This is a genomic window from Bacteroides neonati (assembly GCF_000499785.1).
In the GTDB taxonomy this organism is placed as follows: Bacteria; Bacteroidota; Bacteroidia; order Bacteroidales; family Bacteroidaceae; genus Bacteroides; species Bacteroides neonati.
On record NZ_HG726020.1, the window covers coordinates 934399 to 992069 of the forward strand.

At 42.0% G+C, this 57671-nt stretch carries 47 protein-coding genes and 2 tRNA genes (1 of these 49 running past the window's edge); 37 read left to right on the top strand and 12 right to left on the bottom strand.

Going from position 1 to position 57671, the window contains the following annotated elements; translation table 11 throughout:
• Positions 1-71: 71 nt before the first annotated feature.
• Positions 72-1595: a glutamine-hydrolyzing GMP synthase gene (guaA, locus tag TY03_RS06930; RefSeq protein WP_042368512.1), complete on the bottom strand. Its 1524-nt coding sequence runs from the start codon at positions 1593-1595 to the stop codon at positions 72-74.
• Between the two features lie 275 nt (positions 1596-1870).
• Positions 1871-2314 (bottom strand): large-conductance mechanosensitive channel protein MscL, encoded by a 444-nt coding sequence (gene mscL / locus TY03_RS06935; protein WP_042368514.1) that lies wholly within the window; start codon positions 2312-2314, stop codon positions 1871-1873.
• Between the two features lie 138 nt (positions 2315-2452).
• Between mscL and gap the strand changes: the two genes are divergently transcribed.
• From gap to TY03_RS06965, 6 genes are all read left to right on the top strand, one after another.
• Positions 2453-3460: a type I glyceraldehyde-3-phosphate dehydrogenase gene (gene gap / locus TY03_RS06940; protein ID WP_042368516.1), complete on the top strand. Its 1008-nt coding sequence runs from the start codon at positions 2453-2455 to the stop codon at positions 3458-3460.
• A gap of 203 nt (positions 3461-3663) precedes the next feature.
• Positions 3664-5724, top strand: coding sequence for a M3 family metallopeptidase (locus TY03_RS06945; RefSeq protein ID WP_148335623.1), 2061 nt, complete (start codon positions 3664-3666; stop codon positions 5722-5724).
• On the top strand, positions 5725-6255 hold the full coding sequence (locus TY03_RS06950; RefSeq protein WP_052332415.1) for a DUF4847 family protein: 531 nt from the start codon (positions 5725-5727) through the stop codon (positions 6253-6255).
• Positions 6256-6266: 11 nt separating this feature from the next.
• Positions 6267-6710, top strand: a complete 444-nt coding sequence (locus TY03_RS06955; RefSeq protein ID WP_042368517.1) for a dCMP deaminase family protein — start codon at positions 6267-6269, stop codon at positions 6708-6710.
• Between the two features lie 19 nt (positions 6711-6729).
• Positions 6730-8475: a S41 family peptidase gene (locus TY03_RS06960; RefSeq protein WP_042368519.1), complete on the top strand. Its 1746-nt coding sequence runs from the start codon at positions 6730-6732 to the stop codon at positions 8473-8475.
• Entirely contained in the window at positions 8387-8920 is a 534-nt protein-coding gene (locus tag TY03_RS06965) for a 5-formyltetrahydrofolate cyclo-ligase (RefSeq protein ID WP_042368521.1), read from the top strand. The genes TY03_RS06960 and TY03_RS06965 overlap by 89 nt, the downstream gene beginning before the upstream one ends.
• Positions 8921-8922: 2 nt before the next feature.
• On the opposite strand, the gene TY03_RS06970 is transcribed toward TY03_RS06965, so the two are convergent.
• Together TY03_RS06970 and recF are read right to left on the bottom strand one after the other, a co-directional pair.
• Positions 8923-9213 carry a DUF721 domain-containing protein gene (locus TY03_RS06970; protein WP_042368523.1) on the bottom strand — a complete coding sequence of 97 codons (291 nt, stop codon included), beginning with the start codon at positions 9211-9213 and terminating at the stop codon, positions 8923-8925.
• The gene (gene recF / locus TY03_RS06975) at positions 9210-10322 is read right to left on the bottom strand and encodes a DNA replication/repair protein RecF (RefSeq protein ID WP_042368525.1); all 1113 of its coding nucleotides are present in this window, start codon (positions 10320-10322) and stop codon (positions 9210-9212) included. The genes TY03_RS06970 and recF overlap by 4 nt, the downstream gene beginning before the upstream one ends.
• Before the next feature lie 162 nt (positions 10323-10484).
• Here recF and TY03_RS06980 point away from each other — a divergent pair, with 162 nt between their 5' ends.
• From TY03_RS06980 to TY03_RS06995, 4 genes are all read left to right on the top strand, one after another.
• Positions 10485-11165 carry a YfgM family protein gene (locus tag TY03_RS06980; protein WP_042368527.1) on the top strand — a complete coding sequence of 227 codons (681 nt, stop codon included), beginning with the start codon at positions 10485-10487 and terminating at the stop codon, positions 11163-11165.
• 119 nt (positions 11166-11284) lie between these two features.
• Positions 11285-11779, top strand: a complete 495-nt coding sequence (ribH, locus tag TY03_RS06985; protein ID WP_042368529.1) for a 6,7-dimethyl-8-ribityllumazine synthase — start codon at positions 11285-11287, stop codon at positions 11777-11779.
• A gap of 49 nt (positions 11780-11828) precedes the next feature.
• A tRNA-Tyr gene (locus tag TY03_RS06990) sits at positions 11829-11914 on the top strand.
• A gap of 5 nt (positions 11915-11919) precedes the next feature.
• A tRNA-Gly gene (locus TY03_RS06995) sits at positions 11920-11992 on the top strand.
• Positions 11993-12050: 58 nt separating this feature from the next.
• On the opposite strand, the gene TY03_RS07000 is transcribed toward TY03_RS06995, so the two are convergent.
• Together TY03_RS07000 and TY03_RS07005 are read right to left on the bottom strand one after the other, a co-directional pair.
• Complete coding sequence (locus tag TY03_RS07000) at positions 12051-14075, bottom strand: polysaccharide lyase 8 family protein (RefSeq protein ID WP_042368531.1); 2025 nt, start codon at positions 14073-14075, stop codon at positions 12051-12053.
• Between the two features lie 29 nt (positions 14076-14104).
• Positions 14105-15562: an arylsulfatase gene (locus tag TY03_RS07005; protein WP_042368533.1), complete on the bottom strand. Its 1458-nt coding sequence runs from the start codon at positions 15560-15562 to the stop codon at positions 14105-14107.
• Between the two features lie 726 nt (positions 15563-16288).
• On the opposite strand from TY03_RS07005, the gene TY03_RS07010 reads away from it, so the two are divergent.
• The 5 genes from TY03_RS07010 to TY03_RS07030 all read left to right on the top strand — a co-directional run bounded on the left by TY03_RS07010 (position 16289) and on the right by TY03_RS07030 (position 25947).
• Positions 16289-17701 carry a Gfo/Idh/MocA family protein gene (locus TY03_RS07010; RefSeq protein ID WP_042368536.1) on the top strand — a complete coding sequence of 471 codons (1413 nt, stop codon included), beginning with the start codon at positions 16289-16291 and terminating at the stop codon, positions 17699-17701.
• A gap of 116 nt (positions 17702-17817) precedes the next feature.
• Positions 17818-18708 (top strand): YitT family protein, encoded by an 891-nt coding sequence (locus tag TY03_RS07015; RefSeq protein ID WP_042368538.1) that lies wholly within the window; start codon positions 17818-17820, stop codon positions 18706-18708.
• A 76-nt stretch (positions 18709-18784) separates the two neighbouring features.
• Positions 18785-22066: a glycoside hydrolase family 2 TIM barrel-domain containing protein gene (locus TY03_RS07020; protein ID WP_394330882.1), complete on the top strand. Its 3282-nt coding sequence runs from the start codon at positions 18785-18787 to the stop codon at positions 22064-22066.
• Positions 22067-22103: 37 nt separating this feature from the next.
• A complete protein-coding gene (locus tag TY03_RS07025; RefSeq protein WP_042368541.1) occupies positions 22104-23189 on the top strand; it encodes a phosphotransferase enzyme family protein in 1086 nt (361 codons plus the stop codon).
• 130 nt (positions 23190-23319) lie between these two features.
• Positions 23320-25947, top strand: coding sequence for a glycoside hydrolase family 2 protein (locus TY03_RS07030; RefSeq protein WP_081713063.1), 2628 nt, complete (start codon positions 23320-23322; stop codon positions 25945-25947).
• On the opposite strand, the gene TY03_RS07035 is transcribed toward TY03_RS07030, so the two are convergent.
• From TY03_RS07035 to TY03_RS07055, 5 genes are all read right to left on the bottom strand, one after another.
• Complete coding sequence (locus TY03_RS07035; RefSeq protein WP_148335594.1) at positions 25944-26570, bottom strand: DUF3256 family protein; 627 nt, start codon at positions 26568-26570, stop codon at positions 25944-25946. The two genes, TY03_RS07030 and TY03_RS07035, sit on opposite strands and share 4 nt — an antisense overlap.
• Positions 26571-26630: 60 nt before the next feature.
• Positions 26631-27530: a DMT family transporter gene (locus TY03_RS07040; protein WP_042368546.1), complete on the bottom strand. Its 900-nt coding sequence runs from the start codon at positions 27528-27530 to the stop codon at positions 26631-26633.
• A 22-nt stretch (positions 27531-27552) separates the two neighbouring features.
• Positions 27553-28314, bottom strand: a complete 762-nt coding sequence (truA, locus tag TY03_RS07045; protein ID WP_042368548.1) for a tRNA pseudouridine(38-40) synthase TruA — start codon at positions 28312-28314, stop codon at positions 27553-27555.
• Between the two features lie 63 nt (positions 28315-28377).
• Positions 28378-32487: a hybrid sensor histidine kinase/response regulator transcription factor gene (locus TY03_RS07050; RefSeq protein WP_052332417.1), complete on the bottom strand. Its 4110-nt coding sequence runs from the start codon at positions 32485-32487 to the stop codon at positions 28378-28380.
• Between the two features lie 190 nt (positions 32488-32677).
• A complete protein-coding gene (locus TY03_RS07055; protein WP_042368550.1) occupies positions 32678-33313 on the bottom strand; it encodes a DUF5033 domain-containing protein in 636 nt (211 codons plus the stop codon).
• Positions 33314-33747: 434 nt separating this feature from the next.
• On the opposite strand from TY03_RS07055, the gene TY03_RS07060 reads away from it, so the two are divergent.
• The 10 genes from TY03_RS07060 (at position 33748) to TY03_RS07105 (ending at position 45435) form a co-directional block, all read left to right on the top strand.
• Positions 33748-34317: a DUF3575 domain-containing protein gene (locus TY03_RS07060; RefSeq protein WP_042368551.1), complete on the top strand. Its 570-nt coding sequence runs from the start codon at positions 33748-33750 to the stop codon at positions 34315-34317.
• Positions 34318-34330: 13 nt separating this feature from the next.
• Positions 34331-35773, top strand: coding sequence for a DUF3868 domain-containing protein (locus tag TY03_RS07065; RefSeq protein WP_042368554.1), 1443 nt, complete (start codon positions 34331-34333; stop codon positions 35771-35773).
• Between the two features lie 372 nt (positions 35774-36145).
• On the top strand, positions 36146-37393 hold the full coding sequence (locus TY03_RS07070; RefSeq protein ID WP_081713064.1) for an Mfa1 family fimbria major subunit: 1248 nt from the start codon (positions 36146-36148) through the stop codon (positions 37391-37393).
• 122 nt (positions 37394-37515) lie between these two features.
• Positions 37516-38592 (top strand): FimB/Mfa2 family fimbrial subunit, encoded by a 1077-nt coding sequence (locus TY03_RS07075; protein ID WP_042368558.1) that lies wholly within the window; start codon positions 37516-37518, stop codon positions 38590-38592.
• A 12-nt stretch (positions 38593-38604) separates the two neighbouring features.
• Positions 38605-39972 (top strand): Mfa1 family fimbria major subunit, encoded by a 1368-nt coding sequence (locus tag TY03_RS07080; RefSeq protein WP_042368560.1) that lies wholly within the window; start codon positions 38605-38607, stop codon positions 39970-39972.
• A 19-nt stretch (positions 39973-39991) separates the two neighbouring features.
• The gene (locus TY03_RS07085) at positions 39992-40951 is read left to right on the top strand and encodes a fimbrillin family protein (RefSeq protein WP_042368562.1); all 960 of its coding nucleotides are present in this window, start codon (positions 39992-39994) and stop codon (positions 40949-40951) included.
• 41 nt (positions 40952-40992) lie between these two features.
• On the top strand, positions 40993-43140 hold the full coding sequence (locus tag TY03_RS07090; RefSeq protein ID WP_081713065.1) for an FISUMP domain-containing protein: 2148 nt from the start codon (positions 40993-40995) through the stop codon (positions 43138-43140).
• Positions 43141-43157: 17 nt separating this feature from the next.
• Entirely contained in the window at positions 43158-44162 is a 1005-nt protein-coding gene (locus TY03_RS07095; RefSeq protein WP_042368566.1) for a BF2992 family fimbrillin-A clan protein, read from the top strand.
• A gap of 28 nt (positions 44163-44190) precedes the next feature.
• Positions 44191-45105, top strand: a complete 915-nt coding sequence (locus tag TY03_RS07100) for a DUF4906 domain-containing protein (protein WP_081713066.1) — start codon at positions 44191-44193, stop codon at positions 45103-45105.
• 18 nt (positions 45106-45123) lie between these two features.
• Positions 45124-45435 carry a hypothetical protein gene (locus TY03_RS07105; protein ID WP_042368570.1) on the top strand — a complete coding sequence of 104 codons (312 nt, stop codon included), beginning with the start codon at positions 45124-45126 and terminating at the stop codon, positions 45433-45435.
• 112 nt (positions 45436-45547) lie between these two features.
• Here TY03_RS07105 and TY03_RS07110 read toward each other — a convergent pair whose 3' ends face one another.
• A complete protein-coding gene (locus TY03_RS07110; RefSeq protein ID WP_148335624.1) occupies positions 45548-46162 on the bottom strand; it encodes a DUF5715 family protein in 615 nt (204 codons plus the stop codon).
• Between the two features lie 229 nt (positions 46163-46391).
• Here TY03_RS07110 and TY03_RS07115 point away from each other — a divergent pair, with 229 nt between their 5' ends.
• From TY03_RS07115 to TY03_RS07170, 12 genes are all read left to right on the top strand, one after another.
• The gene (locus TY03_RS07115; RefSeq protein WP_042368574.1) at positions 46392-47408 is read left to right on the top strand and encodes a PhoH family protein; all 1017 of its coding nucleotides are present in this window, start codon (positions 46392-46394) and stop codon (positions 47406-47408) included.
• Positions 47405-48349, top strand: a complete 945-nt coding sequence (locus TY03_RS07120) for a phosphoribosylaminoimidazolesuccinocarboxamide synthase (RefSeq protein ID WP_042368576.1) — start codon at positions 47405-47407, stop codon at positions 48347-48349. The genes TY03_RS07115 and TY03_RS07120 overlap by 4 nt, the downstream gene beginning before the upstream one ends.
• A complete protein-coding gene (ubiE, locus tag TY03_RS07125; RefSeq protein WP_042368578.1) occupies positions 48349-49086 on the top strand; it encodes a bifunctional demethylmenaquinone methyltransferase/2-methoxy-6-polyprenyl-1,4-benzoquinol methylase UbiE in 738 nt (245 codons plus the stop codon). Before TY03_RS07120 ends, ubiE begins: the two co-directional genes overlap by 1 nt.
• Positions 49087-49107: 21 nt before the next feature.
• Complete coding sequence (locus TY03_RS07130) at positions 49108-49848, top strand: shikimate dehydrogenase family protein (RefSeq protein ID WP_042369263.1); 741 nt, start codon at positions 49108-49110, stop codon at positions 49846-49848.
• 10 nt (positions 49849-49858) lie between these two features.
• Positions 49859-50809 carry an alpha/beta hydrolase gene (locus TY03_RS07135; RefSeq protein WP_042368581.1) on the top strand — a complete coding sequence of 317 codons (951 nt, stop codon included), beginning with the start codon at positions 49859-49861 and terminating at the stop codon, positions 50807-50809.
• Between the two features lie 44 nt (positions 50810-50853).
• Complete coding sequence (locus TY03_RS07140; protein ID WP_042368583.1) at positions 50854-51780, top strand: TPM domain-containing protein; 927 nt, start codon at positions 50854-50856, stop codon at positions 51778-51780.
• 50 nt (positions 51781-51830) lie between these two features.
• A complete protein-coding gene (locus TY03_RS07145; protein WP_042368585.1) occupies positions 51831-52421 on the top strand; it encodes a LemA family protein in 591 nt (196 codons plus the stop codon).
• 66 nt (positions 52422-52487) lie between these two features.
• The gene (locus tag TY03_RS07150) at positions 52488-53942 is read left to right on the top strand and encodes an MAC/perforin domain-containing protein (protein WP_052332419.1); all 1455 of its coding nucleotides are present in this window, start codon (positions 52488-52490) and stop codon (positions 53940-53942) included.
• 384 nt (positions 53943-54326) lie between these two features.
• Complete coding sequence (locus TY03_RS07155; RefSeq protein WP_042368587.1) at positions 54327-55493, top strand: AIR synthase related protein; 1167 nt, start codon at positions 54327-54329, stop codon at positions 55491-55493.
• 4 nt (positions 55494-55497) lie between these two features.
• Complete coding sequence (gene prfA, locus TY03_RS07160; protein ID WP_042368589.1) at positions 55498-56610, top strand: peptide chain release factor 1; 1113 nt, start codon at positions 55498-55500, stop codon at positions 56608-56610.
• 18 nt (positions 56611-56628) lie between these two features.
• Positions 56629-57453: an orotidine-5'-phosphate decarboxylase gene (gene pyrF / locus TY03_RS07165; protein ID WP_042368591.1), complete on the top strand. Its 825-nt coding sequence runs from the start codon at positions 56629-56631 to the stop codon at positions 57451-57453.
• Positions 57453-57671, top strand: the beginning of a protein-coding gene (locus tag TY03_RS07170; RefSeq protein WP_042368592.1) for an HD domain-containing protein. 1008 nt of this gene lie beyond the right edge of the window; the window shows 219 of its 1227 coding nt (coding positions 1-219); the start codon lies at positions 57453-57455; the stop codon falls past the right edge of the window. Before pyrF ends, TY03_RS07170 begins: the two co-directional genes overlap by 1 nt.

Sequence of the window (57671 nt, forward strand, 5' to 3'; positions counted from 1 at the left end):
GATTTCTGAATTAAGAAGGTCGGTTAGTAGCTTTTTTTAGCATATCAGCCTTGCAGGAGCAAAGCTAAATCTTATTCCCACTCGATAGTTGCAGGTGGTTTAGAGCTGATATCGTAAGTAACGCGGTTAACACCCTTTACTTTATTAATAATATCGTTAGATACCTTGCCAAGGAACTCGTAAGGCAAATGTGCCCAATCGGCTGTCATTGCATCGGTAGAGGTTACAGCACGCAAAGCAACTGCTCGCTCGTATGTACGCTCATCTCCCATTACACCTACCGACTGAACCGGAAGCAAGATCACACCTGCTTGCCATACTTGATCATACAAGCCCCAATCACGCAATCCTTGAATAAAGATATCGTCGGCATTTTGTAGTATTTGTACTTTCTCGGGGGTAATATCACCTAAGATACGTACTGCCAGTCCAGGTCCGGGGAAAGGGTGGCGAGTAATAAGATGCTCGGGCATACCTAACTCACGACCTACGCGACGTACTTCATCTTTGAATAACAGACGAAGGGGTTCGCATAGTTTAAGGTGCATCTTCTCTGGAAGTCCACCTACATTGTGATGGCTCTTGATAACGGTTCCGGTGATAGAAAGAGATTCGATAATATCGGGATAAATGGTGCCTTGTGCCAACCATTTTACATCTTTAATCTTATGAGCTTCAACATCAAATACATCGATAAAACCGCTACCGATGATCTTACGCTTGGCTTCGGGTTCAGTTACACCGGCCAATTCGCTGAAGAACTTCTCACTGGCATCAACGCCAATAACGTTCAGTCCCAAGCATTCGTAATCTTTCATTACGTTCTTGAACTCGTTCTTACGCAACAAACCGTGGTCTACAAAAACACAGGTAAGATTCTTGCCAATGGCACGATTCAACAACACGGCTGCTACCGATGAGTCAACACCACCACTCAAAGCCAATACCACCTTGTCATCGCCCAACTGTGCTTTCAGTTCGGCAACAGTGCTTTCGATAAACGAAGCCGGACTCCAATCTTGCTTGCAACCACAAACATCGACTACAAAGTTTTTCAGCATCTGTGTTCCGTCTTCACTATGGAACACCTCGGGATGGAACTGTACGCCCCACACTTGCTCATTCTCAATCTGATAAGCAGCAATAGCTACCTTATCTGTCGAAGCGATGGTTTTGAAGTTGGAAGGAATAGCCGTAATCGTATCACCATGACTCATCCATACCTGAGAGTTTTCTTTTACCCCTTTGAATAAGACGTTGTCTTTGCAAAAAGATGCCAGATGAGCACGACCATATTCGCGTGTTCCTGCCGGTTCTACCTTACCTCCATTGCTGTAAGAAAGGAATTGTGCACCGTAGCAAATACCCAGAATAGGATACTTACCCCGAATTTCGTTCAAATCAACCTTAAACGCGTTCTCGTCGTATACCGAGAAAGGGCTTCCGGAAAGAATAACTCCTTTTACAGTCGGATCTCCTTTCGGAAATTTATTATAAGGCACAATCTCGCAATAAGTATCCATTTCGCGCACCCGACGACCAATAAGCTGCGTAGTCTGTGAACCGAAATCAAGAATAATAATCTTTTCCTGCATATATAATCTATATTGTTTTGAGTAAATGATTTGCAAAAGTATGAAAAAGTATGCAATCTACTGGAAGTATAAGCGAAAAAAAAGCAATTTTGCATAATAACAACCTTTAAAAGCATAGACCGGCCAATGAAATAGGTATCATAAGCTTATCAGCAACAAGTAATGGGCATTACTTAAAGAGTCGTTGTATGGGAGAAAACAGTAAATGAACATTCACGACAAATCAGCCAAAGATAACGACTGAATCTTTGGCTGATTTAGGGGTAAGGCACCCTCTATTTCTTACTTTGTTCTTTCAATAAATCACGAATTTCAGTAAGTAAGACCTCCTCTTTGGTGGGTACAGGAGGTGCGGGAGGTGCAGCGGGCGTTTCTTTTTTCTGCGTTAACCGCGTAATTAATTTAATAAAGAGAAAGATAAAGAAGGCGATAATCAGAAAATCAAAAGCCGTCTGCAGGAAGTTGCCATAGTTCAATGTAACAGCTGCTGCTGTCTCTTTACCGTCTGCACCTATCTGTGCCGCCTTTATCACCCACTTCAAATCGGCGAAGTTGACCCCTCCAACCAACAAGCCGATAGTAGGCATGATCAGATCGGATACAGCCGATGAAACGATCTTTCCAAACGCACCGCCGATGACTACACCGACAGCCATATCAATCACATTTCCTCTCATGGCAAAAGCCTTAAAGTCTTGTAAAAACGTACTCTTTCCCATCTTTTTTTATATTTAATATTAATTTAATGTGCGAATATAAAAACATTTTCGTACTTTTGCACCGCATTTAGGAAATAAATGCAAGTTCAGAAACAAATTTGAACAAATATTATAAAAACCCTTAAAAGTTTAAACAAAATGATTAAAGTAGGTATTAATGGATTCGGACGTATCGGACGTTTCGTTTTCCGCGCTGCTCAGACAAGAAATGACATTGAAATCGTAGCTATCAACGACCTTTGCCCGGTTGACTACCTAGCTTATATGCTGAAGTATGATACAATGCACGGTATCTTTGACGGTACTATCGAAGCTGATGTTGAAAACAGCAAATTGATCGTTAACGGTAAAGCTATCCGCATCACTGCAGAAAGAAATCCGGCTGACTTGAAATGGGATGCTGTAGGCGCTGAATATGTTGTTGAAGCAACAGGTTTGTTCCTGACTCAAGAAAAAGCTCAAGGTCATATCACTGCTGGTGCAAAATATGTAGTAATGTCAGCTCCTTCTGGTGACGCTACTCCTATGTTCGTTTGCGGTGTTAACGAAAATACATATGCAGGACAACAGTTCGTATCGAACGCATCTTGTACTACTAACTGCTTGGCTCCGATCGCTAAGGTATTGAACGACAAGTTCGGTATCGTTGACGGTTTGATGACTACTGTTCACTCTACAACTGCAACTCAAAAAACTGTTGACGGTCCTTCTATGAAAGACTGGAGAGGTGGACGTGCTGCTGCTGGTAACATCATCCCTTCATCTACTGGTGCTGCTAAAGCTGTAGGTAAAGTAATTCCTGCTTTGAACGGCAAATTGACTGGTATGTCAATGCGCGTTCCTACTTTGGACGTTTCTGTAGTTGACTTGACTGTTAACTTGGCTAAGCCTGCTACTTACGCTGAAATCTGTGCTGCTATGAAAGAAGCTTCAGAAGGCGAATTGAAGGGTATCCTTGGATACACTGAAGATGCAGTTGTTTCTTCTGACTTCTTGGGCGACGCTCGTACTTCTATCTTTGATGCAAAAGCTGGTATCGCTTTGACTGATACTTTCGTAAAAGTTGTATCTTGGTATGATAACGAAATCGGTTACTCTAACAAAGTTCTTGACCTGATTGCTCACATGGCAACAGTAAACAAGTAATTTGTTACTTACCATACAGAAGGCTGCTTCGGGAAACCGGGGCAGCCTTTTTTCGTAGGGTGATATTCTTTGTTAAAAAAAGAAGCAATACGACTAAACCTATCTGTTATTTTAGTAGCTTTGTATTCAATAATATATAAACCAAACCATTCAACTATTAGGCTTATATGAGAAAATTAAATGTAACATTGATATTACTTTGCATAATGAATATGATAAATGCACAAAATCCTTTTTTTGAAATTAGCGATACACCTCATGGAACGGCTCCATTCGATAAAATCAAAACAGAACATTACGAACCCGCTATCCTAGAAGGCATCCGCCAACAAACAGCCATCGTAGATGCCATCGTTCAGAACCCTGAATTGCCTACCTTTGCCAACACCATTGAAACATACGAGAAGTCGGACGCATTGCTTGGGAGAGTCTTATCGGTCTTCTTCAACCTAAACAGTGCAGAAACCAATGATGAACTACAGCTGTTGGCACAAAAGATGACACCGGTACTGAGTGAGCACAGCAACAACATCAACCTGAACGAAAAACTGTTTAGTCGCATCAAAGCGGTTTACGATCAAAAAAGCAGCCTCTCTTTAACCCCCGAACAAACAAAGCTCTTAGACGATATATACGATGGTTTTATCCGTAGAGGAGCTAATCTGCAAGGAGAGGCGAAAGAGAAGTATCGCGAATTATCGAAAGAACTGAGCAACCTAACCTTGCAGTTCGACGAGAATAATCTCAAAGAGGTAAACAACTATCAACTGGTACTGACCGATCGGGCACAGCTTGCCGGATTACCGAACAGCTTTATCGAAGCAGCCAAAGAGACAGCCAAAGAGAAAGGCGTCGAAGGATGGGTATTCACCCTGCAAGCACCAAGCTACGGTCCTTTCATGACCTATGCCGACAATCGCGATCTGCGCAAAGAGCTTTACCTGGCTTACAATACCAAATGCCTGCACGATAACGAATACAACAACCTCGAGATCGTGAAGAAAATAGCCAATACACGTATGGCCATTGCCCAACTGCTGGGCTATGATACGTATGCTGCCTATTCACTCAAAAACCGCATGGCCGAAAACAGCGATGCTGTTTATAAATTATTGAACCAACTACTCGATGCCTATACACCGACCGCCCAAAAGGAGTATCGGGAAGCACAAGAACTGGCTCGTGAGGTTCAAGGAAGTGACTTCACATTAATGCCCTGGGATTGGAGCTACTATGCAAACAAATTGAAAGATAAGAAATTCAGCATTAACGAGGAGATGCTTCGCCCCTACTTCGAACTATCGCAAGTCAAGGAGGGAGTCTTCGGATTGGCTACGAAATTGTATGGTATCACCTTCAAGAAAAACACCGCTATACCGGTCTATCATAAAGATGTAGACGCGTATGAGGTATTCGATAAAGATGGTAGCTACCTGGCAGTATTGTATACCGACTTTCATCCGAGAGCCGGCAAACAATCGGGTGCATGGATGACCGATTATAAAGGACAATGGATCGAGAAGGAAAGCGGTGAGAACAGTCGCCCACACATCTCTATCGTAATGAACTTTACCAAACCGACCGAAAGCACACCGGCCTTGCTTAGCTTTGAAGAAGTGGAAACGTTTCTGCATGAGTTTGGCCATGCGCTGCATGGTATCTTTGCCAATTCTACCTACGAGAGTTTGAGTGGCACAAGTGTATATCGTGATTTCGTAGAATTACCCTCGCAGATCATGGAGAACTTCGCTATCGAAAAGGAATTCCTTAATACATTTGCCAAACACTATCAAACGGGCGAATTACTACCGGCAGAGTTAATCCAACGCATAGTCGATGCTTCGAACTTTAATGCAGCCTATGCCTGCTTACGACAAGTGAGCTTCGGCTTACTCGATATGGCATGGTACTCACGTAACACACCTTTCGAGGGTGATGTAAAAGCATACGAACAACAAGCTTGGGCAAAAGCACAAGTACTTCCGGTTGTAGAGGAAGCTTGCATGAGTACACAGTTCTCGCACATCTTTGCCGGAGGATATTCCGCCGGATACTATAGCTACAAATGGGCCGAAGTATTGGATGCCGATGCATTCTCCTTATTTAAGCAAGAAGGTATTTTCAATCATGAAGTGGCTGAGTCATTCCGCAAGAACATCTTGTCGAAGGGAGGAACAGAACACCCCATGGTACTATACAAACGCTTCCGTGGACAAGAGCCTACGATCGATGCGCTTTTAATTCGAAACGATATTAAGAACTAAATGAAGAGACAAATCATGAAGAATTATAAATGGATGTTACTCTTGTGCACCTGCCTGTCTGTTTTGACAGCGTGCAACAACACGGACAATGTACAACAAATATTCACTGGGAAGACATGGAAACTGTCTGTTATCAAATATGCCGGAACCGACAAGGAATGTAAAGACTACTGGGTAGAGGGAGGCGCATTCAACCAAGCAAAGTTCGAAGCAAGCAACAAGATACTAACCAATGATAAAAGCTCGTTTACATTAGAGTTTTCGGGTACTGCAATAGGCGAAGAAATAAGCGGAAAGGCTAAAGGAAAAGCCTACACAGTAAGCTTTAACGATGTATCATGGAAAGCAAATGGAAGAAGTAACGATTTCTCAATAGCCATCAAAGCAACAACTGACAAAGATGTATTGGCCACTGCTTTTCTGAATGCTCTTTCCAACGCTACCTCGTATGGTGGAAACGACGGTAACCTTTACATCTATTTTACAGAAGGTCAGCAAAGTAAGTATATGCTTTTTCACGTACAAAGATAAGTTTAAGCAGCATGGAGACAGTATCCAAACAATTGGAATTAGATAAACGTTATATACGAATGGCAAGCATCTGGGCCGAAAACTCTTATTGCGAACGACGAAAAGTGGGTGCCTTGATCGTAAAAGATAAAATGATTATCTCGGATGGCTATAATGGCACTCCATCGGGATTCGAAAACATTTGTGAAGATGAGAATCAGATCACAAAGCCTTATGTATTACACGCAGAAGCCAATGCAATCACCAAGATCGCACGTTCTAACAATAGCAGTGATAATGCAACAATGTACGTCACTGCATCTCCTTGCATCGAATGTGCGAAGCTGATTATTCAGGCAGGAATTAAACGAGTGGTTTATTCGGAACATTATCGTCTGGAAGACGGGATTGAGCTGCTCAAACGTGCTGGAGTCGAAGTTCTTTACGTAACTAACGACAATGAGCAAAAACAATAAAAATAACATCTAAACAGATATGGGTACAAAAAACTCTTCTCGATTTACTCCGGTTGTCATTGCAATCAGCGTTGTCATCGGAATTCTTATCGGCACGTTTTATGCCAAACACTTTGCCGGCAACCGGTTGGGCATCATCAACGGATCGTCTAACAAGCTAAATGCACTGCTTCGCATAGTCGACGATCAATATGTCGACACAGTTAACATGACAGATCTCGTAGAAAAAGCAATGCCGCAAATACTGGCAGAGCTGGATCCACACTCCACTTATATTCCTGCACAAAATCTGGAAGAGGTAAACTCGGAGTTAGAGGGAAGTTTCAGCGGCATCGGTATCCAATTCACCATACAAAACGATACGATTCACGTTAATGCCGTGATACAAGGTGGTCCGTCTGAGAAAGTGGGTCTTATGCCCGGCGACCGTATTGTTACGGTAAACGATAGCACGTTTGTAGGCAAAAAACTAACAAACGAACGAGCCATGCGCGCCCTGAAAGGGCCTAAAGGCACTCAGGTGAAACTAGGCATCAAACGCCTTACCGAAAAAGAGATCTTGAATTTCAATATCACACGCGGCGATATTCCTCAAAATACCATCGATTCGGCTTATATGCTTGAGAATGATCTAGGCTACATTCAAATCAGTAAGTTCGGACGCACTACGCATGTGGAATTATTGAATGCATTGGCTCAACTAAATCATCAAAACTGCAAAGGACTCATTATCGACTTACGTGGCAACACAGGTGGTTATATGGAAGCAGCCGTTAGAATGGTCAATGAATTCTTACCCGAAGGGAAGTTAATCGTATATGCAGAGGGACGTAAGTACCAACGTACCGAAGATAGAGCGAACGGAACAGGCAGCTGTCAAACCATTCCTTTGATTGTGTTGGTTGATGAAGGATCGGCTTCGGCTAGTGAGATTTTTTCAGGAGCTATTCAGGACAATGACCGGGGTACAATCGTAGGCCGTCGCTCATTTGGCAAGGGGTTAGTACAACAACCGATTGACTTTAGTGATGGATCGGCCATCCGCCTTACCATTGCTCGCTACTACACCCCATCCGGCCGTTGCATCCAGCGCCCCTACGAAAGCGGTAAAGATCGCAACTATGAATTGGATATATATAATCGCTACGAACATGGAGAGTTTTTCTCGAAAGATAGCATCAAACTGGACGAAAGCACCAGTTATTATACCGGCTTAGGGCGTCCGGTTTATGGCGGTGGAGGCATTATGCCCGATGTATTTGTACCGCAAGACACTACCGGAGTCACCTCTTACCTGTCAAATGTGTTGAGTAAGAATTTAATGGTGCAGTACACCTTCCAATACACCGACAATAACCGGGAAAAACTGAGTGAATATAAAACAGAAGATGCATTGGTTAATTACCTGCGCCGTCAGGGGCTAGTCGAGAAGTTTGTTCAATATGCCGACAGCAAGGGAGTACAACGAAGAAACATCTTGATTAATAAATCGTACAAGCTATTAGAGAAGCATTTATATAGTAACATCATCTATAATATGCTGGGCAAAGAGGCTTATATCCGTTTTGCCAACCAATCGGATCCAACGGTGAAACAAGCCATCGAACTACTCGAAAAGGGAGAAGCCTTTCCCAAGGCTCCGGCAGTTATCGAACCAGCGAAAACGGACAAGAAGAATGAAGGAAAGAAAAAAAGAACTGCGCAGTTGGATCGCCCGGCAGAAAGCCCAATACAACGACTCTACGCTGAAAGAACTTTCTGCTGATATTCTGGCAGAGCTGGAAAGAACACCTGCATTCGACCGGGCACAGACAGTATTGCTCTATCACTCTTTGAAGGATGAGGTATATACTCATACCTTCATTGAGAAGTGGAGTCAACGAAAGAGAATCGTGCTTCCGGTGGTAGTTGGCAATGAGCTGGAGTTACGCATATATACCGACCCAAAAGATTTGGTTATTGGATCTTATGGTATTGCCGAGCCTATTGGCCGGCAGTTTACCGAATATGAATCAATTGATTTGGCTGTAATTCCGGGTGTTGCTTTTGATGTAAACGGACACCGTTTAGGGCGTGGAAAAGGATATTATGACAGGTTACTCCCACAAATTCATGGTACTAAAATTGGTATTTGCTTTCCGTTTCAACTCATAGATGAAGTTCCCTCAGAGGCATTCGACATCCCCATGAATGCAGTAATCAGCCGATAAGATTAGCGAAAGATAATATTGGTAATTACCGTGGCACCGACCTTTTGATTCAGGTTGCGAACCAATAACTCACGCCCCATCATCAACTCCTGTCGAAGTGCTGCAGAGGTGAGGTGCACATAAAGAATCTGATTACGGATAAACAGCTCTCTTGTATAAGAGTTGATGGTAGGTCCCAACACCTGAGGCCACGCATCGAGCAATCGTTGCTCATTGAGCGGAGACTCCAAACTCTCTTGCCTGAGAAAGTGTTGAATCAATTTGCCGATAGGTTCTGCATTGTTTCTTTTCATACGGCGGTCTCTCCCATTTCACTGATATCACCTTGCTCTACCCGAAACATTTTATAATCGCTTCCCACGCTCTGCAATATTCGATCCAAGTGCTCCCGATTTGTGTCCGTGATAAAGATCTGCCCAAACCGGTCACCTGCCACTAACTTCACAATCTGCTCCACTCGCGAAGCATCCAGCTTATCAAAGATATCATCGAGCAATAATAACGGAACGGTAGATCCGGTTCGTTTCAGGAAATCGAATTGTGCCAGTTTCAAAGCCACCAAATAGGTTTTATTCTGTCCTTGCGACCCTTCGCGCTTAATGGGAAAGTCACCCAATAGCATATTCAGTTCATCTTTATGCACACCGCGCAATGAATATCCCATGATTCGATCACGCACCCGGCTCTCTTTAAGCACTTCAAGCAAAGAAGTACCCCCTGCATGCGATTCGTACGACAGCCCAACTCGTTCTTTATCCTGAGAGATAAACGAGTAAAACGACTGAAAGATGGGAATAAACTCATTAATAAATGCTTCTCTTTTGCGAAACACAACCTCACCCGACTGCGCCATCATCTCCTCCCAAACAAGAAAAAGCTCCTCCTCAACAGGCTGATCGCTCTTCAGCAACGTATTCCGTTGTGCCAAAGCCTTGTTGTAACGAATCAAAGCGTCGAGGTACTCTTTATCGTATTGCGAAATCACTACGTCCATCAATCGGCGACGTTCATCACTACCACCGGCTATCAGCTCCGAGTCGGCAGGAGACACCATGACCAACGGCAAGAATCCGATGTGATCCGATAAGCGACCATACTCCTTCTTATTCCGTTTAAATTGCTTCTTCGCACGACGCTTCATTCCGCAATAAATCTCTTCGGGAGATCCATCGGCTGCCTCATAAAAACCTTGAATAACAAAGAAGTCCTGTTCGTGACGAATGTTCTGCGAATCAATAGGATTGCCGGCACTCTTACAGAAAGACAGAAAGTAAACCGCATCGAGCAGGTTCGTTTTTCCCATCCCATTTTGTCCGAAAAAACAATTCAATTTTTCAGAGAAATGGAGTTCGACTTCTTCTAAGTTTTTATAATTTAATATGGATATGCGCTTAAGTATCATGTGTACACATTGAGTTTGGATACAAAAGTAGAAAGTTTTTCGCGGTTTTAAGGTGTAAAACAAAAAAAGATGCCTCGAAATTTTATTTCTATATATAAAAAAACTACTTTTGCGAGTCGAAATACACAAGTTAGCTTAATAACAAAAAAGACTATATAAAAAATGGCAGAAAAAAAACACCACGAGCAAATGAATGTGGAAGATGCACTGACACAGTCGGAAGCATTTCTTATCAAGTACAAAAAAGCAATCATTGCCGGTGTACTTGCAGTGATTATTATCGTAGCAGGTACGATCATGTACAAACACCTTTATGCCGAACCACGCGAAGAAAAAGCACAAGCAGCTCTTTTCAAAGGACAACAACTTTTCGAACAGGATGCTTTTGAACAGGCATTGAACGGTGACAGTATCGGCTACATCGGCTTTATTAAAGTAATTGATCAGTTCGGTGGAACAAAAGCAGCTAACTTAGCAAAAGCGTATGCAGGTATCTGCTACCAAAGTTTAGGCAATTATGATCAAGCTTTGAAGTTCTTAACCGATTTCGATGGTGACGATCAAATGGTAGCACCGGCTATCTTAGGAGCTACTGGAAACTGTTATGCACAATTAGGACAATTGGATAAAGCTTCTGCCACGTTATTGAAGGCAGCCGATAAAGCAGACAACAATACCTTGAGCCCTATTTTCCTTTTGCAAGCCGGAGAAATTCTGGTAAAACAAGGAAAGTATGACGATGCAGTAAAAGCATATACTGCTATTAAAGATAAGTACTTCCAATCTTATCAAGCAATGGATATCGATAAATATATCGAGCAAGCTCAATTACTGAAAAAGTAATTTAATATAGTATCTATAAAGGAAAGTGAAAAGTGTTCTGTTACCTTTGTGTGCAGTCACTCTTCACTTTTTCTATTCTCTTCCTTTCTTTTTCTAATTTTTTAATTCATACATTAACCATGGCCACAGCTTATCATAATTTATCAGACTACGACTTTAGTTCCGTTCCCAATGCAGAAGAAATGAAATTCGGTATCGTTGTATCCGAGTGGAATGAAAAAATAACCGGTGCTTTGTTGGATGGCGCAGTAACTACGCTAAAAAAACATGGAGCAAAGGATGAAAATATTCTCATTAAGACTGTACCCGGAAGTTTTGAACTTACGTTTGGCGCAAGTCAGATGATGGAATATTGCGAATTAGATGCAGTTATTATTATTGGTTGTGTAATTAAAGGAGATACGCCTCATTTTGATTATGTTTGTATGGGTGTTACGCAAGGTATCACACAATTAAACACAACTGGCGATGTACCAGTTATTTACGGATTAATTACAACCAATACCATGGAGCAAGCCGAGGATAGAGCAGGTGGTAAGCTGGGTAATAAAGGAGATGAATGTGCAATTACTGCAATAAAAATGATCGATTTTGCTTGGAGTTTAAATAAATAGTTGTATCTTTGCACTGCGATTGAGAAAAACACTTCTCCTTCGCAAATAAGGGCAAATTCCAGAGCGGCCAAATGGGACTGACTGTAACTCAGTTGTCTTTCGACTTCGGAGGTTCGAATCCTTCTTTGCCCACCAAAATTGCGAAAGTAGCTCAGTTGATAGAGCATTAGCCTTCCAAGCTGAGGGTCGCGGGTTTGAGCCCCGTCTTTCGCTCTTAGAAAAGAGAATCTAAAATTTAGATTCTCTTTTTGCATATATAGACCTCACTTTCTTATTTCTTCATTTGTCGAAAAGGAGCAGCTACAGTTACTTCACCACTTGTTATACCGGCAATGTAAGTACCCGGCTCTTCGAAATGAAGAGTCATTCCATTCTCTAGTTGTAAATCTGTTTTTTGATAAATAGCCATAAAACAGCTGTCACCTATCACAACTGCTTGTACTTTCTCATCATTACGAAGGATACGAACTTTAGTAGCATCGAATGCTTTTACCTTTTCTGGAGTAGTAGCCGGCAACAGTACATATTCGTAACCGGACGAGGTACCCTGACGATGCTTAATATATATAGAAAACACATCATTTTCGAGTATCTTCGGTTTATACATACCCATAACATCGCACCACCGCCCTTCTCTTCTCTCAGTTTCAACAACACAGCTGTCAGCTTGCAATACAATATAGCCCGTATGATCATGGTAAAAACGTTGATTGGGATAGCGTCGAACGCTACCTTTCTCCAATCGCTGATCGATAGAAGTAACAATAGCAGCCGTACTATCCGAATGGATGTTACTACCCATACATAGTACATATTCATCGGTAAATACCCATGATTTATGGGCAGTCAGCCCATTCCGGTTTAGTACCATGGCAGTAATGCCCTGCTTTCCATCGCTCACCCCTCCCACTAATGAACTATGATTACGCGCCCCCTTGCTATTGGCATTGGGAATGGGTGCCGAACTCTCATAGGTAGTAATTCCGGGAATCCTGCGCCAGTTCCAGAAAGGGAAAATATTGTGATATTCATCTCCACGGGCGTATATATAGATGGCTCCATCGGCCATGTAATAGCCTTGCAAATTGTCTTCATTCACCTGTTCGACTCCAATAACACGATCGGAAGCCATCCGAACAGATGCCATCCAGGAGGGAGTGCGGTGAATGGTCAGGTCGGAATCATCGAAATGCTTATTTCCCACAAACCGATTCTCTCGATGTGCAGCCAAGAAGTTGGCTTCGACAAACGCCTTGATAGCGGTAACTTCTTCGGGCGAACTACCTTTCATGAGGGAGTTAGCAGCAAAAAGCAAATTGAACGATTTATGGATATCGGCACTATGAAACAGCTGGCGGTTCAGTGCATTCACGTCCCAGTACCCACGCCAAACAATCCACCGATACCCATTGAGCAACAAAGAAACAAGTATTCTCTGTTGTTCGGCATTGAAAGCAAGCGAAGTTCCGGCAAATAGTTCGGAGTAGAAACTCATGTTACCAATAAAGGAAAGGCCATAGTTGCCAAATTGCTGCTGCGGCCCGTGTTGGTGAAAGCTCCAATCGGGCTTTATACCCTCGATTCGCCCTAAAACAATTTCCGAACTGATTTCATCTCGGGCTGCTTTTATCAACGCAAGGTCATTTTGCAACAGTGCGCGCATCAAAACATTGCCTGCCAGCCAAACTTTATTCTGCCCTGTCATTCCAAACTTCGCACTCAACAGTACTTCGACGGCAGCCTGCTTTTCCTGTTCATCCATTTCCGATTCAAAAAGCAGAAAGGCAGTCCCCATTGTTCGGGGAATACCAATCTGATTGTACCACCAGTTTTTACAAACTAATTTCTGCGTAAACCAGTAGTTCATTGCTTTGTGAATGGTCGAAACAAGTTCGGAAACCTGCTTCGACTGCTCTTTTCGAGGATAATAATACTTAACCAACTTCAATACCCGTTCTACATGACGCTTTGGCTCCCACCCCGAACGTTTGGTATCGGCATAATTGATATCGGGCCACGAACCATCTTCGCGAATCGTACGAATCAAGACTTGAACCTCCCGTTTTGTAATGGGGTAGAGCTGTTGCAACTCAATCACATTCTGATCCGACACCTCTGCCTCCTTCGGTATGGAAGAAAGCAGCTCCAGATAAGCTTTTTTCTGCTCATCGGCACCCAGTATAGAGGAGATATAGTTCTTCTTTAAGTGAGCAATCTCCTGATCTACCTGTGCCGTAAGAGGAACATAACTAACAAGGCAGAATAATAAGGAGCAAATGTTTTTCTGTAAATTCATGTGTATTTAATAGTATCGGATACTTGTTTCTATTTTAATAACGGCCAATTAGCATCACTTACGTGTGCTTCCTGCATAATGGCTTTCAATTCAGCAGCTTTTTCAGGATACTGGATCAATAGGTTATGCTTCTCGGAAGGGTCGGAGGCTAAATTGTAAAGCTCATAAGAAGGCTGTTTCCCACGTATGTTGAGATGTACTAGCTTCCATGATCCTTTTCGCACAGCCTGTCGGCCATTCAACTCCATGAATTCAAAATAAAGATAATCGTGTACGCGCTGTCCTTTACGGTTTTCGAGCAAGGGAAGCAAGCTGATACCATCACTCTCTTTCCGAGAAGCCATTTTGGGTTTGAGAATTTCGTCAAAAGTAGGCATGATATCCCAGAATGAGCACATAAAGTTAGTTTCTATTCCCTCCTGTATATGCCCCGGCCATGACATAATCATCGGCACGCGAATACCACCTTCATATAAATCGCGTTTGTATCCTCTCCATTGACCATTGCTATTAAAGAAATCGGGATCGGCACCTCCTTCACGATGCGGTCCATTATCACTCGCAAATATAATCAATGTATTATCGTAAATTCCTTTCTCTTTCAGTTTCTCAATCAACTGACCTACGTACACATCGAGCCGGTAAACCATAGCAGCAAACGTAGCCCGGGGATAGAACTGCGAACAATATCCTCCCTTACGAAAACCAGGATCGCCCGGTTCGGTGCCGCGATAGGCCTGTTCGGGATATTGCCCGCGGAACTTTTTAATAATACTATCTTCGGGCACTATCAGCTCGGCATGAGGAAGGATGGTCGGATAAAAAAGGAAAAACGGCTCATCCGAAGAGCTCTTCTCCAAGTATTGCATCGCTTTGGAGTGAATAATATCTTGCGAGTAGGTACCCGTACCATATTTTACATTGATTACATTATCAGACAGTTCCACTCGTGTACCATTCTCCCAAAGGTGATCGGGATAATAGCTGTGCGCCAACAACTGGCAGTTATAACCATAAAACTGATCTACTCCCTGATTATTCGGATCGCCGGTAGAGCCGATGTAACCTAATCCCCATTTACCAAAGACAGCTGTTTTATAACCAGCATCTTTAAATGTACGGAAGATGGTACGTGAATCGGCGGGCAAGGGGAATTGTCCTTCGGGCTTGAGTTCCATATTGCCACGAATGGCGGTGTGTCCGCTATGCGTACCTGTAAGTAAGCACGAACGAGAAGGAGCACTAACGGTAGTTCCCGAATAGCATTGAGTAAAGCGCATCCCTCTTTGCGCTAATTTATCAATGTTGGGTGTTTCAAATTTCTCTTGTCCATAGCAGCTAAGGTCGCCAAAACCAAGATCATCCGCTAAAATAAATACAACGTTCGGACGTTTCGAGTCTTGTTTACTTTCTTTGTGAGCAAAGGTTTGTTGCATACTTCCTATCCCTAGGAATAATGTGCTACAGAGCACTAGTTTCTGATTCATAATGCATTCGTTTATAAAAAAGGTTATTATGTGTTTTACTTCGCCGTAAAGTTAACACTTTAAAACTAGTCTGCCGCAAACACTTTTGGTATAATTTATCCGATTTATTTATTATATATAAAGTTTAGACTGTATTTTTGTACAAACGAATCAAAGAGAAACAAACGCCATTTTAACATAGTTAATCGTCCTTAATAGCGTTTTATTTTCTCCCACACAAGAATATATAGTTTTACTGTCAAAGAATACGTAGTTTTGGGTATCAAAAGTACGTAGTTAACTCATCCTTAAAATAGTTCTTTTACAGGCAAAGACAAATAAGGTTATCACCACCAATAAAAATCAAATTAAAACAATCATAATCTGAAAGTTACAACATAAAATAATCTTTTTATTCATGTATTTTTTCTTCTCAATCGATCGTCTCTTTTTAGCTATATCCAACTCTCTTTTGCAGGTAAGGTTGTGTATTTGGCAACTTGATTTATTTATACTGATCCCTTTAGTATTGCCTCTGAGTAAGATTAATCGTTAAAGGAAGCCAAAAACAGAGCCAAACTGTGGGGGAAGCAACCTATTTATGTGTATTTATAATATACTCATATAAAATGAAACGGTGTAGACAATAAAACATACCTTTTGCCCGTTTGTTAGAGTTGGACATTACCATTTTTATGATGATACAAAAAACAAATACAATATTATTTATTTACTAATCTAATTATTATGCGTAAACTATTAAGTACCTTGCTGATTGGTCTTACTCTATTAACCTATCAGACTGGTTATGCTCAGAAACAAGGCAAAGCTACGGCGAAAGTAGCCCCTATTACTGTAAAAACACCCGCACGTCCGGCCGGACAGAAAGATGTGATTGACTTAGTGACTCCGAAATTAGAAACCGTCCGTGTAGGATTTATCGGACTTGGAATGCGGGGTCCGGGTGCTGTGGCTCGTTTCACGAAGATACCCGGAACACAAATTGTTGCATTATGCGATCTTCGTCCGGAATGTGTGGATAAAAGCCAACAAATTTTAAAGAAAGCCGGACTACCCGAAGCAGCTGCCTATAGCGGTACGGAAGATGCCTGGAAAAAACTTTGTGACCGAGATGATATTGATCTCGTATACATTGCTACAGATTGGAAACACCATGCAGAAATGGGTGTATATGCCATGGAACATGGCAAGCACGTGGCAATCGAAGTACCTGCAGCCATGACATTGGACGAGATATGGAAGCTCATCAATACATCGGAAAAAACCCGCAAACACTGCATGCAACTGGAGAACTGCGTATATGATTTCTTCGAACTGACTACGCTGAATATGGCGCAACAAGGTATTTTTGGCGAAGTTCTTCATGTAGAAGGTGCTTACATTCATAATCTGGAAGAATTCTGGCCTTCGTACTGGAACAATTGGCGTATGGATTACAATCGCAAACATCGTGGTGATGTATATGCCACTCATGGCATCGGACCGGCTTGTCAGTTACTAGACATTCACCGTGGCGACCGCTTGAAGACATTAGTAGCCATGGATACCAAAGCAGTGAACGGACCCGCTTACATCAAAAGCAAAACAGGTGAAGTAGTAAAAGATTTCCAAAACGGAGACCAAACCTCAACCTTGATTCGTACCGAAAATGGTAAAACGATGTTGATTCAACACAATGTAATGACTCCACGCCCTTATAGCCGTATGTATCAATTGACCGGAACAGACGGTTATGCTAGCAAATATCCTATTGAGGAGTATTGCCTGCGTCCTTCGCAAGTGGCCAGTGACGTGACGCCCGACCACGAAAAGCTAAACGCACATGGTTCTGTGCCCGAAGAAGTTAAAAAAGCATTGATGGATAAATACAAACACCCTATCCACAGAGAATTGGAAGAAACAGCCAAAAAAGTAGGTGGACACGGTGGTATGGACTATATCATGGACTATCGTCTGGTATACTGCTTACGCAATGGTTTGCCTCTTGACATGGATGTATATGACTTGGCAGAATGGTGCTCAATGGCTGAACTTACCAGAATCTCGATCGAGAACAACTCGGCTGCGGTAGCCATTCCCGACTTTACACGTGGTGGCTGGAACAAGGTAAAAGGATACAAACATGCTTTTGCCAACTAAAAAATAAGCACTCATTTACTAGCACGGGTTACACGAACCGACATTGCTTCCCCCCTATTCAGAGGTATGTCCGGGCGTGTAATCCGTGTTTGAATATATAGTCACTTACCAAATTCATGAAAAAAAAGATAACTAAACCATCCAAACAAGATACCATCAGAGAAACCAAAGATTACCTGATGATCGCTTTGGGAATGATCCTCTACGGAATAGGGTGGACCGTATTTCTGCTCCCCAACGATATCACCACGGGTGGTGTACCGGGCATTGCCTCTATTGTATACTTTGCAACCGGATTTCCGGTACAGTATACCTATTTCACCATCAATGCCCTCTTGCTTATGCTTTCGCTTAAAGTATTGGGATTCAGATTCAGCGTAAAAACAATCTTTGCCGTATTCACACTTACCATTTTTCTTTCGATTATCCAGGAGTTAACCAAGGGGATTACCTTATTGCAAGACCAACCATTTATGGCATGCGTATTAGGCGCTTCTTTTTGCGGTACAGGTATCGGTATTGCTTTTACCTCTAACGGAAGCAGTGGAGGAACCGACATTATTGCAGCTGTAATTAACAAGTATAGAGACATCACATTGGGCAGAGTGATGCTCATTTGCGACCTAGTCATCATCTCATCCAGTTATTTTGTCTTAAAAGACTGGGAAAAAGTAGTATATGGATTTGTAACATTATATATTTGTAGTTTCGTACTAGATCAAGTGGTAAACAGTGCCCGTCAATCCGTTCAGTTTTTTATCATATCTAATAAATATGAAGAAATAGGGCGTCAGATTAACGAATATCCTCACCGGGGAGTTACCGTAATCAATGCTACCGGATTCTATACGGGAAAAGAGCAGAAAATGATGTTTATATTGGCCAAAAGGCGCGAATCGACAATCATTTTCCGAATTATTAAAGATATAGACCCCAATGCGTTTGTTTCGCAAAGTGCAGTAATCGGGGCCTATGGAGAAGGATTTGATCATATCAAAGTAAAGTAAACCCACATACAAGAAAAACATGAGCAAGAAAAAGCTTTTTACTCTGGCGGGCAGTTTAGCAGCCCTGTTCCTTTCAATGACAACGGTTGCCTCTGCGGCAAACGAACCGAAAAAGCCTTACTGGCAAGACATACAGGTGGTAGCAGTCAACAAAGAATACCCCCGAACTTCGTTTATGACATACGACAACCGGGCAGCTGCCTTGACGAATAAATTTGAAAACAGTAAATACTATCGTTTACTCAACGGTACATGGAAGTTTTATTTTGTCGATTCATATAAAGAGTTACCAGAAAATATAACAGATCCTCAGATAAGTACTGCTGCTTGGAAAGACATCAAGGTACCCGGCAACTGGGAAGTACAGGGTCATGGCGTAGCCATCTATACGAACCACGGCTACGAATTTAAACCTAAAAACCCCCAACCTCCCCAATTACCGGAAATGAATCCGGTCGGTGTATATCGTCGCGATATCGATATTCCCGCCGATTGGGATGGACGCGACATCTACCTCCACCTTGCAGGGGCGAAATCGGGCGTATATGTATACATCAACGGCAAAGAAGTAGGCTATAGTGAGGACTCTAAAAACCCGGCCGAGTTTCTGATAAACAATTATGTGCAGCCGGGAAAGAACGTGCTCACACTAAAGATATTCCGTTGGAGCACAGGCTCGTACCTGGAGTGTCAGGACTTCTGGCGCATCAGCGGCATCGAACGCGATGTATTTCTGTATGCTCAACCCAAAGCTGCCCTCAAAGATTTTCGCATTCAATCAACCTTAGACGATACGTATAAGAACGGCCTCTTCACCTTGAACACCGATCTGCGTAATCATCGCTCAACAGATAGTAAAGTATCACTCGTTTACGAATTGCTCGATAAGCAAGGAAAGATCATCGCTAGCGAAGAGAAAACAACACTCGTACCGGCAGGCGAAGTGCGCACACTCTCGTTTGAGAAAACATTGCCGAATGTACAAACCTGGACTTCGGAAGCACCTAACCTATATAAGATACTGATGACCGTCAAAGAGAACGGACAGGTCAATGAAATAATTCCCTTCAACGTAGGATTTCGCCGGATAGAAATTAAGCAGACAAACGAACTGGCCGGAAACGGTAAGCCTTATACGCTGCTGTTTATCAACGGACAGCCCTTGAAACTAAAAGGGGTTAACATCCACGAGCATAACCCCGAAACAGGGCATTATGTAACAGAAGAGTTAATGCGTCGCGACTTTGAACTCATGAAGCAGCATAACCTCAATAGTGTGCGCCTTTGCCACTATCCGCAAAGCCGTCGTTTTTATGAACTCTGTGACGAGTATGGCTTGTACGTATACGATGAAGCGAATATCGAAAGTCACGGTATGTATTATAGCCTGAATAAAGGAGGCTCATTGGGGAATAATCCCGAATGGCTGTTGCCGCACATGGATCGTACCATCAATATGTTCGAACGCAACAAAAATTATCCTTCGCTTACCATCTGGTCATTAGGCAATGAGGCCGGCAATGGATACAACTTCTACCAAACCTATTTATGGCTTAAACAGGCAGACAAAACATTGATGAACCGCCCTGTTAACTACGAACGTGCACAGTGGGAATGGAACTCGGATATGTATGTACCTCAATACCCTAGCGCCAAGTGGTTGGGAGAGATTGGTAAAAACGGAAGTGACCGTCCGGTAGTGCCCTCAGAATACTCGCACGCCATGGGCAACTCGAGCGGTAATTTATGGGATCAATGGAAAGAGATCTATAAATACCCCAACCTGCAAGGTGGATATATCTGGGACTGGGTTGATCAAGGACTTCTTGAAACCGATAAGAACGGCCGTAGCTACTGGGCTTATGGAGGCGATTATGGAGTCGATGCTCCAAGCGATGGTAACTTCTTATGCAACGGATTGGTCAATCCCGACCGAACTCCTCATCCGGCATTGGCCGAAGTAAAATATGCCCATCAGAATGTGGGATTCGAGGCCATCGATGCCGCACAAGGAAAATTCTTAGTAAAAAACCGTTTCTACTATACAAACCTGAAAAAGTATATGATCCGATACACGGTCATGGAAAACGGAAAAAAAATAAGATCAGGAAAAGTATCTTTAGATATAGAACCGCAAGCATCGAAAGAATTAATCGTTCCCGTAAGCGGATTAAAGGCTAAACAGGGAACTGAGTATTTCGTAAATTTCGTGGTTACGACGGTAGTACCCGAACCATTGATTCCGGCCGGATACGATATTGCTTATGATCAATTCCGCCTGCCCATCGAGCCATTACAGAATACATACAACAGCAATGGCCCTGCATTAAAAGTAGAAACACAAGGTGAAAACCTAGTCGCTTTATCGTCGAAAGTCAATTTCACTTTTAATAAACAAAGTGGACTTGTTACCTCTTACCGGGTCAACGGAACTGAATATTTCAAAGATGGGTTTGGTATCCAACCCAATTTTTGGAGAGCTCCCAACGATAACGACTATGGCAATGGTGCACCCAAGCGTCAACAAATATGGAAGCAATCAAGTAAGAATTTCAAAGTAGTTGATTCGTCGATAGCCATGGAAGGCAAGGAAGCTGTGCTTACGGTAAACTACCTACTGGCTGCCGGCAATCTATATATCGTAACGTATCGTATCCACCCTTCGGGAGCTGTCAATGTAAGTGTTCGATTTACTTCTACAGATATGCAAGCAGCTACAACAGAAGTGTCGGAAGCGACTCGTATGGCTACGTTTACACCGGGTAGCGAGGCTGCACGCAAAGCAACAAGCAAACTAGAGGTGCCACGTATCGGCATTCGTTTCCGCTTACCGGCAGAGATGAATGAAGTGGAGTACTTTGGTCGCGGTCCCGAGGAGAACTACATAGACCGTAATGCAGGTACAATGATCGGACTCTATCGCAACACAGCCGATAAGATGTATTATAACTATGTACGCCCACAAGAGACAGGACATCATACCGACACACGTTGGTTAACACTGAGCCGCAAAGGTGGTAAAGGGCTAACGATTATGGCTGATAGCATTATCGGATTCAATGCCTTGCGCAACTCAATCGAAGATTTTGATTCGGAAGAGGCATTGCCACATCCGCGTCAATGGAGTAACTTCACCCCGGAAGAGGTAGCCAACCACGACGAAGAAGCTGCTCGCAACGTATTGCGCCGCATGCATCACGTAAACGATATCAGTCCACGTGATTTTGTTGAGGTTTGCATCGACATGAAGCAACAAGGAGTAGCCGGGTATGATAGTTGGGGGGCACGTCCCGAACCGGCTTATACCCTTCCGGCCAACAAAGAATATAACTGGGGATTTACACTTCTCCCACAATAAATCAAGCATACAGTAACTTTAAAAAATAAAACAAATCATGAAGAATCTACAAGAAACCGTCTCGCACTTTCACATCCAAGGCAGCGTTGGCGAAATCAAACCATTGGGTAGCGGACTTATTAACGATACCTATAAAGTAAATACGATCGAAGCAGATGCTCCCGACTATGTATTGCAACGTATCAACCATGCCATCTTTCAGAATGTGGAGATGCTACAAAATAATATTGCGGAAGTGACCCAACACATCCGTAAGAAACTAACCGAACAAGGAGAAAGCGATATCGACCGCAAAGTATTGCAGTTTATCGAAGCAGAAAACGGTAAAACATATTGGTTCGACGGTGATAGCTACTGGCGTATCATGTCTTTTATCCCACGTGCGCAAACATACGAAACAGTCAACCCTGAGTATTCGTACTATGCCGGTGTCGCTTTCGGCGATTTTCAGGCAAAGTTGGCTGATATCCCGACTACATTGGGCGAAACAATTCCAGACTTCCATAACATGGAATTCCGTTTGAAACAACTCCGCGAAGCGGTAGCAAACAATGCGGCGGGACGTGTAGCCGAAGTGCAATATTTCCTAGACGAGATCGAGAAGCGTGCCGAAGAGATGTGCAAGGCCGAACGCATGGGCAGAGAAGGCAAACTACCCAAACGAGTATGCCACTGCGACACGAAAGTGAATAACATGATGTTCGACGAGGATGGTAAAGTACTGTGCGTAATCGACCTGGATACGGTGATGCCAAGTTTCATCTTCTCCGACTATGGCGACTTCTTGCGCACAGGTGCCAATACCGGAGATGAAGACGACAAAGACCTTGATCGCGTCAACTTCAACATGGAGATTTTCAAAGCATTCACGAAGGGATACTTGGAAGGAGCTCACTCCTTCTTAACCCCCATCGAAATAGAAAACCTGCCTTATGCAGCAGCCTTATTCCCCTATATGCAATGTGTTCGCTTCCTTGCCGATTACATCAACGGCGACACTTATTATAAAATAAAATATCCGGAGCACAACTTGGTACGCACCAAAGCCCAGTTTAAGTTATTGCAAAGTGTCGAAGCGCATACTCCCGAAATGGTGGCATTTATTCAGGAGTGTTTGAAATAAAAGAGAGTATCTAAACAGACGGATAACCATTCATCTGCCATACATCAGCAGGCAGTGGAGAAACATGACTTCGTTTTTCTGCTGCCTGTTCTTACTATAATGCCATCTAATTCTTTCAAACACACGAATCATGACGATCAAAAAACATCTTTCCTTTCTTACATTGACCCTATGTGCAATGCTTCAGTTATATGGCGGCAATCAAAAGCAACAAACAACAAAAGAGCTTGGCACATCCGAACGCCTACAAATCAATCTCAATAGAGAGTGGCGATTCATGTTGGGCGATTTTAACGGTGCCGAACAGCCATCATTCAAAGACGAGGCTTGGACACTCACTCATCTGCCTCACTCTTTCTCTATTCCCTATTTCATGTGGAAAGGGGTTTATAATGGCTACGGTTGGTACCGAAAAGAGATTGAAGTGCCCAATAAGTGGAAAAACAAGCAAATCAGTATTGAGTTTGAGGGGATTTTCATTCAAAGTGAAGTGTTCTTAAACGGAAAACGTATTGGCGAACACGTAGGGGGATATACGGGTTTTTGCTACGATCTTACTCCATTCATCAAGCCAGGTAAAAACATACTGGCAGTCAGAGTCAATAACCTATGGAAAGCCGATGTAGCTCCGCGAGCCGGCGACCATCAGTTTAGCGGAGGTATCTACCGGGATGTGTATTTACATATCACCAATCCTCTCCATGTAGCTTGGAAAGGTTCATTCGTTTCGACACCCGCTGTTTCAAAAAAAGAAGCGACTGTAATTGTGCAAACAGAAGTGTGCAATGAGTCGACTCGAAAGAGTTCCTTTCAGATCTGTACAAAGGTGGTAGCCCCCAACGGAAAGATCATAGCCAGTACGGAAAGCAGTGAACAATTGGCAGCCAACTCAACAAAAACAATCGAACAAACACTACCGCACATATTGTCGCCTCAGTTATGGCACCCCGAAACGCCTCATTTGTATAAAGCTTATACCACCATACGAAAAGCAGGTAAAGTGGTCGACGAAACAGAGACAACTTTTGGTATCCGATGGTTCGAATGGAGTGCCGATAAAGGCTTCTTCCTGAATGGAGAGCACCTGTATTTATTAGGAGCCAATGTACACCAAGATCACGCCGGTTGGGGAGATGCAGTAACCAATGCCGGATTCTATCGGGATGTGTTACTCATGAAACAAGCCGGATTTAATACCATCCGAGGATCACACTACCCTCACGACCCCGCTTTTTCGCAAGCTTGCGATGAATTGGGAATGCTTTTCTTTCCTGAAAATGCATTATGGGGCATGGGAGGAAGCTCCGGTGACCGGTTTGGTTGGGGAACCCCTTCTTCGGGTTGTTATCCACCCGAACCTAAAGATCAGGACGCCTTCGACACAAGTGTCATCACACAACTGAAAGAGCTTATTCGCATTCACCGCAACAGCCCTTCTATCACAGCCTGGAGCCTGTCTAATGAAGCCTTTTTTACCGATAAGAGCACACTGGAACGAGTTAAAAATCTACTAAACACAGCCACCGACAGTATACATCTTTGGGACAACACCCGTCTTGTAGCCATTGGTGGATGCCAACGAGGAGGACTCGACAAGCTAGGCAAAAACCAGATTGCATTTTACAATGGAGACGGTGCAACCTTTCCAGCCCCCGGCGTTCCAAGTATGGTATCGGAATATGGAAGCATAACCACCCATCGACCCGGAAAGTTTGCACCGGGATGGGGAGACATAAAAGATGGTTTCGTTCGTCCCCCGTGGAGAGGAGGGCAGGTGATATGGTGTGGATTCGATCATGGCACAGTTGGTGGCGAAGGGCTCGCTATCATGGGTATAGTCGATTACTTCCGCATTCCGAAACGCTCGTGGTATTGGTACCGGGAGGTATATGCCAAGGGAAATAGCGAGCCTGTTGAACCAACATGGGCACAACCGGGAATACCTGCAGGTATTCGTTTAACAGCCGATAAACACCTATTACAGGCTCCCGACGGAACAGATGACGCCCATCTGCTGCTTACAATCATTGACAAAACCGGTACACCTATCAACAACGAGATACCTGTAACACTAACCATCGTATCCGGCCCCGGAGAGTTTCCTACCGGACGTTCTATCCGGTTCATGCCGCCTTCCGATCAAGAAGCATCGGATATTACGATACGCGACGGATTGGCTGCTATTGAATTCCGCAGCTATTATTCAGGAACAACCGTTATTGAGGCTACTGCAGAGGGGATACCTTCCTCATCACTGACCATCACCACCAAAGGAACTCCTACTTGGGAGTCATGCGGTAAGCCCTTGGCCAGCAACAGACCTTATCGACGCTATACACAATCAACTTCGAGTATCACATCCTTCAGCGAATTGTTGTTAGCCAATAACAGACCTACTGCCGTTAGTTCGACAGCAGAAGGCTTCAATAAAAGCTGGGCAAATGATGGCGACCTGCAAAGTTCATGGAAAGCAGCCATGACCGATACAAAGCCGTGGTGGCGTGTCGATTTGGAAGCGTCGTATGATATAAGTAACATTGAAATCGACTTCGCTACCGAAGCGAAACATAGCTTCGTCATTGAAGTAACATCCGACAATCAACAATGGACTACGGTAGTAGATAAGCGTAATAACCCCGAACGTAGAAAGAAGGAAGTACTGCAAGGAAATTTTGGTAAGAATATTCGCGCAGTACGCATCCTGTTTACATCTGCCATGCCGGAAATAAGTGAATTCAAAATAGGAGGAAAACCTTAAAAATGGTTTGACTTCCAAGGATATAGTAAAGGACGGCGGATAAACGGTTTTAGTTTTTCTGCCGTCTCTTTTTCCATATATTCCGGAGTGGTAAGTGTAAAGGTAAGGGTGTCATCGTGCTTTGACAAGTCGGCTTTCATCAAAAACATATCTATTTGCGAACGAGCATGAGTTAAGTCTTCCGTAACCAACGAATCAGAAGGCAGTAAAAAGTCCTCCAGTACCGGCAATGTTAGGTAGTCGGAAGCAGCGAGCTCCTTCCAATCAGTCGTATAAAATCGAATACGACTATCACAAATAGGTGCACAGGCAGTCGTTACCGTACAAATTACTTTTGTAGAATCACTGGTAGCCAATAACTTCATCTGCCAGCTAACCTGTGGAGACATTTGCATCTTGAGATAATCCTTACTCAACTCGGTCATTTCAGATTTATGCCCGAAGCGATTCTCGACTTGTGCTCTCATCTTACTTTCAAGAAAGTCGATACAATCGGCTCTATTCACTGCCGTCAATAAAGGACTCAGCGAATCGGGCATTTGTACAAACAGAGTTTTTGCCTCTTGTGCAGAAACAGAAAAATAAAAGCTAAAAGCTAAAAGAATAAAGAGTATTTTTTTCATTGTCAGCAAGCAATAATGATAACGGTACATCCGAATATCCGTTTTCCCATACAAGGAATGTTATTTCGTTCCCAAATATAAGAAGAACATTCCGATTAATACCAAGATAAGGTCAATAGCCTTACTTTTTAAATTCTTTTCACGGAACATCATGGCTCCGAAGATAAATGAAACGATAACACTACTGCGTCTTACCATCGAAACAATAGAAATCATCGAATCATCATAACTTAAGGCATAAAAATAAACAAAATCGGCTGCAGACAAGAAAACGGATATTAGAATAATCGCCCAGTCCCAACGAAAAGGCGTTGTCGTTTTTCGTTTAGGATACCATAACAACAGAATAATAGAGCCCATCATGAACAGCTGATATACATTGTACCACGACTGTACTACCATTGGAGGGAGCTGCTTCATTAAAAATTTATCATACAGTCCGCTAACAGCACCCGTTATAGCTGCCAGAATAATAAAGAAGATCCATTTATTATGTTTAAAATCAATCCCTTCTTTCTTACCCGAACGGCTCAACATGAAAAATGAAATAATACCTAATATTACTCCAATCCACTGATACAAATTGAGTCGTTCGCCAAATAACAACATTGCACCCACCAAAACCATAATAGGGCGAGTAGCATTAATAGGGCCGACTATAGTTAATGGAAGATGTTTCATCCCGAAATAGCCAAATATCCACGAAGAAAGCACGATAAAAGATTTGATAATTATGAGGCGATGCACTTCCCACCCTACAATGGGTACATCGAATATCGTCCCTCCTAATACCTGAGGCATACAGATAGATAAAAGAATGAACGGAAGAAAAATAAGACTGGAGAAGAGTGTATTCAGAAAAAGAACCGGAAGCACTGCATTGTCTTTAAGTGACTTCTTTTTAAATACGTCATAGAAGCCCAGCAAAGCTGCCGAGAGGAAAGCAAAGAATAACCACATATATTAAATTGTAAATTACGTATTATACATTCTGAGGTAGAAAGATCTCTTCAGGATATTCAACATTGACAAGAAAGAGTCCGTTGGCAGGTGCCGATGTACCGGCTTTGCAACGATCGTGTTGCTCAATAACACGACGAAAACCCTCAAGCGTTAGTTTACCGCGCCCCACCTCGACAAGCGTACCCACAATAGCACGTACCATGTTGCGCAGAAAGCGGTCGGCACGAATAGTAAAGACCCAAGTTTCTTCGTCTACCTTTGTCCAGGCAGCATGAGTAATGTGACAAATATTCGTCTTTGCATCGGTATGTAGTTTACTGAAGCTGGTGAAGTCGGTATATTCGAGCAATATTTGTGCAGCTTCATTCATCAATTCATAATCGAGCTTACCGTACATTCTCCATCGATATTGGCGGTTGAAGGCCTGTTTGGTCGAAGTAACATAATACTTATAGGTACGTGCCGTTGCTGCGAAACGGGCATTTACATCCGAATAGACCTGTCGCACCCGATACACCGAGATATCGGCAGGTAGCAAACGGTTTAATTTCTCTGTCACGGCCGCTGTATCGAGATCTCCATCATGATCAAAGTGTGCAACCATCAACGAGGCGTGTACTCCGGTATCGGTTCTACCCGCTCCTATTACTGTCACTTCGCGACGCAAAAAAGTAGATAAAGCTTTCATCAGGCACTCTTGTACGGTGATGCCATTGGGCTGTATCTGCCATCCGTGATAGTTGGTTCCGTCGTAAGCTAAATAAATAAAATATCGTTGCACGCTGCTCTTTCTTTAGTTGATTTCAGGGTGCAAAGGTAGCAAATTATTTTTTCATTGCATCTCTTAGCCAACATAAGTAGAAGGAGTAGTACCAAAAGTATCTACAAAGTGCTTTCTGAAAGTCGGAATATCATTATACCCAACCATCTCAGCTACCTCTGCAACACTATATTGCTTCTCTTTCAACAGCAACGCAGCCTTTTTTATACGTACCCCTCTAATAAGCTCGATAATTGTATAGTCAGTGCTTTGTTTTACTTTTCTATATAAAGTTGGTTGACTCATATTTAAATCAGAGGCTAGTTTCTTTACATTAAAATCTACTTCACAGAGGTTCTCTTCGATGATACGAATAACTGAACAGATAAATGGATCTTCCAGTACAGTATTGGAGAGGTCATCGGACGTATCACTACCGATCTCTGGCAACATCAACAATTTACCATACATCTGCTTCAAATTCGACCGTCCAGCAATAAGATTTTTCACTCTTGCCTTCAAAATGCTCGGTGTAAAAGGTTTAAGCATGTAATCATCGGCCCCCATTTCTAATCCTTTGAGTACATCCTCATCTTCTACTTTGGCAGTCAACAGAATCAATGGAATATGACAAGTATCCAAACCTTCCTTCACCTCTCTACAACATTCAAATCCATCTTTAATAGGCATCATCACATCGCAAATAATCAAATCGGGCAACTCCTTCTTCGCTAACTCAACCCCCTCCTGCCCATTAGAAGCCATAAGCATTTTATATTCTTTGCCCAAAAGAATATTCAAATAAAGACGAATTTCTTTATGATCTTCTACAACCAATAATGTTTTCTTATGAGGTATAATTTCTTTCGGAATATCAGCCGACAATTCAGTGCATTCCTCTAAACCTGGTGATTTATTGAATTCACTATCTTGTGCTAGCTCCTCTAATTCTTCAGGTTGGATGAACCTCACATGAAGATCATCTTTAAACACATCTTTTGTCAGCGGAAGCATAACTTCTACCTGAGTTCCTTTTCCTGTATCTAACGAAATGGTTCCATGATGCTCTTGGATAATAGTCTTCATCGTACTCATTCCTAATTCCAAACAGGAAAAGTCTCTTTGCCACATTTCCTCCTCATCTTCCTCCCATATAATTACATCCGATCCATTATCAGTTACCGTTATTTTACAATAAGGAGATCCATTTTCTGCCATTGTTTCACAAACAGATAAAGTGATAATTCCCGAATAACGAATATGAAGAAACGCATTGGAGATTAAATTATGAATTAAAAAATCTATTTTCCGTTTACTGATCCAAACCTCGGCATTTTTCTTAACCTTCATATTATACTGAAAATCAATAGAGTGAACCACAATCAGATCTTTCACCGAAAGCAAGATTGATTCGACTATTTTCTTAATAGAATAAGGTGCTATTTCCAATATCTCCTCAGCAGCTCCCTGCGTATAAATACCCAAGAGTTGATTACAAATATCAACCATAGCAATGGAGTTCCTGTAAGCCATTTGTGCTTTTACCATCCCCCCTTGCGAAAGATCTTTTTCAGTGGTTATCTCTTTTAGAGGTGCAATTATTAAAGAGAGAGGGGTACGTAATTCTTTCATCAGAAGAGTAAGTAATCGATTACGTATCTCATCCATCTTCTTTTTCTGCTCCTCTTTTACTTTGTTCATTTTTAGCGCTTCTTTGAAAAAGAGTTCTCGAGCTCGATAAATTCGTTTAATCCTTACTCTCCGAATAAAGTAGCGATAAGCCCATACACCTATCCCAAGCAAGATAAACACAAATAAAACAATAGCCCAGATTGTTTGCCACCAACAAGCTTGCACTACTATCGGTACCTCCAACACCTCTCCTTTGGTGCCGTCGGGATAAATAAGATTTGCTTGCAGTGTATATTTACCTGATGATAGATGGGCATAACTAACCCCTTTCTCCATTGAGATAATAGTCCATTCACTTTCTACAGGCAGTAAACGATAAGCCATTTTTCGCTCCATGATACCATAGTGTAAATCGGAGAAATAAAAACTAAAATCACGATCATTTACATCAAAGACAAACGTTTTTTGTTGATCAGGAGAAGTATACAGAAGAGTTCGATCACTCACCTTGTCACCAACCCCAACAGATGCTCCATTTACAAAAAGATCCGCTAAAGCAAGGTTTTTTTTATGCTTTGGGCTCTTAACCACTACCGGATCAAAGAAAATCATATCTCTGAAATTTGCCCATAATAGTCGCCCGTCTTTAAGCCTGCATACAGCCCTACAGCTTCCTAGCAAAGAATAATTATAAAAAGAGGCATGATCGTTTCGAACGGTCATAATTCCAGAGTTACTACCTAACCAGGTATTACCCATTTGATCATCAATCATACAATAAACGTGTCCATTGGTTAATCCGTCCATAAGCGTAAAGGAAGATTCTACTTTATGCTTATCACGTCCATCTATTTTGATAAGTTTATTGCCGTAAGAAACCAGTATCTGATTATAATTATTCACGTATATGGCATACACGGGTGATACGTCCAACCCCATTCTCTCCTCATACCCTCCTACTATTTTCACTTGATCTCCCACAAGCTCTAACCTTCGCAAACCAGTAGTAGTTCCTAACCAGATCCCCCCCTCTTTATCCTCAGCTATAGCATAGCCCTCTTTTATCAATTCATTGGAGGGCAGTATTCGCCTACTCTTTTGAGTAGACATATCCAGTTGTATTAATCCATCAGAAGTGGTAATCCATAATCGATCTCTCGAATCCAAACAAAACTGCCGAATGGTAGCCGAAAAATCAGATTCCCCATCAGGCTCTAACTGTATTACTTTAGTCACTTGTGTCATCGGGTTAATGTATACTACCTCACCAGTATGACCACCTAGCCACAAATTGCCATTTGGATCTTTATATAAGCAATGTTTACCCGACATTCTACCTCCACCAGTCCAAGGTTCAAAAACTGTTTGAGGAGATAATTTGGGAATAGTACTCTTCCATACCCCCCCTTTTTCGGTAACCAGCCATATATATCCATTCAAATCTTCTTCAATATCATTCACTTCAGAGTCGAGATGCTGGTCGACATTGTTATACGTTTCTACACTTAAGTTAAACTTCATCACTCCTTCACCGAAGGTTCCAATCCACAAAATATCTTGTTCGTTATTCCACCAAAGACTTCTCATTGTACTTTTTAGCAGCTGTTTGGTAACTACTGATCCATTCGTTCGAACAGGCTTCATTGTAAATGGACTGCTTAGTAAGTCACTCATTTCGAATGTCAAACGATATAATCCAAACAGTGTCGATAAATAATAGGCTTGATCACTCACACAAACGATATCATTCACATAGAAATTTAATCGTTCAGAAGCATCTATATGCATCTCTTCACTAAGAGGGCGTACTATCTTTTGTTTTGTATGATAGCAATACACATCTCCACATCTTCGGCATATCCATAAATAATCTCCCCAAATAGATAACTTAGTAATTCGGCAATCTGTTTGAGAAGCATTCAGCTCTATATTGGATATTTTCTTTGTAGGCACTGTGTATTCTTGCACTTTCCCATCAGCCGTAGCTAAGTAGATTACTTGGTTACCGTCTCCACAAACCAAAGAGAAATTTCCCTTTATTGCCGGCTGCTTGGAAAGAGTACAAGTTACTTGATTTTCTTGTCGTTTTACCTTGCCAACATAGAGTCCAGTTTCCGTAGCTAAATAAAGTTCATTTTGAGGCGATAGATAGAAATCCACAATATTACGTTCATTAATAGGAATACTCCACTGGATTTGCTTGTATTCCTCTTTCACTATATCAAAACAGATTACACCTCCTTGGACAAGCTGCATATAAAGCAGTCCATCGACATCTTTCTTAATCGTTTTTACTGCTTTTGATAAGATGTGTACACCCGATTCAGAATGATTAGTCAATGGAAAGTTTCTCAATCGAAAACCATCATAACGAGTGATTCCTACATCAGTTGAAAACCACATGAAATTGCTCGTTCCCGAATACACCCCATATATGGTATTATTATTCAATCCGTTTTTAGTTGTTATTGTCTCAAAAGTCCAATAATTCGAACCAGGAGAAGAAAACACACATAAAAACGAATAGAACATCACTATAATCGACACAAGACGTTTCTCCATTTGGCTAACAGCTATGTTTAAATATTATTCTATGAAGTAAATGTATATAAATAAAACAATAAAACATCCCATTTAATCACATTTAACAAACATTTGCTGTACTAAAAGCCGACTACCATCACTATTCATAAGAATCCCCCTTGCGTGCAGGTTACTGTTCATAACAGAAAAACTGATTCTTAATTATTTATCAAACACCTAATTGAAAACGATAGCTCCCCTTTTCTAATTTAAATTCATACTGTCCTTGAAAAACAACCGGAACCCTTACCAAGCAATTCTCTTGATCATATACCTTAAAATAAAGATAACTTTGCGAAGTAAATGTATACGAATGGTCTCCAGAGTCTTTAGTCAGGCTCAACGAAAAACCATTAATATGCCAATAAAACAAAGTAGATGAATAGGTATAGTCAGTACCATAATAATAAACATTATCATTTTCTACTTCATAATTAAGCTGAACACAAAGAATAAAGTTATTGGCTGTAGAGCCAGTGCGCGTACTCGTCTGGTACTGCACAGGCATTTTAAGCGATTTTGTATTTGCATTCATGCCATTTAGGAAGTTAGAGACTATACTTCCTTTCAAGCATTCATGATATACATTACTATTAATGCGAACTGCTTCGAGGACACCTTTCATTTCTTCGGTAGATACAGCTGGAATTTTACTAATATGTTCCGTATCATATAATACTTCAATTCCATACTTTTTCTTTATCAACTCAAAAGAAGAATCAGTATCCGAAATATCATCCGAATTTTCACATGCTGTAAATGACAGCAACCCTATTAGTACAACAAAATAATAAAAAGTTTTCATGGCATTCTCTCCCGGTTTTAGTTTAATGACTAGTCATAAATTTACATCACTTTTTAAAGCATACTTTTCTTAGCATTGATCAACATAAGAATAAAAATTGAATCTGAAAAATTTTTCTAACTATAAATGAATAAAACACAAATCTTTAATGAATTATCTACCACTGTTCTCCTTTTTAGCGTAATTTATATGAATAATACACCCCTTATCAATGAATAATTTACAATCCATCAAATAAAGGAAAAAGAGGGAAAAAGAGAGTAGTACATTCAACAGAGATTAATTATCTATTTAAAATAAATTTGTTAGCACTTTTACAATATAAAAAATGTTTTTTTGCAAGAACCACCGCTTGAAAAAGACGAATATGCCAACGAACGAATCAAGAGAATATCCATACCTTTACGTGTAAACAAAGAAAAACATTTTACACAATGAAAAGAAAAGAAATAGTACTCACATTCGTGTGCCTATGCGTATCCACATTATTATATGGACAATCGGTAGGCATCAAAACAAACATCCTTATGGATGCTCTCAGAACCATCAATCTCGGGGTTGAAATCGGTCTAAGTAAAAAAACGAGTTTAGATCTATATGCCAATTATAATCCGTGGTCATATAGCGATAAAAAAATGATGAAGATGCTCATCTTCCAACCAGAACTCAGGTATTGGTTTTGTGACCGATTTAATGGACATTTTGTCGGCTTCCACGCTCATGCGGGCGTGTATCAAGCATCGGGAATAGAAATGCCCCTAAGTATTTGGCCTAACCTAAAGGATTATCGCTTCAAGGGGAACCTATATGGTGTAGGAATATCTTACGGATACCAATGGATGCTAAGTAAGCATTGGAATCTGGAGGGAAATATCGGATTAGGCTACGCAAGAGTCAAGTATGAACAGTTTGAGTGTAAAACTTGTGGTGCCAAAGTCGACGAGGGACATAAGAACTACATAGGTCCCACAAAAGCAGCAATCAGTTTAATTTATTTATTCTAATAAACAAAATGAAATGAAAAAAATACTATATACCCTCTTTTCGCTGTTATCAATACAGTCAGTTCATTCACAGATGTTATTCAAAAATCAGATACAAATAGAAAAAGTATCGGTCATACGTGATGATACGAACAATCTACTGATATCAATGGACATCGTCTTGCAAAAGGATATGAATATTAGCTCTAATCAAGCAATACAATTGGTTCCCGTATTACAAACATACAGCCAGATAAAAGCCCTGCCAGGTATTGCTGTATACGGACATAGACGGGCAATGGTACACGAACGAAATAAATATGTCCCAAAAGATATGTACCTTATATTGCGGCGTAAAAAAAAGACAGAGCAATTAATTCATTATAAAACACAGCTTCCCTATGAGTTATGGATGGAAAAAGCCAAACTTACACTAAACACAGATATATGTGGCTGTTGTAATATAATAGAGGAAGAGACCGGCGAACCGATCGTTCAACTCAATATTGTTTTGCCGCAAATAAACCCACACATAGCTTATATTATTCCGAAAGCAGAAGCGGTAAAGGAACGCATGGAGGAAGGACGTTCATTTCTGGATTTCCGTGTTAACCAAACCAATATTTCTCCCGAATATCGAAATAATACTATCGAATTGGCCAATATTCTTGCAACGATCGACAGCCTTCGCTCTCCCTACTGCCAAATTACAAGTATAGAGATACATGGATATGCTTCACCCGAAGGTAATTATAGCACCAATGCTTTTTTGGCTAAGGGACGCATGGAATCACTTATAGAATATGTTCAGAATCACTATAAGTTTGATAAAGGACTACTTACATCCCAATACACCCCTGAAAACTGGGATGGATTTCGTAAGTTTATAGTCTCTTCAACAATGGATCAAAAAGAAGCAATACTTGCCATCATCGACAGCAATGAACCCAATCTTGATATAAAAGAACAACGAATTGCCAAATTAATTGGGGCAGATGCTTATAAGTATCTGTTAAACGAATGTTACCCGACTTTACGATATTCCGACTATAGAGTAAGGTATACCATACGTCGTTTTAATCTTGAAGAAGCCAAAGAAATCATCAAGAAAGCCCCTCAATTATTGAGTTTAGAAGAGATATCAGCCGTAGCGAATAGTTATACAATTGGAAGCAAAGAATTTAATCAATCTCTTGACACTGCTATAAAAATATATCCAAACGATGCTACAGCCAATTTAAATGCAGCCGCTATAGAGCTTCAAAGAAACGGAAATCTGTCCTTAATAAAGCAGTATTTAAATAAAGCGAATCCCGAAGAAGGAGCTACGCTCAATAATCTGGGAGTAGTAGCCATGCTCGAAGGAAAGTTAGGTGAAGCAAAAGAATATTTCAATGCAGCCCAAGCATTAGGAGCAACCGAAGCAGAAGCTAATCTAATTGAATTGGCTAAAAAACAGAACTATCCGATCCATTGATTAAAGTGTAAGGTGTATATTTTGGCAACAAAACATACACCTTACACTTTAATATATCACTCTTTCTGCAAATCACCCATAAAAATCATTTCACAGAAAGAAAATAGTAAAATAACAGCTATTTTTTAGTCAAGATAGGTGATATATTAATCAACTCTGACGAAAACACCCCCCACTTAAGTAATCTATTAAAGAATGTCAAATACACCCTTTATAATTGATAAAAACACCAATCGTAACACACGAGAAATCACATTACTTTTGTTTCGTCGGTTAGATGAAAGTATCAATTAATAACCGTATTGACAGGTAAATTAAGAATAAATAGATTCTCAATAAAAATAATTATTCTTTCATTAAAAATTAATCAAAATGAAGCTCAAAAGTTTATTTTTAGCAAGTCTTGCCTTAGTAGCTATGGCATCTTGTAGTAACGAAGAAAGTGTTATCAGCGACGATAACCTAAGTACAGAAAAAAATGCGCTCATGCAAATCGGATTTACATTTCCAGCTTCAACGGTAACCAAAGCTACCGAGGCTGCAACCGTAGACGAGAGTGGTTTTACCGATGCTGTGATCGTTATCAAGCAAGCCCAGGGAAAAACGGTAGTAACCGTCAGTAGAGAAGATTTTAAGACTGACACGCCCAGTGATGAGAATGCTGTTCTTTATTTAAAAGACAAGATCGGTGTTTACGAAGGGGGAGCTAGTATATATGTCTATCTAAACGCATCTTCAGATTTAAAAACAAAGATAGCATCAGACGAGATATCAAACTACAGCAATCACGAAATAAACATATCTAATTATTCAGACAATATATTAGAGACATCAGGTAACGTGGCAGAAAAGGGCAAGTTCTTAATGAGTAACGCTAATGGAGCTGCCGTTGTTGAAACCTTCACTACAGGTGTAAACAAGGTCAAAGTAAATGTTGATCGCGTCGTTGCAAAACTTATAGAAATGAGTACAGACAAAGAGTTTCCAGTAGCGAATACTTCTGTCAATAATCAAAAAGAGATCAACGTTACTCTAGTTGGTTATTCATTTGCAGGTCTGCAAAAAAGCACCTACGTATTGGCTCAAAATAAATTAATAACTCCCAATTTGTACAATGCATTTGATGCCCTAACTACAAATTATACATTCAAAGCGTTTAGCGATATTGTGGATGAACACAGAACCTATTGTTTTGAAAATATAAACAATGAGACTAGTTTAGCAACAAAAACTAATATCGTTTATAAAGCAAAAATAAAAGTAGAAAATACAGCTGAAGGAACAACACTCTACGTTACTCCGGACAATAAACTATTTGTAAGCTTCAAGGAAATGGTAGACGCTGGTTACAATTTTGCCGGCATAACAAGTAACAGCTCAATTAAAGACTGTCTTGCACTTGGTTTACACAAATATGAAAATGGCATCTGCTATTATGTGGCTTCAATTAAAACAGGCGATGTGGAAAAGATAGTTCGCAACAATAGCTATCAGCTAAGAGTTAGTTCAATAGCCCAAATAGGTACTGTCCTTCCCGAAACAATAGGTACCTCACCATTATTAGAACTATCGGTCGAAGTTAATGCATGGACTACCAACCTTAATGCATTTGATTTGTAACAAACCTATCGTTCTTTTCCAAAACGGGGGAAGGTAAACCCCTTCTCCCGTAAACTGACGTTCTTAATCGGAATCAGTTTAACGGAACTCAAACAATAAATATTCTTCAAAAAAATAAAAGTATGAAACGCATATTTACCATCATTCCTAAAGAGACAAGCAGGATGCTATTAGTCGCTGTGTTGACCACCGTAATGGTATCCTGCGATTCTATATTGGATTTCAGCGATGGAGATTGCAGTATGGAATATAGAGTTAAGTTTACATACGACTACAATATGGAAAAGGTAGACGCGTTTGCAAAAGAAGTTAAAACAGTAACACTCTACGCTTTTGACAACAAAGGAAATTTTATTTACCAAAAAACCGAAGAGGGTGCAATGCTTGCCAATGACAACTATTCAATGACCGTAAATATCGAACCGGGTGACTATCATTTGGTCACTTGGGCAGGATTAGATGATCAATCATTTGCTGTTCCCCTTTTAACACCTGGCAAATCCAACATTAAAGACCTCACAATAAAAACATTAAGAGAGAAAAGCAAAGAGATGCAGGCCATAGAAGGAGAGGAAGGAAAATACATTGTAAATAAGGAATTATCACCGCTATGGCATGGACGGGTTGTGAACCAAGTGTTCACAAGAAGTGATCGGCAAACAATTATTCCCATTTCATTAATAAAAAACACCAATAATGTACGTATTGTATTGGCGCAAGTGAACCAAAGCTCCCGTGAGCCATCCCGAAAATTAGATGTGCACAATTTCAGCTATTCCATTTACGATAAAAATGGTCATATGAGTTATGACAATACACTGTTAGATGATAACCTTTTAACATATCAACCATTTCTCATTCAGCAAGGTGTCATAACCTCGAGTGCATTTAGGTCCACGCCTCTTCAGTATCCTGCAGCAATTGCAGAAATGAGTGTGGCGCGCTTATTAGAAACCCAAATTCCTCGCCTCAGCATTATAAACAAAGAAACCGGAGAGGAATTACTAGGCAACGGGATACTTACACACTACTTAAACTTAATCAGATTAGAGCTTTATAAAGAGATGCCTTTGCAAGAGTATCTCGATCGCGAAAGTTCTTTTGAAATAACGTTGTTCGTCAATGAAAAGCTGACACTGATTAATACAGTAATTGAAATAAACGGCTGGGTCATTCAGCTCAATGATTTCGAACTCTAAAATAAATAAACAATGAGATACTCTAAACTAACATATCATTTATTGATAACTTTCATTTCATTGATCTATTTTAGTGGATGCGGAGAAAATAACGATTTATTTATCGACACGCACCCTCAAAAAGAGAAATCGATGATCCAAGCAACACTTTTACTTTCGCTCAAAGATCTTGATATCCATACAAGAGCAAACAGTTATTTTCTTGCGGGTACTGAAGAGGAGAGTTCTGTTAAGAAATTAACAGTTTTCATAGTAGATGCGAGTGAAGTAAAAGACTATAGTTTTATAGCCAATATTCCAGATGATAAAAAAATATTTATTAATGTAACAACATCAGAGGGAATAAAGACCATATTTGTCGGAGCAAACATGACCACTGAGCAAATTGATGCTGTTAAAAATGCACCTGATAAGAACCCGGAACAAAGCCTCAATGAAATTAGTAAAATCGCTACTAATAATAATTTTCTCATGACCGGACAGGCCGTTTCCAATGACGGCAGTAAAGAAATTCAAATTGTAGCCGATGAGACTATTCCCATCAATGTTTCTTTGAACCGTGTAGTAAGCAAAGTGCTACTCACTTGTAGTACTGACAATGTGGATGGAGTAGAATATATATCATTGCCGGAGAAAAACGGTTATATACGCCTATCCGATATACATTACGTGCTTTCCACAACCAATAAAAAGTTTTATCCGTTTGCCAAGGCTAATAATGAAGATCCCAATTATGGGATTACAAAAACGATAAGTGAATCTTTTGAATCCAACTTTTTCACATCACCCGAAACGGTAATGGCAGGAGCACCTGCTTTAAAATTCGATGCAACTAGAATCAAAAAAGAAGTCGGTCGCTATACAGAAGGTATCTATTGTCTGGAAAACACAATAGATTTAGAGGGGAACACCTATTCAGGCGACCTGAGTATACCTAAAAAAGTTGGTACATATCTAAAAATAGCAGCCAAATTTACACCAAAGCAGATAAACAATATTACTGTATTAAGCGAATCAGAAGCCCAACAAAAATTGGCAAACGGAACTTTCTATGTCTGTAAGAAAGCCTCCGAAAATATCAAGAAAATATGCTATAGCAGTATTGATGCAGGAAAAGAGTTTCTAAAAGGTTACGGAATAACCGAACTGACCGACGAGGATTTCATTGTTTATGAGGGGGGATGGCAGTATTATGAAACGTTTATCAACTCTCCCAAAGACTTTAGCGAGAATTCGGGTTTACTACGTAACAACTACTATATTGTACATATAAAATCATTTACTGCTCCTATACAGGAAAAGACGATAGAGGTAAATACCATTGTAGCTTCCTGGAGTATTAAAGGAATCACGCATATCGATATAGAAACAGGTAACTAATCAATGGAGGAACAAAGTCATGAAACAAATCAAATATACAATACTTTATATACTATTTCCGATTGCCGGTATTTTCAGCAGTTGCAACACGATATTGGAAGATAGTTATTCTTTCCCCGACAGCGAAAAAACAATGAAAATAGCTGTTACCCGCAGCTTGGGTTCAACGGTTATAGGTGGAAAACTAATCCTATGGAAGGCTCAACCAGGCGATTATACGACTGTTAATGTAAATGATTTGAACGCCTATTCTATAGAGAAACTAAACACTGGAAAACCTTATCCAAAAGATAATTCGACGGTTTACATCAGTGGTTTCTCGCCAATGGATATGCAAGCAAGCAGTTCTTATCAGACATTAAATATGCCTGTAGGAGCTAGCCCCGGAACAGTAGATGTATGCACTTCGAACACAGTCAGTGGAAGCGCTTCCAGTCCGTTCAACGAGACTATGACATTCAAACATACATTAACTAAGATTATTTTCAAAGCCAGACGTCATGAAACGATGACCGGAATCAGAAATGTTGGAAACATCACAATTACTATCCCGATGAGCTATCTCCCCACTGAGTGGAACTGGAATAATGCTCCAGAAGAAATGAGTTATCAAGTCAACTCCTCTAAACATGCAACCAGCAATCTAACACTTACTCATCCCGATATTATATTTGAAAATAATACGGAAGAGATAGGAACTTGTTTTCTAATGCTACCAGTCAATAACATCGGCAAACTGCAAAGTATTCGTTTAACTGCCGATATAAAGCTGATCAATAGCGTAGAAATAGACAAAAGAATTGATTCGACTATAGACATACAATTAATGGATACCAATAACCAACCTATAAACAAAGCGCAAGCAGGTGAAAGCTATGAGATTCTTTTTAATTTCCAACAAAACTCCTTCACGCTTATTGCCAGTCAATTAGATGGATGGGAAAAGGGAGGATTGATTTATGTACCTGTAAAGCCATAAACAAGTAGAGCATTAAAACTATAAAGAAAAAACATACTACGATGAGTCGGAATTTAATAACATACAGCCTCACTTCAATCATGACAATCATAACTGCATTGTCGTGTACGGATGATTCGGAATTTACTTCCGACAATGGTAATGGCCTATTCAGCCTTGTCTCTGATAAAGGTATATTTACCCGTGCTGCAAGCGAACAGAAGTTTGCCGAAGGAACTGCTTATCAGCTTTACGCTATACAAGGGAGCAGTTTCGAACAGAATTATTTAACTGCCCCAGCAAGCAATCAGCCGGTCACCGGATATGAGTCGGCAGACCATAATAGTATCAAAGGCATTACTGCAAACTCTTTCAACGGGAAAACGTTGAATTTTTATGCAGTAACCAATAGCACTTCTCAGCCTATTACCATCATACCCGGCACGAACGAAGCACCTACTTGCCTGATCGAATACCCGAAAGATGCTCCTCTAACGGATGTAATGTGGGCAAAAAAAGAAAATCAAACCTATTTAAATTCAGGTACGATCAAGTTATTATTCGGCCATACATTGGCTAAGTTAAACATGTATGTAATGAAGCATTCGGAATACGGAAATATCCAAGTCGACTTAAAATCAATAGCCTTAACAGACTATCCAAGCGGTTCATTAAACATGGGAAACGGTAAATTCAACTTAAATGATAAAGACAGCAGAAGCATGTCTTGTACGGTGTATAATGGCACTCAAACAGTAAATAACATAGCTTCTGCTGTTACTACCAACAACAAAGCAGTTACTCCGATGGTATTTCCTACCAGAAAAAGCAATCTGGTGAGTAGTGACAGAGCAAATCACTCGATGAAAATCAAGGTGAATATTCAAATAGGAGGAGAGACAACAACTCAAGAAACAGAAATTGTTTCCACCATGGCAGAAGGAGTGAATACCCCTGTAGAGGTTCCTTTTAAGTTTGAGAGCAATCGTGAGTATGATATGGTTATTACCATCACTAAGAGTTCACTGATTGTAACTATCGTGCCCCGTGCTTACGATTGGATACCCTCCGAGGAGATAAAAACAGACGAGCAAATGGGTAGTTCTATGACCATAGGAGGTATTACCTGGATGGATCGTAATCTGGGTGCAACCAGTGGTGATCCCTTGGCTAATGATCAGGAATGGGAATATAGCCGTGGATATTATTATCAATTTGGAAGAAACATCCCTTATTTTGTCAAAATGGTAAAAGACTCAAAAGGAATAGTGTCTGCTCCGTCAAACGGAAATTGGCATGAAGAAGAATCACAACCTTATCCATTTATTGTAGATAAAGAGGATGAAAAGCCCATAGCAATAAAAAGATTACAAAACCTAACCTATTTTTTTCAAATAGCACAAAACCCAACGGATGCTAAAAACCTTAAGTTTAACTATTATTACACCAACGACCCTTATGAAGATTGGGATATCGGGCATCAAACGAGTGGCAGTAATTGGGAAAGCACTCAAAAGCAACCTTGTCCTAAGGGGTGGCGTTTGCCAACTGTAGATGAGTTTAAGCTGGTTATTCCATCCACTGAATCGGCAGGAGATATTACGTTCAGTCTAGGTCAACATCCACACTCTAATATGTATACCCAAGAAGAAATTAACGACCCGGAACCGGGATCTTCATCTATTTACGTTGGAGTTAGAAAAGACGTAGGAATATTAACCGTAGGCAGAGGCAATTCTATTTACGCATTGAAGCGAAAAGGTACAAATAATGCATACTTCCTAAGATGGCACATAGAAAAAGCCGGAATTTTACCTATGGATAACAAACATACAGATGCTTCACAAGCAGGAGACAAATACCGTAATGTATTGGTTATCTCACGGTATCCGGCAACTAACAGTAGTTCTCTTTCTACTGATAATGTTGCTAAAGCCGCCAATTGGGATAAGCCTGTTGAACAAATTAAACTACCCATTTCGGGATATATACATGTCGGTAATGATTCGAAAAACATCGATCGTCCGGCTCTAATCTATAGTGGCACCGAAGCTGTTTATTGGACTAGCTCAACTGCCGGCGATAATTCATGTACAGTGCGAATGAAATTTGCAGGCGACTCTAACAGCAGCCAAATTATGATATACAATTCGGAAATCCGAAGTAATGGTTGCCTGATACGTTGTGTGCGCGACACAAAAACCAACTAAAGTAAAGGAGGAGAAAAATGAAAGCAATATATCGAACAATTGTTTTATTATTGATAGCAATGATGACACTATCGGCATGCAACAAGGAAGAATCGCCGGAAGCCTATAATGCAGAAAACGTAGCCATTATACCTCAACTATCAGGTGTCTATGCAGTAGCTCCGGCAGCTAAAGCAGGAACACGAGCCGTAGATCATCCGGATCTACAAACAATCATTAATTTACCCGAAGGAACAACCCTACGTCTCATAGCCCAAAAAGGATCACAGGCTGCTATTATGCAGGATTATGTGGTGCGTACCCCAGACGGTGGGTCACAATCCCTCTATCCTTGCAAGATAAATAATACGACGGGACAAATCATCTCTGAGAGCAAAGATCCGATGTATTTATCAGAAGGAGTCTATAAGGTTAATGCAGTATCTCCGGCTCATAAATATAGCAATGGGCAAATGGTAATTAATAACGGCGAATCCGTTTTAGCCAATAACGATCACTGGATACAAACTGCCACTACCTCATTGACCATTACAAAAGCGGACAAAAGTAAAGTTATTCTGCTTAACCCGCTGATGCAACTCACGGCTCGTATGACATTCGATTTGTCAGGAGATAAAGAGACAGGAGTTTCTTCCATTTCAGTCATGCAAGATGGTATCGAAATAGATAGAATAAGGGAAGGTAGTGTCACGCTAACTAATGTAGGAGATTCTATTCCGGCTATTATGTGTGCTAATTACAACCGTATATTCATCAAGGAGAGTGACATCAAGAAGCAAGAGAATGGAAGTCTACGGGGGGAGATATGCCTATTACCTATTGACAACCGTGCCACCCCCATGGTGGTTATTCTCAATTTAATGGTAAACGGAGTACCTACACAGTTTACTTTTTCCATTGTCAATAAAGTACTCTATGCCGGTTATTCGTATAATTACAAGATAACTGTAAGAATTAAAGACAATATTACAGTAGCTAACTGGCAGGAAACATCGTGGAGCACAACAGTTAGTGGAGAATAAATAAAAACAGATATAAAAACAATCGAAGATGAAACAAGCATATATCTTTTTACTAAGCTGCTTATTATTGACAGCTTGTACCAAAAACGAAGAATGGATGAGCAATGTATCTAAAGCAGATACAGTAGCCGTTCAATTAAGTTTGCAATGTGCTGAAATTAGTGTAGACTCACGCGCCACAATCCCACAAGATCCTCTCACAGACAATCCCATGTATAGCTTATGCTTATTGCATTATAATAGTGAAGGACAACTCATTGCAGAAGATACGAAAACTCAAGACTTGACCGATCCACAGCTCAATTATCTATGGAACGTATCATTAAGAAATAGTGGTAACAATATTGAAACACTCTGCTTGGTGGCCAATATGCAAGGAAGTTATCCAGTATGGCCTTCTACGCTGGCCGAATTAAAAGAAATTTGCGTAGGATTACAATTCAATTCAAATACCGGATTAATAGCAGATCGAAAAATGTACATGTTCGGCTATTATGAAGGAAAAATTACAGCCAATCAGAATATACGAATAATGATGGGCCGCATGGCAAATAGTCTGAGGCTGGCCATCAGTGCTGCAAATAGCAACGATCGGTATCGAATCAATAAAATAGAAATTAATAAACCATCTAGAGAAACATATTTCTTTCCACGTAGCTCTACCGATAGAAACTTCTCCAACAACATAGTCGAACTATTTAATAGTAATAATACAATCGGCAAAGGGGGGGCTACAGAACTTTTATTCTATTACCAAACCGGAGAAAACATTTCTCCGTCACAATCAAACAGAACTTCTGTTATTATCACAGCAACAAAGAATAATGCCAACCCGAAAACATATACCGTTGTATTAGGTGCAGATGGACCCAATACAACCGTGAATCGAAATTACTCGCTGTATCGCAATAATAACTATACTTTTAACATCTTGTTGAATTAAATAAAAAAGCAACATATAATGGATATACTTGATATTCTTATTCGTGAGTCAGAAAACAGCTCCAAAGTGTATCTGTATGAGGAAAATGGTCAATGGTGCGCCTATGAGCGTTCGGCCCGACTAATAAGGCTAATTATGCTAAACAAGGCGAAAATAACCCAAGTCAACTATGAGCAATATCAGATCATGCTTGATCGGGCAGAATTGGATTTATCCAGACTGATTTACTACCCCATTGTTTCCTGTTCCGATCATGAAATCATTATAGACTTACATGCGTTCAAGTTCTCGGAAGAAAAAGAATTATTCACATGGCTATATGGGTATTAAAAAATATTGTTTGTTTTGTTTGTGTTCCTCATTACACTTCACTATCGTCTGTGAAGATAAGAGTGAAGTGAATGGGGATTTTCTACAACCACATAGTATGGTGCACGACGTACTATCTCGTGGTAATATGGAAACATCCCTGTTTCAATTCGTACTTCACATAACACTTATCTGCCTTACTCATATCGCGCAGTACTTCCGAAAGTACTAATTTAAGCGTATCGGCTCCAACAGCCTGCAAAGGGCGTCCATCAGGGTCTTCAACTTTCGCAAAGCGTTTCCAGCTTACATCAAAAGTGGTACCATAGAAATGGGCTGAGTTTTCGGACGCATTCCCATTGCGACGACGCAGTCGTTTTACATCATCGCGAGTGCGCAACACCGAAGTAACCACAATTTGATTGGGATTTAACCCTTTGTTGGTCAGCGAATCGATAAAGATTAAACCAATACTATCCAGCAATGTACCGGCACGAGGTACCAGATAGGGAATAGAATGCGTAAGCGAGTCGACCACATAATGGTCATTGGTTTCAATATGCACCAAGCCATCTGTCATCTGTTCAGCCTCCTCCCGCGAAGATATAGGACGGATGCCCAATGCATGAGCAGCCTGCAAATGCTTGTCATTCAAGTCGCCAAACGACCGCTTGTAACTAATCACTCCTTTAATATTTCGTGGTTCGTTCATTTTCAGCGACATATCCTTCTCTTTACAACCGGACATTGAAAAACTTAACCCGCAAAGAAGCGAAGAGAACAGCAAGTGGCAGAGTTGTCTATTTGTAATCATTAGTTGATCTTCTTGTTTTATTAAGGATGCAAATATAGCCTGTTTGTTTGTTACGGGAAAGCGCACTGCAAATTAATTCGGCAAGAATCTTCCAAGTATTCAAACGTTTCATTAAATTTGCAGTCCATTTCGCACAAATTGTGTGAGCCTTTAAATTGATTCGATGATAGAAAAGCTGATTGTCCTTGAAGACATTGACCCTGTTATTTTTTATGGGGTCAATAATACAAATATACAGTTATTAAAAGCGTTATACCCCAAACTACGCATTGTAGCCCGTGGCAATGTGATCAAAGTATTGGGCGACGAAGAAGAGATGTGTCTGTTTGAAGAAAACATCACCAAGCTCGAGAAATACTGTGCGGAATATAATTCACTCAAAGAAGAGGTCATCATTGACATCGTCAAGGGGAATGCACCACAGGCAGAGAAGACCGGCAATGTCATTGTGTTCAGTGTAACGGGCAAGCCCATTATTCCACGCAGTGAAAATCAATTGAAGCTGGTCGAAGGTTTCGCAAAGAACGATATGTTGTTTGCTATCGGACCGGCCGGTTCGGGCAAAACATATACCGCCATTGCATTAGCCGTTCGTGCATTGAAGAATAAGGAGATCAAAAAGATCATTCTCAGTCGTCCGGCTGTAGAAGCCGGCGAGAAGCTTGGCTTCCTACCCGGTGATATGAAAGAGAAAATAGATCCCTATTTGCAACCACTTTACGACGCATTGCAAGATATGATTCCGGCTGCTAAGCTCAAAGAATACATGGAGTTGAATATTATTCAAATCGCTCCATTGGCTTTTATGCGCGGACGAACACTCAACGACGCAGTTGTTATATTGGATGAAGCCCAAAACACAACGACGCAACAAATCAAAATGTTTCTTACCCGAATGGGACTAAACACCAAGATGATTGTAACGGGAGATATGACACAAATCGACCTCCCCACATCGCAAACATCGGGCTTAATACAAGCCTTACGCATACTAAAAGGCGTGAAAGGTATCAGTGTGGTAGAACTGCATAAGAAAGACATTGTACGCCACAAGCTGGTAGAACGCATTGTCGATGCCTACGAGAAATTCGATAAAGATACCAAAGCCGAACGCGAAAAGCGGAAAGCCGAAGCAGAAAGCTCTAAATTGCAAATTGCTAAACAGAATATAGAAAGATGAAAGCATTAACTAAAACAGATTACAACTTTCCGGGACAGAAAAGCGTGTACCACGGAAAAGTGCGCGATGTATACAACATCAATGACGAGCAACTCGTAATGGTAGCCACAGACCGTATCTCAGCCTTCGATGTAGTATTACCCGAAGGAATTCCTTACAAAGGACAAATGCTCAACCAGATTGCAGCTAAGTTTCTGGATGCAACACAAGACATTTGTCCGAACTGGAAAACAGCTACCCCCGACCCCATGGTAACCGTAGGTGTTGCCTGCCAAGGATTTGCTGTGGAAATGATTGTACGCGGATACCTTTGTGGTAGTGCATGGCGTGCTTATAAGAGTGGTGTACGCGAAATCTGCGGAGTACAGCTTCCGGATGGCATGCGCGAGAACCAACGTTTCCCTCAGCCAATCGTTACCCCAACTACGAAGGCCGAACTCGGTCTGCACGATGAGGATATCTCGAAAGAGGAGATTCTGCGTCAAGGGCTGGCTACTCCCGACGAATATGCTACGTTGGAGAAATATACACTGGCTCTGTTTCAACGCGGCACAGAGATAGCTGCCGAACGCGGACTGATTCTGGTAGATACGAAATACGAATTCGGTAAACACAACGGTATCATCTACCTGATGGATGAGATTCACACTCCCGACTCAAGCCGTTATTTCTACGCAGAAGGTTACAAAGAACGTTTTGAAAAAGGCGAACCACAGAAACAACTCTCCAAAGAGTTCGTACGCGAATGGTTGATGGAAAACGGATTCCAAGGACAAGCCGGACAAACAGTGCCCGAGATGACCGAAGAGATCGTTAAAAGTATCAGCGACCGTTATATCGAACTATACGAAAACATCACCGGAGAGAAATTCGAAAAAGAAGATACAAGCAACTTACTGGAACGTATCGATAAGAACGTAACAGCATTTCTAACAAAGTAATGAATTACCCACAAGAAACCATCAAGCCCTACGGCAATGACGGAAAGAAAAGTGAACAAGTAGAACAGATGTTCAACAACATCGCTCCTGCTTATGACCGACTGAACCATACCCTCTCATTGGGTATTGATCGCAGTTGGCGCAAGAAGGCGATCAACTGGTTGCGTCCTTTCCATCCACAACAGATGATGGATGTAGCTACCGGCACGGGCGACTTTGCTATTCTGGCCTGTCGTAGCCTCCAGCCCCAACATCTTATCGGAACCGATATATCGGAAGGCATGATGAACGTGGGACGTGAAAAAGTAAAAAAGGAAGGTCTCGCGGGCAAAATAACCTTTGCCCGTGAAGACTGTACCTCCCTCTCGTTTGCCGAACATACATTCGATGCTATCACAGTAGCTTTTGGTATCCGCAATTTCGAGGATCTGGATCGCGGACTTTCCGAAATGTGTCGGGTGCTTACTCCGGGTGGCCACTTGGTTATCCTGGAACTTACCACCCCAGACCGCTTCCCGATGAAGCAGCTATTTAGTATCTACTCCAAGGTAGTAATACCCGTATTAGGCAAAATGCTTTCCAAAGACAATAAAGCGTACAGCTACCTGCCGCAAACGATCAAAGCATTTCCGCAAGGAGAAGTCATGGAGGGCATCATTGCCCGGGCAGGCTTTAGCCAGGTTCAGTTTCGACGACTGACGTTTGGCATTTGTACGCTTTATACGGCGACTAAATAATTGAATAAATTCCCCCACATGATGCAAAAGTATGGTTTAATCGGCTACCCGCTGAAACACTCATTCTCTATCGGATACTTCAACGAGAAGTTTCACTCAGAAGGCATTGACGCTGAATATGTAAACTTCGAAATTCCGGAAATAAACGATTTTAAAGAAATCATCGAAGAGAATCCGAATCTTTGCGGACTCAATGTAACCATTCCCTATAAAGAGCAGGTTATTCCTTTTCTGGACAGCCTTGATCCGGATACGGCTAAGATAGGTGCGGTCAACGTCATTAAAATAATCCGTCAAAAAGGAAAAGTGCAATTGATAGGATACAATTCCGATATCATCGGTTTCACGCAATCCATACAGCCACTCTTGCAGCCCCACCACAAACGAGCACTCATTCTGGGCACAGGCGGTGCTTCGAAAGCAGTATTTCACGGATTAAAAAACCTGGGTATCGACAGTACTTTCGTATCACGTAGCCACGAGCAAGGTGCTTTGCTTTATGAAGAATTGACACCCGAAATCATGGCAGAACATACGGTTATTGTCAATTGTACTCCTGTAGGCATGTATCCCAAGGTCGATTTCTGCCCCAACATTCCGTATGAGTATATTACACCAAACCATTTATTGTATGATTTGTTATATAATCCGAACACTACTCTCTTCATGAAAAAAGGTGAAGAGCGGGGTGCTATAACCAAAAACGGTTTAGAGATGCTGCTATTGCAAGCATTCGCCGGATGGGAAATATGGAATAAATAAGACGTGAGTTATGAGAAGAAAAGGTATTTATGGCATTATCATTCTTGTATTGTTGTTGACCGGAGCAACCATCTTTGGTAGTTTCTATCTACTTAATTTCTCTCTGTGTCCGAACGAGACCATTCTCTCAAAGGATGCCGATTCATATCCTTATATGTATAAGGAATATCCGTTTCTGGAGTCGTGGGTCGACAGCCTCCGACAAGAGGATGCTTTGCGCGATACCTTTATCACCAATCCCCAAGGCATTCAGTTGCATGCCTACTACATTCGTGCACCGCGGCCAACGAACAAAACAGCCGTCATTGTACATGGTTATACCGACAATGCCATCCGCATGTTCATGATCGGATACCTTTACAACCGCGATCTGCAATTCAACGTTTTGCTACCCGATTTGCAACATCATGGCCAAAGCGAAGGCGATGCCATTCAAATGGGCTGGAAAGACCGTTTGGATGTTATGCAGTGGATGAAGCTGGCGCAAAACCTTTATGGCGATAGTACTCAAATGGTTGTACACGGCATTTCGATGGGAGCTGCCACAACAATGATGGTTTCGGGCGAGGAACAGCCCGAGTTTGTGAAATGCTTTGTAGAAGATTGTGGCTATACCAGTGTTTGGGACGAGTTCTCGCACGAGTTAAAAACCTCTTATCACCTGCCCCCTTTCCCGATCATGTACGCGAGCAGCCGATTGTGTCAACAAAAATACGGCTGGAATTTCAAAGAAGCTTCATCGCTCAATCAGGTAGCTAAATGCCGGTTGCCCATGTTTTTCATTCATGGAGACAAAGACACCTACGTGCCCACTTGGATGGTTTATCCTCTATACGAAGCCAAGCCGGGTGCCAAGGAGCTATGGATTGTTCCCGGAGCAGCTCATGCGCTCTCTTATCTGGAAAACAAAGATACATATACCGAAAAGGTACGTACATTCGTAGGGCGTTACATACATTAAGTTCAAAAAAGTTCCTATCTTTGTGTCTGAATAAACCATGCTTTATGAAACAGATACTTACACTCTTCCTTTTTTTCGTTCTACTTTCTCCCTTATCGCAGGCGCAAGAAAAGGTATATACAGTCGACAATATTCCCAAGGTGCATCTGCAAAATAAGATGCAGTATGTATGCAACCCTGCCGGTATTCTATCCGGCGAAGCTTGTGCGCAGATAGACAGTATGCTCTATGCCCTCGAACAGCAAACAGGTATCGAAACTGTGGTAGCCGTAGTGCCCAGTATTGGTCAGGCTGATTGTTTCGACTTTTCTCACGAACTATTAAACAAATGGGGGGTAGGCAAACAAGGCAAAAACAATGGTTTGGTCATTCTTCTTGTTACCGACCAGCGATGTGTACAGTTCTATACCGGCTATGGCCTTGAAGGCGATCTGCCCGATGCCATCTGCAAACGCATACAAACCAAATATATGATTCCTTATCTGCGACAGGGCGATTGGAACAACGGAATGGTAGCCGGCGTTCGAGCCGTATGCCAACGCTTGGACGGATCGATGGTGAACGATACACCTTCGCAAGACGAAGGCGGTTCGTGGGGATTGATCGTATTTGCTCTCTTCGGCTTCATAGGCGTAGCCTCTATCATCAGCGTGCTCGCCGTACGTGCTGCAAGCCGTTGCCCCAAATGCGGAAAACATGAGTTGCAACGTAGCGGAAGCACACTTATCTCTAAACGAAACGGTGTGAAAACAGAAGACGTCGTATACACCTGCCGCCATTGTGGCCATAGCGTTGTGCGCCGCCAACAAACCTATGACGAAGACTATCGCGGACGTGGCAATGGTGGAGGGGGGCCCTTCATTGGCGGCTTCGGCACAGGTGGTGGTTTCGGAGGTGGAGGCGGAGGCTTTAGCGGCGGAAGCTTCGGCGGGGGAATGGGCGGAGGCGGTGGAGCCGGTTCTCGCTTTTAATCTCAAACAGTATATAGTCAATAAATAATCACTTCAAATACAACGATCAAATGAAGAAATCAGTTATTATTCTCCTTGCTATTCTTGCCGTTGTGGCAATCATTGTTATCTCCTCTATCAGCACGTATAACGGATTGGTAACGATGGACGAAAAGGTAAGTGGTCAATGGGCCAATGTAGAAACGCAGTATCAACGCCGTGCCGATCTCATTCCCAATCTGGTAAATACGGTGAAGGGTTATGCCACTCACGAGCAGTCTACCCTCGAAGGAGTGGTCGAAGCACGCAGTCAGGCAACGCAAATCAAAGTAGATGCCGCCAATTTAACACCCGAGAAACTGGCCGAATATCAAAAGGCACAAGGAGCGGTAACACAGGCTTTGGGCAAACTGCTTGCCATCACCGAGAACTACCCCGACCTGAAGGCCAACCAAAACTTTCTGGAGTTGCAAGCCCAACTCGAAGGAACGGAGAACCGAATCAATGTAGCCCGCAAGGACTTCAATGACGCGGCACAGGCATACAACGTCAACATTCGTCGCTTCCCGAAAAGTATCTTCGCTACCATGTTTGGTTTCGAAAAGCGTGCTTATTTCGAAGCAGCCGAGGGCAGTGAGAAAGCACCTGAGGTGAAGTTTTAAACACCTTGCAGCCTTGTTTACGACAAGGCTGCCCAAACACATCAGCCACCAAATACTTAAAAAAGCATGAAAACAACTAAGTGGGTCGGCCTCATCACACTCTTTGTTTGTGCCTCTGCCTTCGTCGGTTGTCATGATGGCGAAACAGGGGACAATATCTCCGGGAGCCATGATCCCTATATCAGCCCTTCAGTGCCTAAAGGCAGCATCTCTGTTCTCGCTTCAGAAACACAGATGCGTCTCGTGCCCGGACTGGGATATGATATTATGGGCGATTATCTAAGCAATAATTCGATCAGAGAAGCAGTCGTCGACTTAGATAAAGTAGATAAAGACCTAATCACGTACATCCAAGCAACCGCAAGCGAAGGGGCTGGATACGAAGGGCACAATATGGTCGAACTTCTTCAATCGATCATGAAGAGAGACTTCGCCGTACCGCCCGAAAATAGAAACGATTTACTATTCACCGGCACATTTACCGACAACAAAGGGCTGGATAGCCATTACGACTACTCCTCTCAATATACCTTTGTGCTCGGGCATAGCGGATCTACCGGTTATCTGTACCGCTTACTTGCACTAAACATGAAGTGGGAGTCGTGCCTCACCGATGAATTCAAAGAAGCACTTGCACTTTACACTCCCAAGGAGATCATCGAAAAGTTCGGTACGCATATACTGAAAGACATTCACCTGGGAAGCTTGATCCGAACTCTCTACCGTACGGTAGTAGCCGACAGCCGGCAAGAGTGTTTACGAACAGCAATTACAGGACAGGGTGCTCGTCAAAGTACCATTTACAAATTCCCTCACATCACCATCACTTATCCGGAAGAGGTAGTAAAAAAGAATTATGACGGAACGATCACGGTTACCTTTCAAGGAGGCAACCCGAAAACATTGCCGACCATTTCGCTCACCCCGAACGAAGTTATAGGCAACCCTATTAATCCCGGTTCTTGGATGCTTAGCAGCAATGAAACCAATGTTGCCTTAACCCGGTTGGAAGGCAATGATCTGATTCCCCTTTACGATGTCGTTGCCGATCCCATAAAAAAGCAGCAACTCAAAGAGGCCATCACTGCGCATATCAAAGCACATCAATTGCCCATGCTTCAAACCGCCCCCATCTTTCAGGCCGGCGACGGAAAGAACCATCGCTACTTTACCTCTTACGACGAACTGACTCGCCAAACACAACCTCCGTATACATGCCACGGTGTTATTGGGAGTGTCTTCGTAGTCCAAACGGCAGGTACCGTCCCCCTTTATCAATTTACAGATGGAAAGAACGACCGCCTGTCCTTATCTCCCACATTGACCGACCGCCAGCCGATGGGATCTCCATACATAATGGGATATGTCTATGAGGAATATCAACCAGATCTGGACCGCATATACGAAATATCCGATGGAACCAACTTTGCCTATACGCTCGAAAACAAGAGTGCCTATGGCGAACGAGGCAGTTGGAAGCAAACAGGCAACTTCTTTTATACAAAAAAAATATCATTATAACACCCGAACAGATACTCTTACTATTCGTTGAGAGCAAAAGTACGTACTTAATGCATTGTTAATTAGTATATTATTGATGCATAAAGTACATACTCTATACATCAAGGAATACGTATTCTTTTAATAGCTGAATATCAACAACTTGCAACATTCCGAACCAATCAATCCATCTCCTCGATTGTAGCGATTTTAAAACATTCTCTCCAAAGTATCAGGCATTCCATCCAACTGTTCATAACAGGCGGTAACGCAAACCTACCACCGTAAAAGCAAAAAACAAGGTAACTTGAATCTCCCCCATGGCTAACTTAATTAATTTGTTGGCTATACAAAAAAAAAACAGTACTTTTGCACCCGTATATACATAATCCTTATAATTAACTCATGAGTAATCAACGATACATGATGCGTGGTGTAAGCGCGTCGAAAGAAGATGTGCACAACGCCATCAAGAACATAGACAAAGGCATCTTCCCACAGGCATTCTGCAAAATCATTCCCGATATACTGGGTGGCGACCCGGATTATTGCAACATTATGCACGCCGACGGAGCCGGAACCAAATCGTCACTGGCTTATATGTACTGGAAAGAGACCGGTGATTTATCGGTATGGAAAGGTATTGCACAAGATGCCCTGATTATGAATATTGACGACCTTCTTTGTGTGGGTGCAGTTGATAACATCCTAGTGTCATCAACTATCGGACGCAACAAGCTGCTCATTCCGGGCGAAGTAATCTCGGCAATCATCAATGGAACAGACGAACTGCTGAACGAGCTTCGCGAAATGGGCGTAGGTGTTTATGCCACCGGTGGCGAAACGGCCGACGTAGGCGATCTGGTACGTACGATTATCGTTGACAGCACCGTGACCTGCCGCATGAAACGTGCCGATGTCATTGACAATGCCCACATTCGTCCCGGAGACGTGATCGTCGGGTTGGCCTCTTACGGACAAGCAACTTATGAAAAGGAATACAACGGCGGTATGGGCAGTAACGGACTGACTTCGGCTCGTCACGATGTATTTTCGAAATACCTGGCTGACAAATATCCCGAAAGCTATGATGCGGGTGTTCCCGAAGAATTGGTTTACTCGGGTGGCTTAAAACTCACCGACGAAGTAGCCGACTCTCCTATCAACGCCGGTAAGCTGGTACTTTCGGCTACACGCACCTATGCGCCCGTAGTGAAAAAACTACTCGACGCTTTGCGCCCTCACATACACGGTATGGTACACTGCTCGGGTGGTGCACAGACCAAAATTCTACATTTCATTGGCGACATGCGTGTGGTAAAAGATAACCTCTTCCCGGTACCTCCCTTGTTTAAAACCATTCAGGAGCAAAGCGGAACCGATTGGGCAGAGATGTACAAAGTATTCAACATGGGTCACCGCCTTGAAATCTACCTATCGCCCGAGCATGCAGCAGAGGTGATTGCCATCTCCGAATCGTTCGGTATCCCCGCACAGATAGTAGGTCGTGTAGAAGAAAGCGAAAAGAAAGAATTGATTATTAAGAGCGAATTCGGCGAATTCAGATATTAATTAAATGACAGACAACAACAGTTTATTAGATAAGCTCGAAGGCCTCGTAGCCCGTTTCGAAGAGATCTCGACCCTCATTACCGACCCTTCGGTACTGGCCGATCAGAAACGCTATGTAAAATTGACCAAAGAGTACAAAGAGATGAGCAGCCTGATGAAGGCTCGCAAAGAGTACGTTCAGCTACTCAACGGCATTGATGAAGCCAAAGACATCATCACCAACGAAACCGATCAGGAGATGCGCGATATGGCTCGCGAAGAACTCAACCTCTGTCAGGCACGCTTGCCCGAGTTGGAAGAGGAGATCAAGATCATGCTGGTGCCCGCCGATCCGCAAGACGGAAAGAACGCCATTGTCGAAATACGTGGTGGTACGGGTGGTGATGAAGCAGCGATCTTTGCCGGCGACCTCTTCCGCATGTACGTGAAGTATTGCGAGTCGAAAGGTTGGAGAGTAGAGGTATCGAGCAGCAACGAAGGAACAGCCGGAGGATACAAAGAAATTATCTTTACCGTAACGGGCGAAAACGTATATGGCACATTGAAGTATGAGTCGGGTGTACACCGCGTACAGCGTGTGCCGGCTACCGAGACTCAAGGACGTGTACATACATCGGCCTCATCGGTTGCCGTACTTCCCGAAGCCGAGGAGTTTGATGTAGAGATCAACGAAGGCGAAATTAAATGGGATACCTTCCGTTCGGGTGGTGCCGGTGGTCAGAATGTAAATAAGGTAGAGTCGGGTGTTCGCTTGCGTTACCTCTGGAAGAACCCGAATACGGGCGAGTCCGAAGAGATATTGATCGAATGTACCGAAACACGCGACCAGCCCAAGAACAAAGCACGTGCCTTAACGCGCCTGCGCTCGTTTATCTATGATAAAGAGCATCAAAAATACCTGGACGATATTGCTTCCAAGCGTAAAACAATGGTATCGACCGGAGACCGTTCGGCCAAGATCCGTACCTACAACTATCCGCAAGGGCGCATCACCGATCACCGTATCAATTATACGATTTATAATCTGGCTGCCTTCATGGAAGGAAGCATTCAGGAGTGCATCGATAAGCTGATGATTGCCGAAAATGCCGAACGATTGAAAGAGAGCGAATTGTAAACGAATTTATATAGAAAGATGAATAAGCAACAACTATTTGAGAACATCAAACGCAAGAAGTCATTCCTCTGCGTAGGTCTCGACACCGATATCAAGAAGATTCCGGAACACCTCCTCAAAGAGGAAGATCCGATCTTTGCATTCAACAAAGCCATCATCGATGCTACGGCCGATTATTGTATTGCCTACAAACCTAATTTGGCTTTCTACGAAAGTATGGGTGTAAAAGGCTGGATCGCTTTTGAGAAAACAGTAAACTACCTCAAAACACAATACCCCGATCAGTTTATCATAGCCGATGCCAAACGTGGCGACATCGGCAATACCAGCGAAATGTATGCCCGCTCTTTTTTTGATGAGCTGAACATCGATTCGGTAACGGTAGCTCCCTATATGGGCGAAGACAGCGTGAAACCATTCCTCATCTATCCCGAGAAGTGGGTGATCCTGCTGGCACTGACCAGCAATAAAGGTTCGCACGATTTTCAGTTGACCGAAGATGCAAACGGTGAGCGTCTCTTTGAGAAGGTATTGCGCAAATCGCAAGAATGGGCGGGCGACGAACAGATGATGTACGTGGTAGGTGCCACACAAGGTCGTGCATTCGAAGACATCCGCAAGATTGTGCCCAATCACTTCCTTTTAGTACCGGGTGTAGGAGCACAAGGTGGTTCGCTCGAGGAAGTATGCAAATACGGAATGAACAGTACTTGCGGCCTGATAGTCAACTCTTCTCGTGGCATCATTTATGCCGATAAGACCGAACACTTTGCCACTGCCGCCCGTGCAGCCGCCAAAGAGGTACAAAGCCAGATGGCAGAAGAGCTGAAAGCTATTTTATAATGCCAGGCGAAAGGAAGCTTATCAATGACCCGGTATTCGGGTTTATCAACATACCCAAGGGGTTGATGTACGACATCGTGCGTCATCCCCTCTTGCAACGCCTTAGCCGCATCAAGCAGCTGGGGCTTTCGTCTGTTGTATACCCGGGTGCCCAACACACACGGTTTCAGCATTCGCTGGGAGCTTTCCACCTGATGACTGAGGCGATTCAGCAACTG

Excerpts from the sequence above, each read along its gene's own strand:
- TY03_RS07065 (WP_042368554.1), top strand. The coding sequence starts at position 34,331 with ATGAAAAAAATACTATATACCCTCTTTTCGCTGTTATCAATACAGTCA.
- TY03_RS06955 (WP_042368517.1), top strand. The coding sequence starts at position 6,267 with ATGGAGACAGTATCCAAACAATTGGAATTAGATAAACGTTATATACGA.
- TY03_RS06950 (WP_052332415.1), top strand. The coding sequence starts at position 5,725 with ATGAAGAGACAAATCATGAAGAATTATAAATGGATGTTACTCTTGTGC.
- recF (WP_042368525.1), bottom strand. The coding sequence starts at position 10,322 with ATGATACTTAAGCGCATATCCATATTAAATTATAAAAACTTAGAAGAA.
- TY03_RS06960 (WP_042368519.1), top strand. The coding sequence starts at position 6,730 with ATGGGTACAAAAAACTCTTCTCGATTTACTCCGGTTGTCATTGCAATC.
- mscL (WP_042368514.1), bottom strand. The coding sequence starts at position 2,314 with ATGGGAAAGAGTACGTTTTTACAAGACTTTAAGGCTTTTGCCATGAGA.
- TY03_RS06980 (WP_042368527.1), top strand. The coding sequence starts at position 10,485 with ATGGCAGAAAAAAAACACCACGAGCAAATGAATGTGGAAGATGCACTG.
- TY03_RS07070 (WP_081713064.1), top strand. The coding sequence starts at position 36,146 with ATGAAGCTCAAAAGTTTATTTTTAGCAAGTCTTGCCTTAGTAGCTATG.
- TY03_RS07025 (WP_042368541.1), top strand. The coding sequence starts at position 22,104 with ATGAAGAATCTACAAGAAACCGTCTCGCACTTTCACATCCAAGGCAGC.
- pyrF (WP_042368591.1), top strand. The coding sequence starts at position 56,629 with ATGAATAAGCAACAACTATTTGAGAACATCAAACGCAAGAAGTCATTC.
- TY03_RS07005 (WP_042368533.1), bottom strand. The coding sequence starts at position 15,562 with ATGAATCAGAAACTAGTGCTCTGTAGCACATTATTCCTAGGGATAGGA.
- TY03_RS07050 (WP_052332417.1), bottom strand. The coding sequence starts at position 32,487 with ATGGAGAAACGTCTTGTGTCGATTATAGTGATGTTCTATTCGTTTTTA.
- TY03_RS07130 (WP_042369263.1), top strand. The coding sequence starts at position 49,108 with ATGCAAAAGTATGGTTTAATCGGCTACCCGCTGAAACACTCATTCTCT.
- TY03_RS07150 (WP_052332419.1), top strand. The coding sequence starts at position 52,488 with ATGAAAACAACTAAGTGGGTCGGCCTCATCACACTCTTTGTTTGTGCC.
- TY03_RS07140 (WP_042368583.1), top strand. The coding sequence starts at position 50,854 with ATGAAACAGATACTTACACTCTTCCTTTTTTTCGTTCTACTTTCTCCC.
- TY03_RS07035 (WP_148335594.1), bottom strand. The coding sequence starts at position 26,570 with ATGAAAAAAATACTCTTTATTCTTTTAGCTTTTAGCTTTTATTTTTCT.
- TY03_RS07155 (WP_042368587.1), top strand. The coding sequence starts at position 54,327 with ATGAGTAATCAACGATACATGATGCGTGGTGTAAGCGCGTCGAAAGAA.
- TY03_RS07010 (WP_042368536.1), top strand. The coding sequence starts at position 16,289 with ATGCGTAAACTATTAAGTACCTTGCTGATTGGTCTTACTCTATTAACC.
- TY03_RS07145 (WP_042368585.1), top strand. The coding sequence starts at position 51,831 with ATGAAGAAATCAGTTATTATTCTCCTTGCTATTCTTGCCGTTGTGGCA.
- TY03_RS07110 (WP_148335624.1), bottom strand. The coding sequence starts at position 46,162 with ATGTCCGGTTGTAAAGAGAAGGATATGTCGCTGAAAATGAACGAACCA.
- gap (WP_042368516.1), top strand. The coding sequence starts at position 2,453 with ATGATTAAAGTAGGTATTAATGGATTCGGACGTATCGGACGTTTCGTT.
- TY03_RS07015 (WP_042368538.1), top strand. The coding sequence starts at position 17,818 with ATGAAAAAAAAGATAACTAAACCATCCAAACAAGATACCATCAGAGAA.
- TY03_RS07020 (WP_394330882.1), top strand. The coding sequence starts at position 18,785 with ATGACAACGGTTGCCTCTGCGGCAAACGAACCGAAAAAGCCTTACTGG.
- TY03_RS07090 (WP_081713065.1), top strand. The coding sequence starts at position 40,993 with ATGAGTCGGAATTTAATAACATACAGCCTCACTTCAATCATGACAATC.
- TY03_RS07085 (WP_042368562.1), top strand. The coding sequence starts at position 39,992 with ATGAAACAAATCAAATATACAATACTTTATATACTATTTCCGATTGCC.
- ubiE (WP_042368578.1), top strand. The coding sequence starts at position 48,349 with ATGAATTACCCACAAGAAACCATCAAGCCCTACGGCAATGACGGAAAG.
- TY03_RS07000 (WP_042368531.1), bottom strand. The coding sequence starts at position 14,075 with ATGAATTTACAGAAAAACATTTGCTCCTTATTATTCTGCCTTGTTAGT.
- TY03_RS06970 (WP_042368523.1), bottom strand. The coding sequence starts at position 9,213 with ATGAAAAGAAACAATGCAGAACCTATCGGCAAATTGATTCAACACTTT.
- TY03_RS07055 (WP_042368550.1), bottom strand. The coding sequence starts at position 33,313 with ATGAAAACTTTTTATTATTTTGTTGTACTAATAGGGTTGCTGTCATTT.
- TY03_RS06965 (WP_042368521.1), top strand. The coding sequence starts at position 8,387 with ATGAAGGAAAGAAAAAAAGAACTGCGCAGTTGGATCGCCCGGCAGAAA.
- TY03_RS07030 (WP_081713063.1), top strand. The coding sequence starts at position 23,320 with ATGACGATCAAAAAACATCTTTCCTTTCTTACATTGACCCTATGTGCA.
- TY03_RS07095 (WP_042368566.1), top strand. The coding sequence starts at position 43,158 with ATGAAAGCAATATATCGAACAATTGTTTTATTATTGATAGCAATGATG.
- TY03_RS07060 (WP_042368551.1), top strand. The coding sequence starts at position 33,748 with ATGAAAAGAAAAGAAATAGTACTCACATTCGTGTGCCTATGCGTATCC.
- TY03_RS07105 (WP_042368570.1), top strand. The coding sequence starts at position 45,124 with ATGGATATACTTGATATTCTTATTCGTGAGTCAGAAAACAGCTCCAAA.
- TY03_RS07080 (WP_042368560.1), top strand. The coding sequence starts at position 38,605 with ATGAGATACTCTAAACTAACATATCATTTATTGATAACTTTCATTTCA.
- ribH (WP_042368529.1), top strand. The coding sequence starts at position 11,285 with ATGGCCACAGCTTATCATAATTTATCAGACTACGACTTTAGTTCCGTT.
- TY03_RS07115 (WP_042368574.1), top strand. The coding sequence starts at position 46,392 with ATGATAGAAAAGCTGATTGTCCTTGAAGACATTGACCCTGTTATTTTT.
- TY03_RS07040 (WP_042368546.1), bottom strand. The coding sequence starts at position 27,530 with ATGTGGTTATTCTTTGCTTTCCTCTCGGCAGCTTTGCTGGGCTTCTAT.
- prfA (WP_042368589.1), top strand. The coding sequence starts at position 55,498 with ATGACAGACAACAACAGTTTATTAGATAAGCTCGAAGGCCTCGTAGCC.
- TY03_RS07135 (WP_042368581.1), top strand. The coding sequence starts at position 49,859 with ATGAGAAGAAAAGGTATTTATGGCATTATCATTCTTGTATTGTTGTTG.
- TY03_RS07120 (WP_042368576.1), top strand. The coding sequence starts at position 47,405 with ATGAAAGCATTAACTAAAACAGATTACAACTTTCCGGGACAGAAAAGC.
- TY03_RS07100 (WP_081713066.1), top strand. The coding sequence starts at position 44,191 with ATGAAACAAGCATATATCTTTTTACTAAGCTGCTTATTATTGACAGCT.
- guaA (WP_042368512.1), bottom strand. The coding sequence starts at position 1,595 with ATGCAGGAAAAGATTATTATTCTTGATTTCGGTTCACAGACTACGCAG.
- TY03_RS07075 (WP_042368558.1), top strand. The coding sequence starts at position 37,516 with ATGAAACGCATATTTACCATCATTCCTAAAGAGACAAGCAGGATGCTA.